General features: G+C 36.2%; 52 protein-coding genes and 1 pseudogene (1 of these 53 only partly in view). 34 read left to right on the forward strand and 19 right to left on the reverse strand.

Annotated elements, in window-relative coordinates; all coding sequences use genetic code 11:
• A protein-coding gene (locus tag AB3I72_RS03455) for a DUF2200 domain-containing protein (RefSeq protein WP_002419678.1) crosses the window boundary here: on the forward strand, positions 1 to 202 show its 3' portion. Its footprint begins 149 nt before the window's first position; the window shows 202 of its 351 coding nt (coding positions 150–351); its start codon lies beyond the left edge, outside the window; the stop codon is at positions 200 to 202.
• A gap of 10 nt (positions 203 to 212) precedes the next feature.
• Here AB3I72_RS03455 and AB3I72_RS03460 read toward each other — a convergent pair whose 3' ends face one another.
• Together AB3I72_RS03460 and AB3I72_RS03465 are read right to left on the reverse strand one after the other, a co-directional pair.
• The gene (locus AB3I72_RS03460; RefSeq protein WP_002387299.1) at positions 213 to 563 is read right to left on the reverse strand and encodes an iron chaperone; all 351 of its coding nucleotides are present in this window, start codon (positions 561 to 563) and stop codon (positions 213 to 215) included.
• A gap of 150 nt (positions 564 to 713) precedes the next feature.
• Positions 714 to 863 carry a hypothetical protein gene (locus AB3I72_RS03465; RefSeq protein WP_002357118.1) on the reverse strand — a complete coding sequence of 50 codons (150 nt, stop codon included), beginning with the start codon at positions 861 to 863 and terminating at the stop codon, positions 714 to 716.
• A 209-nt stretch (positions 864 to 1,072) separates the two neighbouring features.
• Here AB3I72_RS03465 and AB3I72_RS03470 point away from each other — a divergent pair, with 209 nt between their 5' ends.
• Positions 1,073 to 2,908 (forward strand): LTA synthase family protein, encoded by a 1,836-nt coding sequence (locus AB3I72_RS03470; RefSeq protein WP_368023572.1) that lies wholly within the window; start codon positions 1,073 to 1,075, stop codon positions 2,906 to 2,908.
• Between the two features lie 36 nt (positions 2,909 to 2,944).
• Here the strand turns inward: AB3I72_RS03470 and AB3I72_RS03475 are convergent, their stop codons facing one another.
• The 3 genes from AB3I72_RS03475 to yeiL all read right to left on the reverse strand — a co-directional run bounded on the left by AB3I72_RS03475 (position 2,945) and on the right by yeiL (position 5,368).
• Positions 2,945 to 4,126 (reverse strand): multidrug effflux MFS transporter, encoded by a 1,182-nt coding sequence (locus AB3I72_RS03475; RefSeq protein ID WP_368023573.1) that lies wholly within the window; start codon positions 4,124 to 4,126, stop codon positions 2,945 to 2,947.
• 109 nt (positions 4,127 to 4,235) lie between these two features.
• Positions 4,236 to 4,631 carry a DUF3224 domain-containing protein gene (locus AB3I72_RS03480; protein WP_002365812.1) on the reverse strand — a complete coding sequence of 132 codons (396 nt, stop codon included), beginning with the start codon at positions 4,629 to 4,631 and terminating at the stop codon, positions 4,236 to 4,238.
• A gap of 71 nt (positions 4,632 to 4,702) precedes the next feature.
• Entirely contained in the window at positions 4,703 to 5,368 is a 666-nt protein-coding gene (gene yeiL, locus AB3I72_RS03485; RefSeq protein ID WP_002362037.1) for a transcriptional regulator YeiL, read from the reverse strand.
• A gap of 88 nt (positions 5,369 to 5,456) precedes the next feature.
• Between yeiL and AB3I72_RS03490 the strand changes: the two genes are divergently transcribed.
• From AB3I72_RS03490 to AB3I72_RS03505, 4 genes are all read left to right on the forward strand, one after another.
• Complete coding sequence (locus AB3I72_RS03490) at positions 5,457 to 6,107, forward strand: YitT family protein (protein ID WP_061101232.1); 651 nt, start codon at positions 5,457 to 5,459, stop codon at positions 6,105 to 6,107.
• A gap of 317 nt (positions 6,108 to 6,424) precedes the next feature.
• Positions 6,425 to 9,130 (forward strand): cation-translocating P-type ATPase, encoded by a 2,706-nt coding sequence (locus tag AB3I72_RS03495; protein ID WP_368023575.1) that lies wholly within the window; start codon positions 6,425 to 6,427, stop codon positions 9,128 to 9,130.
• 69 nt (positions 9,131 to 9,199) lie between these two features.
• Positions 9,200 to 9,736 (forward strand): GNAT family N-acetyltransferase, encoded by a 537-nt coding sequence (locus AB3I72_RS03500; RefSeq protein ID WP_002370982.1) that lies wholly within the window; start codon positions 9,200 to 9,202, stop codon positions 9,734 to 9,736.
• Positions 9,737 to 9,805: 69 nt separating this feature from the next.
• Positions 9,806 to 10,246: a hypothetical protein gene (locus tag AB3I72_RS03505; RefSeq protein WP_002385841.1), complete on the forward strand. Its 441-nt coding sequence runs from the start codon at positions 9,806 to 9,808 to the stop codon at positions 10,244 to 10,246.
• Positions 10,247 to 10,487: 241 nt separating this feature from the next.
• Here AB3I72_RS03505 and AB3I72_RS03510 read toward each other — a convergent pair whose 3' ends face one another.
• Positions 10,488 to 10,649: a hypothetical protein gene (locus AB3I72_RS03510; RefSeq protein WP_002357133.1), complete on the reverse strand. Its 162-nt coding sequence runs from the start codon at positions 10,647 to 10,649 to the stop codon at positions 10,488 to 10,490.
• A gap of 33 nt (positions 10,650 to 10,682) precedes the next feature.
• Entirely contained in the window at positions 10,683 to 11,039 is a 357-nt protein-coding gene (locus tag AB3I72_RS03515) for a hypothetical protein (RefSeq protein WP_002419931.1), read from the reverse strand.
• Between the two features lie 179 nt (positions 11,040 to 11,218).
• Between AB3I72_RS03515 and AB3I72_RS03520 the strand changes: the two genes are divergently transcribed.
• The 7 genes from AB3I72_RS03520 to AB3I72_RS03550 all read left to right on the forward strand — a co-directional run bounded on the left by AB3I72_RS03520 (position 11,219) and on the right by AB3I72_RS03550 (position 20,018).
• Positions 11,219 to 12,553: an FAD-dependent oxidoreductase gene (locus AB3I72_RS03520; RefSeq protein ID WP_192444549.1), complete on the forward strand. Its 1,335-nt coding sequence runs from the start codon at positions 11,219 to 11,221 to the stop codon at positions 12,551 to 12,553.
• Positions 12,543 to 14,009: a helix-turn-helix domain-containing protein gene (locus tag AB3I72_RS03525; RefSeq protein ID WP_002385844.1), complete on the forward strand. Its 1,467-nt coding sequence runs from the start codon at positions 12,543 to 12,545 to the stop codon at positions 14,007 to 14,009. The genes AB3I72_RS03520 and AB3I72_RS03525 overlap by 11 nt, the downstream gene beginning before the upstream one ends.
• A gap of 276 nt (positions 14,010 to 14,285) precedes the next feature.
• Entirely contained in the window at positions 14,286 to 15,791 is a 1,506-nt protein-coding gene (glpK, locus tag AB3I72_RS03530) for a glycerol kinase GlpK (RefSeq protein WP_061101229.1), read from the forward strand.
• A gap of 20 nt (positions 15,792 to 15,811) precedes the next feature.
• Positions 15,812 to 17,641, forward strand: a complete 1,830-nt coding sequence (gene glpO, locus AB3I72_RS03535) for a type 1 glycerol-3-phosphate oxidase (RefSeq protein ID WP_061101228.1) — start codon at positions 15,812 to 15,814, stop codon at positions 17,639 to 17,641.
• Positions 17,642 to 17,648: 7 nt separating this feature from the next.
• Complete coding sequence (locus tag AB3I72_RS03540) at positions 17,649 to 18,368, forward strand: MIP/aquaporin family protein (RefSeq protein WP_002357140.1); 720 nt, start codon at positions 17,649 to 17,651, stop codon at positions 18,366 to 18,368.
• Between the two features lie 287 nt (positions 18,369 to 18,655).
• The gene (locus AB3I72_RS03545) at positions 18,656 to 19,183 is read left to right on the forward strand and encodes a 5-bromo-4-chloroindolyl phosphate hydrolysis family protein (protein WP_025189862.1); all 528 of its coding nucleotides are present in this window, start codon (positions 18,656 to 18,658) and stop codon (positions 19,181 to 19,183) included.
• On the forward strand, positions 19,176 to 20,018 hold the full coding sequence (locus AB3I72_RS03550; protein WP_368023577.1) for a hypothetical protein: 843 nt from the start codon (positions 19,176 to 19,178) through the stop codon (positions 20,016 to 20,018). Before AB3I72_RS03545 ends, AB3I72_RS03550 begins: the two co-directional genes overlap by 8 nt.
• A gap of 318 nt (positions 20,019 to 20,336) precedes the next feature.
• Here AB3I72_RS03550 and AB3I72_RS03555 read toward each other — a convergent pair whose 3' ends face one another.
• Positions 20,337 to 21,845 carry a helix-turn-helix domain-containing protein gene (locus AB3I72_RS03555; protein WP_002357145.1) on the reverse strand — a complete coding sequence of 503 codons (1,509 nt, stop codon included), beginning with the start codon at positions 21,843 to 21,845 and terminating at the stop codon, positions 20,337 to 20,339.
• A 118-nt stretch (positions 21,846 to 21,963) separates the two neighbouring features.
• Positions 21,964 to 23,877 carry a PfkB family carbohydrate kinase gene (locus tag AB3I72_RS03560; protein ID WP_368023578.1) on the reverse strand — a complete coding sequence of 638 codons (1,914 nt, stop codon included), beginning with the start codon at positions 23,875 to 23,877 and terminating at the stop codon, positions 21,964 to 21,966.
• A 146-nt stretch (positions 23,878 to 24,023) separates the two neighbouring features.
• Between AB3I72_RS03560 and rihC the strand changes: the two genes are divergently transcribed.
• From rihC to AB3I72_RS03575, 3 genes are read left to right on the forward strand one after another with little or no spacing between them, the layout of a single operon-like run.
• Positions 24,024 to 24,977 (forward strand): ribonucleoside hydrolase RihC, encoded by a 954-nt coding sequence (rihC, locus tag AB3I72_RS03565; protein WP_002383111.1) that lies wholly within the window; start codon positions 24,024 to 24,026, stop codon positions 24,975 to 24,977.
• Positions 24,978 to 24,993: 16 nt separating this feature from the next.
• Positions 24,994 to 26,367, forward strand: a complete 1,374-nt coding sequence (gene dcuC / locus AB3I72_RS03570; protein ID WP_368023580.1) for a C4-dicarboxylate transporter DcuC — start codon at positions 24,994 to 24,996, stop codon at positions 26,365 to 26,367.
• 11 nt (positions 26,368 to 26,378) lie between these two features.
• Complete coding sequence (locus AB3I72_RS03575; protein WP_002379553.1) at positions 26,379 to 26,867, forward strand: GNAT family N-acetyltransferase; 489 nt, start codon at positions 26,379 to 26,381, stop codon at positions 26,865 to 26,867.
• Between the two features lie 78 nt (positions 26,868 to 26,945).
• On the opposite strand, the gene AB3I72_RS03580 is transcribed toward AB3I72_RS03575, so the two are convergent.
• A complete protein-coding gene (locus tag AB3I72_RS03580; protein ID WP_033624585.1) occupies positions 26,946 to 27,974 on the reverse strand; it encodes a lactonase family protein in 1,029 nt (342 codons plus the stop codon).
• Between the two features lie 191 nt (positions 27,975 to 28,165).
• Here AB3I72_RS03580 and clpX point away from each other — a divergent pair, with 191 nt between their 5' ends.
• Together clpX and yihA are read left to right on the forward strand one after the other, a co-directional pair.
• On the forward strand, positions 28,166 to 29,419 hold the full coding sequence (clpX, locus tag AB3I72_RS03585) for an ATP-dependent Clp protease ATP-binding subunit ClpX (RefSeq protein ID WP_002357154.1): 1,254 nt from the start codon (positions 28,166 to 28,168) through the stop codon (positions 29,417 to 29,419).
• 97 nt (positions 29,420 to 29,516) lie between these two features.
• The gene (yihA, locus tag AB3I72_RS03590; RefSeq protein ID WP_002357155.1) at positions 29,517 to 30,098 is read left to right on the forward strand and encodes a ribosome biogenesis GTP-binding protein YihA/YsxC; all 582 of its coding nucleotides are present in this window, start codon (positions 29,517 to 29,519) and stop codon (positions 30,096 to 30,098) included.
• Between the two features lie 16 nt (positions 30,099 to 30,114).
• Here the strand turns inward: yihA and AB3I72_RS03595 are convergent, their stop codons facing one another.
• A complete protein-coding gene (locus tag AB3I72_RS03595) occupies positions 30,115 to 30,267 on the reverse strand; it encodes an SPJ_0845 family protein (RefSeq protein ID WP_002362024.1) in 153 nt (50 codons plus the stop codon).
• A gap of 177 nt (positions 30,268 to 30,444) precedes the next feature.
• Between AB3I72_RS03595 and yidD the strand changes: the two genes are divergently transcribed.
• Complete coding sequence (gene yidD / locus AB3I72_RS03600; protein WP_002357157.1) at positions 30,445 to 30,747, forward strand: membrane protein insertion efficiency factor YidD; 303 nt, start codon at positions 30,445 to 30,447, stop codon at positions 30,745 to 30,747.
• 2 nt (positions 30,748 to 30,749) lie between these two features.
• Entirely contained in the window at positions 30,750 to 31,631 is an 882-nt protein-coding gene (locus AB3I72_RS03605; protein ID WP_061101377.1) for an ROK family protein, read from the forward strand.
• A 40-nt stretch (positions 31,632 to 31,671) separates the two neighbouring features.
• Here AB3I72_RS03605 and AB3I72_RS03610 read toward each other — a convergent pair whose 3' ends face one another.
• Positions 31,672 to 32,283, reverse strand: coding sequence for an aromatic acid exporter family protein (locus AB3I72_RS03610; RefSeq protein ID WP_002395185.1), 612 nt, complete (start codon positions 32,281 to 32,283; stop codon positions 31,672 to 31,674).
• Between the two features lie 102 nt (positions 32,284 to 32,385).
• On the opposite strand from AB3I72_RS03610, the gene AB3I72_RS03615 reads away from it, so the two are divergent.
• From AB3I72_RS03615 to AB3I72_RS03635, 5 genes are all read left to right on the forward strand, one after another.
• The gene (locus AB3I72_RS03615; RefSeq protein ID WP_061101376.1) at positions 32,386 to 33,345 is read left to right on the forward strand and encodes an aromatic acid exporter family protein; all 960 of its coding nucleotides are present in this window, start codon (positions 32,386 to 32,388) and stop codon (positions 33,343 to 33,345) included.
• 117 nt (positions 33,346 to 33,462) lie between these two features.
• On the forward strand, positions 33,463 to 34,416 hold the full coding sequence (locus tag AB3I72_RS03620; RefSeq protein ID WP_002360064.1) for a hypothetical protein: 954 nt from the start codon (positions 33,463 to 33,465) through the stop codon (positions 34,414 to 34,416).
• Positions 34,417 to 34,570: 154 nt separating this feature from the next.
• Entirely contained in the window at positions 34,571 to 35,908 is a 1,338-nt protein-coding gene (gene murC, locus AB3I72_RS03625) for a UDP-N-acetylmuramate--L-alanine ligase (protein ID WP_002357163.1), read from the forward strand.
• A 197-nt stretch (positions 35,909 to 36,105) separates the two neighbouring features.
• Positions 36,106 to 36,591: a MaoC/PaaZ C-terminal domain-containing protein gene (locus AB3I72_RS03630; protein ID WP_002357164.1), complete on the forward strand. Its 486-nt coding sequence runs from the start codon at positions 36,106 to 36,108 to the stop codon at positions 36,589 to 36,591.
• Positions 36,584 to 37,270: a Bax inhibitor-1/YccA family protein gene (locus tag AB3I72_RS03635; protein ID WP_002357165.1), complete on the forward strand. Its 687-nt coding sequence runs from the start codon at positions 36,584 to 36,586 to the stop codon at positions 37,268 to 37,270. Before AB3I72_RS03630 ends, AB3I72_RS03635 begins: the two co-directional genes overlap by 8 nt.
• Positions 37,271 to 37,458: 188 nt before the next feature.
• On the opposite strand, the gene AB3I72_RS03640 is transcribed toward AB3I72_RS03635, so the two are convergent.
• The 3 genes from AB3I72_RS03640 to AB3I72_RS03650 all read right to left on the reverse strand — a co-directional run bounded on the left by AB3I72_RS03640 (position 37,459) and on the right by AB3I72_RS03650 (position 40,566).
• Positions 37,459 to 39,261: a glycerophosphoryl diester phosphodiesterase membrane domain-containing protein gene (locus tag AB3I72_RS03640; RefSeq protein WP_368023581.1), complete on the reverse strand. Its 1,803-nt coding sequence runs from the start codon at positions 39,259 to 39,261 to the stop codon at positions 37,459 to 37,461.
• Between the two features lie 100 nt (positions 39,262 to 39,361).
• Positions 39,362 to 39,961 (reverse strand): TVP38/TMEM64 family protein, encoded by a 600-nt coding sequence (locus AB3I72_RS03645; protein WP_002357169.1) that lies wholly within the window; start codon positions 39,959 to 39,961, stop codon positions 39,362 to 39,364.
• A 230-nt stretch (positions 39,962 to 40,191) separates the two neighbouring features.
• Positions 40,192 to 40,566 (reverse strand): VOC family protein, encoded by a 375-nt coding sequence (locus AB3I72_RS03650; protein WP_002419919.1) that lies wholly within the window; start codon positions 40,564 to 40,566, stop codon positions 40,192 to 40,194.
• Positions 40,567 to 40,763: 197 nt separating this feature from the next.
• Here AB3I72_RS03650 and AB3I72_RS03655 point away from each other — a divergent pair, with 197 nt between their 5' ends.
• From AB3I72_RS03655 to rplS, 4 genes are all read left to right on the forward strand, one after another.
• Positions 40,764 to 42,125 (forward strand): Nramp family divalent metal transporter, encoded by a 1,362-nt coding sequence (locus AB3I72_RS03655; protein ID WP_002360069.1) that lies wholly within the window; start codon positions 40,764 to 40,766, stop codon positions 42,123 to 42,125.
• 107 nt (positions 42,126 to 42,232) lie between these two features.
• Complete coding sequence (rimM, locus tag AB3I72_RS03660) at positions 42,233 to 42,757, forward strand: ribosome maturation factor RimM (protein ID WP_002360070.1); 525 nt, start codon at positions 42,233 to 42,235, stop codon at positions 42,755 to 42,757.
• Entirely contained in the window at positions 42,747 to 43,487 is a 741-nt protein-coding gene (gene trmD / locus AB3I72_RS03665) for a tRNA (guanosine(37)-N1)-methyltransferase TrmD (RefSeq protein ID WP_002381776.1), read from the forward strand. The genes rimM and trmD overlap by 11 nt, the downstream gene beginning before the upstream one ends.
• A 143-nt stretch (positions 43,488 to 43,630) precedes the next feature.
• Positions 43,631 to 43,978 (forward strand): 50S ribosomal protein L19, encoded by a 348-nt coding sequence (rplS, locus tag AB3I72_RS03670; RefSeq protein WP_002357176.1) that lies wholly within the window; start codon positions 43,631 to 43,633, stop codon positions 43,976 to 43,978.
• A 121-nt stretch (positions 43,979 to 44,099) separates the two neighbouring features.
• Here rplS and AB3I72_RS03675 read toward each other — a convergent pair whose 3' ends face one another.
• The gene (locus AB3I72_RS03675) at positions 44,100 to 45,005 is read right to left on the reverse strand and encodes a polysaccharide deacetylase family protein (protein WP_368023583.1); all 906 of its coding nucleotides are present in this window, start codon (positions 45,003 to 45,005) and stop codon (positions 44,100 to 44,102) included.
• 223 nt (positions 45,006 to 45,228) lie between these two features.
• On the opposite strand from AB3I72_RS03675, the gene yqeK reads away from it, so the two are divergent.
• From yqeK to AB3I72_RS03690, 3 genes are all read left to right on the forward strand, one after another.
• Complete coding sequence (gene yqeK / locus AB3I72_RS03680; RefSeq protein WP_002419916.1) at positions 45,229 to 45,807, forward strand: bis(5'-nucleosyl)-tetraphosphatase (symmetrical) YqeK; 579 nt, start codon at positions 45,229 to 45,231, stop codon at positions 45,805 to 45,807.
• 90 nt (positions 45,808 to 45,897) lie between these two features.
• Positions 45,898 to 46,899: a DUF4767 domain-containing protein gene (locus tag AB3I72_RS03685; RefSeq protein ID WP_002419915.1), complete on the forward strand. Its 1,002-nt coding sequence runs from the start codon at positions 45,898 to 45,900 to the stop codon at positions 46,897 to 46,899.
• A 335-nt stretch (positions 46,900 to 47,234) separates the two neighbouring features.
• Positions 47,235 to 47,987 carry a DeoR/GlpR family DNA-binding transcription regulator gene (locus tag AB3I72_RS03690; protein WP_002374588.1) on the forward strand — a complete coding sequence of 251 codons (753 nt, stop codon included), beginning with the start codon at positions 47,235 to 47,237 and terminating at the stop codon, positions 47,985 to 47,987.
• A 40-nt stretch (positions 47,988 to 48,027) separates the two neighbouring features.
• Here the strand turns inward: AB3I72_RS03690 and AB3I72_RS03695 are convergent, their stop codons facing one another.
• The 3 genes and pseudogenes from AB3I72_RS03695 to AB3I72_RS03705 form a co-directional block, all read right to left on the reverse strand.
• A complete protein-coding gene (locus tag AB3I72_RS03695; protein ID WP_368023585.1) occupies positions 48,028 to 49,431 on the reverse strand; it encodes a PTS galactitol transporter subunit IIC in 1,404 nt (467 codons plus the stop codon).
• 94 nt (positions 49,432 to 49,525) lie between these two features.
• On the reverse strand, positions 49,526 to 49,828 hold the full coding sequence (locus tag AB3I72_RS03700) for a PTS fructose transporter subunit IIB (protein WP_002357185.1): 303 nt from the start codon (positions 49,826 to 49,828) through the stop codon (positions 49,526 to 49,528).
• Between the two features lies 1 nt (position 49,829).
• Positions 49,830 to 50,323: pseudogene (locus AB3I72_RS03705) on the reverse strand (PTS sugar transporter subunit IIA).
• A 222-nt stretch (positions 50,324 to 50,545) separates the two neighbouring features.
• Between AB3I72_RS03705 and lacA the strand changes: the two are divergent.
• Both lacA and lacB read left to right on the forward strand, forming a co-directional pair.
• Positions 50,546 to 50,974 (forward strand): galactose-6-phosphate isomerase subunit LacA, encoded by a 429-nt coding sequence (gene lacA, locus AB3I72_RS03710; RefSeq protein WP_002357188.1) that lies wholly within the window; start codon positions 50,546 to 50,548, stop codon positions 50,972 to 50,974.
• 25 nt (positions 50,975 to 50,999) lie between these two features.
• Positions 51,000 to 51,515 carry a galactose-6-phosphate isomerase subunit LacB gene (gene lacB / locus AB3I72_RS03715; protein ID WP_061101371.1) on the forward strand — a complete coding sequence of 172 codons (516 nt, stop codon included), beginning with the start codon at positions 51,000 to 51,002 and terminating at the stop codon, positions 51,513 to 51,515.
• Positions 51,516 to 51,704 lie beyond the last annotated feature (189 nt).

The raw sequence follows: 51,704 nt of genomic DNA on the forward strand, positions 1-51,704 counted from the left end.
ATTGGCTCAAAAAGTAACGATGGAAACATTTTTTGAAGAAGCACCCAATTTTAATGAAAACGCCCAATTGATCAAAGGCGTAATTTGTGGCTATCGCGTGGAAGAAATTGAAGATCCTTTAATGCAAAAAATCCGTTACCTAGATAAGTTAATCGACGAGTTGGCCAAGGGAAAAGCGATGGAAAAAATTTTAAGAACATGAAAACAGGGTCTCATTGAGACCCTGTTTTCATGTTCTCTTGTACACGGAATTTAACTATTTCCTGTATTAACGAAAGAGGTAACTCTTGCGTGTAAGGAAATTGAATGGCACCTTTCGAGGTTTTAAAAGGGCGTAATTCTTTGCTGAAACGTTGGATGGCTGATGGCGTAGGATAGAAACCTAAATGTTGCTTGGCCGCCGCAAAATGCACTAAATTGCCATTTAAGTAAAAGGTCGGCATTCCATAAGCGATTTTTTCAGTAGTCTCCTGAGGAACAACCGCTAAAATTGCTTGGTAGATTTCTGTTAACTGTGTTTGATGTTGGGGTTGCTGGCGAATATAGTTTGCAATGATGGTCATATAAAAACACCTCCGTTTGTTTCAGTATACTATGTAAAAAATAAAAGGCGAAGAAGATACAAAAAAACCGTCTAGTATTTTTTCTTTACTAAACGGCTTTTAGCTTAAATAACTACCTAAAGGGTCTTGCATGGAAATGTTTGTCACTCCTTAGTTTAATTGTTTTAAGTGTGCAATTGCTTCTTCAATTGTGTGACCAGTTGCTGTTTTACTTTCATTTTTTGCATCAAAAACAATGAAAATATTTTTGTCTGTGTCTAATTGAATACGGTATTGAATGTTTTTTACTTTGTAAGTCATAGTTATTCTCCTTTCATACAAGTACTCTAAAAAGGCGACGATAACTGATAACGAAATTCCATTGTTACTATACCACTGGAAAATTATTTTTGCAACAAATAACATTTTTTCTTTACCATTCCTTAGACTTCTTTGCTAGCTACTTCTTTACATTCTTTTTCAAGAAGCATAAAATAAATACATTACTAGTTTTTGAATAGGAGATCGATGTGAAAAAGAGAGTTGAGAAATTTAAACGATGGCCCTACCGCTATCTTCTGTATGGAATTGGGTTCATCATATTAATTATTTTTAGTAATTTATATTTGCAATGGTGTCAGAATAACTTGTCTGTTGATTTAGCCTTCAAGTTTGCTTTTTCGTGGCATACGGAAAAGTTTTTCTTAGGTTGTTTTGTGCTAAGCGTTTTTTTACTTTTTTTATGTAGTTTGGCAGGTTCATTAGGAGTTGGCGCTCTTTTATATAGTGTCATAATAGGTGTTTTAGGATTTGCGGACTATCAAAAGATGTTTTATCGTGTCGAACCTATTTACCCAGACGACTTAAAAATGATTACAGAAGTTAGTTTATTAAAAGAAATGGTTGGTTTATGGCCGTTTATTTTTGTGGTAGCGTTATGTTGTGTAGCACTTTTTTTCTTAGGAAAAGCCTTTTATAAAAGTTTCTTTTTATCGAAGAAAAAACAAACGATTCGTGTGTTAAGTCTTGTTCTTTCGATTGGTCTATTTTCATATATTGGTGATTTTAACAATCCGCAAAATTTGTTACGTAAAGCCTATAATAAAACCGCGTTATGGATTCCTTACAGCCAAAAAATGAATTACTACAATACAGGATTTATTGGTGGTTTTCTATATAATTTAAAAGTAGAGGCTATGGACCAACCAAAGGGTTATTCAAAAGAAGCTATTTCAGAAATTACTCAGAAATATCAAAAGTTGGCCGAGGCGAAACCAGTGCCGAGCAATGAGCAACCAAATATTGTGTTTGTCATGAGTGAAAGTTTTTCAAATCCAGATCATCTGAAAGGCTTGTCCATTATTGGTAATCCTTTAGCTGATTATCAGCAAATCGCTGATAAAACTTACAGCGGCCAGATGCTTTCACAAAACTACGGGGGCGGAACTGCGAATATTGAATTTGAAGCCTTAACAAGTTTTTCGATGGAATTAATGAATGCCCAAATGACTACACCTTATACAATGATGATTCCTAAGATGACGGAATTGCCTTCCATTGTTTCATTACTTAAGGAACAAAAGTACCAAACAACGGCTATTCATCCGTACAATACATCTATGTATAAACGAAAAGATGTGTATAAAATTTTAGGTTTTGATCAATTTATCAATGAAAAAACAATGAACTATACAGATAAACTAGAAAATAATCCTTACATTTCAGATCAAGCAGCATATCAGGAAGTGACGACACTGCTTAAAGAAAAAGAGCAACCGCAATTCATTCATTTAGTTACTATGCAAACACATATGCCCTATGAAAACAAATACACAACGTCCAATTATTTTTCTCAAGGAAACGGCAATCAAGTCGCGCTCAATAATTATTTGCAAGATATTGCCTACAGTAGCGAAGCTTTGAAAAATTTCCTACAAGAAATCGAAAAAATGCCCAAACGCACATTAGTCGTTTTTTGGGGAGATCACTTACCAAGTATTTATGATGAAAACATTCAAGCGTTGAATGAAGGGGCAGCCCTTCACCAGACAGAATTTCTAATGTATGATACGGCGAACCAGTTAACAGAAAAAAATCAGCATCAAGCAACCATTAGTCCATTTTATTTTGCTCCCTCACTTTTCCAACAAAGTGGCTTACCGCAATCGGGATTTTACGCTATGCTAAATGAGGTACAAGAACAATTGCCTGCTTTTGAAAAGGGGAATTACTATCTCGGTGGGGAATGGAAAAAAACAGTAGAAATGAATAAAAAGCAAGAACAACTATATGAGGAATACCGACTGATTCAATATGACATTGTTTCAGGGAAGCAATATAGTTTAGAAAATCAATTTTTTAGCTAAGAAAAACACACGAAACATTCGTGTGTTTTTTGATTTTTATTTTAAAGTTTTACGATAAACAATGACATAATAGCTGAAAGCTAACAGACAAGCAAAACTTAAAAAGTAAAGCGGCAAGACCCAAATGGTACCATTGTGAAAGTAACTAATCAAATAGGTAAAGAAACTAACAAACAAGTAATAGACAAAACTAAAAATTCCACTGGCAGTACCAATTACAGATTCATAGCCTTTTAAGGCCATACTTAAGGCATTGGGCAAAGTAATATTAATCCCTAAGAAAAAGAGAAAAATAAACAAAATAAGACCAATGATTGTTTCAAATTGTGTCATTATTAATAAACAGCAAGCCGTAAAGATACTTAGCAGCAAACCAGCAAAGGCAATTTTTTCCGCTGACCAATATCCTAGCAACCAATTGATAAGAACCGCAGCAAGAATACTAGACACAGCTAAAACTAAACCAAGAAAGCCATATTGGACACTGCTAAAGCCAAAGTGATTGATGAAAATAAACGGAGCTTCTGCATAGTAGCTAAACAATAAACCATTAATGCCCCCAATCAATAAGCCGTAGCACCAAACTTTCGAGTCGAAGGAAAGGCGTTTCGCCACGGACCAAAAAGGCGCTTTCGTTAAGGTATTTCCTAAGTGAAAGGTTTCTGGTAAACGATAAAAACTATAGAAAAGTAATAGAACAGCCATGACAATTAAGGTGCTAAAGACATGCTGATAGCCAAAATAGGTTTGAACAAGTCCGCCGACTAAGGGTCCGATGGCAGGAGATAGCGATAGGGCAGCGCTTGTTTGAGCAAAAATTTTCCCTCTTTGAAGATCGTTAAAGCTTTCCCGCATCATCGATTGGGTAATAACAGAACCAACGCTTGCACCAAATGCTTGAATTAAACGGAAGAATAACAGCCAAGGAAATGTCGGACTCAAAAAAAGGCCAATATTTCCAATTAAATAGCATAAAATTCCTAATAACATAGCTGGGCGACGTCCAATCGTATCGGATAAAATTCCCCAGAATAAAACGCCAACGGCAAAGGCAACAAAATAAATACTCATGGTTAATTGTGCCACGCTATCGTGAATGTTAAAAGCAGAACTAAGCGCTGGTAAAATAGGTGTGAAAATCGACTCGCTGATTTGTGGAAATCCCACAAGCAAAATAATAATTAGTAATGATGGGACGGTATTTCGGGTGTTTTTCATGATTTTTCTCCTTAAAAGTTTAATCTAATCAAAAACACCCATTGTCTTTTACAACCGCCAAATTTAAAATAAGTAAAATAATGTCACCAACTTTCCTTGAAATTTTTTATTATACAAAGTCTAAATGAAGAAGCGCTTCTTCTTGACTAAATTCATAAGTGTAGCGACCGGATAAACCGGCAAGCTCACCTGATGCTTGAAATAGTTCACCTGGGCAGTCTAAAAGCCCCTGTGTAAACGTCCCTTTTTCGCAAGCAGTAAAGGTGCCTTTTTTTCCTAAATAAGTTCCTTCGAAATGGAGGAAACCGACCACTTGAGCCACAGCTTCAAGCCCATCAGCCATTGAAGAACCTTGATAAGTCATTAAATATTCCACAGAAGCTGTCCCAGATAAGGCGCCTGACAATTGATAAGTAGCGCTCGCTTGATTCACTGGGAAATTTTCATTAAGATTGTCAATCGGTTGTTCTTGCCAGCTAGATACAGTAAATGCTGCTTGCTCCATTGCTGTCCCTTCTTTCTTATTAATAAGAATAGGGTAGCGGGAAGCACACTATTTGTCAACAATCCACCACTTTAACTCTTCATTTTTTGCACAAAAGAATGTAACGCTAAGCGGTTGATGTGATAAGCAGTTCCTTGTTTTTGAATAAAGCCGCGCTCTCGAAATTGCTTGAAAGTATAAATAAGATGGCGATAACTAACCCCTAAGTATTCGGCAATCTCAGTATGTTTTTCTTTATAAACATCTTCGTGATTAGCGGCAACCAATAGCAATTCCGCTAGCCGATAACTTAGTTCATAGGTCTGATTCGTTGTAAAGTGGTCCACCCGTTGGAGCATTTTTTTTCCTAGATAATGGCTGAGTTGCTGCATAAAAAGTACCTTGTTTTTTAAAACAGTTTCTGCGTAAGCTAAAGGTACAGCCAAACAACAGGTTTCACCTAAGGCGATAACGTCCTTGGTTATCGTTTCCGCTTGGACTAATGTTAAATCGCCAATTAAATCACCTGTCGTTAAAAACTGAACAATGGATTGGCGGCCATTGCGTTCTGTTTTTAAAATTTTCGCTTTTCCTTTGATTAAATAAAAAAGATAATTTAATGGCTCTGCTTGGTGATGAATGAATTCTTGATTTTCAAAATCGATAATAAAACTGTGTTTTAAATCAGTTTCATTAAAAAAAGGCGTATTTTTAGCTAATTCTTGTTTCGGTGATCGTTGGTAGGCTGTTTTAAGCATTTTTTCTCCTTATAATAGGAGATATCTCCTATTTGTTTCTTCCATTGTAGCACATAATAGACGTATCAAGAGTAGAGGAGTTTTTATAATGTGGAAGAAAAAAATTGTGCTATCGTTTCTTTTTTATTTAATTAGTGCATTGGGCATCAGTTTGACAATTCAAGCAGGCATTGGAGTTAGTAGTTTTAATGCATTTAATGTGACCTTTGCAACACTTACTCATTTAAAAGTCGGAACTGTTACCACAGCTATCAATTTAGCTTTTTTAGGCACGTGTTGGTTGTTAGATCAGCAGCGTAAAATTCAGGACTATTTGATTATTTTGATGGCGTTAATTGGCTTTGGTTTTGTCATTAATTTTTTCTTATATCAATTATTTGGTTCGCTTGTTTTTCAAAATTATTTGGTTAAAATTGTTCTATTTATTTTAGGGACAATCATAGCAGGAATCGGGACAGGACAGGTAGTTGCGCTAGGTGTTTTGCAATTTCCCATTGAAAAATTTTGTACACTTATTTCTGAAAGAACGCGCTATAGTTTTCGGTTTTATCGTTATTTAGTTGATATTTTTTGTGTCAGTTTAGCACTAGGATTGTCCATTAGTTATCATTTGCCGATTTTTGTTCGTGAGGGAACCGTGATTAGTCTTTTCTTACTTTCTTGGGTTATTAGTTGGTCGAGAAAGCGGGAGCAACAGCGTATTTTACGAATACAAATCAAGAAACTGGAATCCGAATGAAAGGATTTCAGTTTTTTTCAAATGAGCAGAACTTTTATTTGAAAAAAAGAGTGGAAAACGGTATACTAATTAAGTAATTATTCATAACATTGGTTCTCCAATCAATGTTAAATAGTTTTTTCATGAGGGAGTAACTGACAGTATTTATGCTGTGACAACATCACCAACTCCGAAAGCAATTTCTGGTGTTGTCTTAAACGGTGAGACTTATGTATGTTCGACGAAGTAGCATACACAAGTCTATTTTTTTTCATTTATTTTTGATGAAATGTAAAATAGTACTTGAAGGATGCTGCAAAAAATAGAGGAGGAAGAACATGTCAGAAGAAAAGAAAACACAATTGTCTGAAGCGTTTTACGCACAAGACGACACAGTTGTTTTGGAGAAAATGAACACAACAACTGATGGATTAAGTGCACAGGAGGCTCAAAAGCGTTTAGAAACGTACGGGGAAAATGTGCTAGATGAAGGGAAGAAAAAATCACTTGCCGTGAAATTCTTTGAGCAATTCAAAGATTTTATGATTATTGTTTTATTAGCGGCAGCGGTCATTTCAGCCGTCTTTTCCCATGATGTGGTAGACTCGATTATCATCTTAGTGGTTGTTATCTTGAACGCCATCTTTGGGGTCATTCAAGAAGCCAAAGCGGAACAAGCCATTGAAGCATTAAAAGAAATGTCTTCACCAAATGCGAATGTTCGCCGTGATGGACACGTCATTACTGTTAAAAGTGATGAATTAGTACCAGGCGACATTGTTTTATTAGAAGCAGGGGATGTCGTTCCAGCTGATTTACGTTTATTGGAAGCGAATAGCTTAAAAATTGAAGAAGCAGCGTTAACCGGTGAATCTGTTCCAGTTGAAAAAGAAGTAACCATCTTAGAGGGAACCGATATTGGTATCGGTGACCGGATCAATATGGCTTATTCCAATAGTAATGTGACGTATGGACGTGGTCTTGGCGTTGTGGTTGGCACAGGGATGAATACAGAAGTCGGTAAAATTGCTGGCATGCTAGCAAGCGAACAAGAAACGGAAACGCCTTTAAAACAAAACTTAAACCAATTGGGTAAAATGTTAACAATTGCCATTTTAGTCATTGCAGCGGTGATGTTTGTGGTAGGAATGATGAATGGTCGTTCATGGATTGACATGTTATTAACGTCAATTTCGTTAGCTGTAGCGGCAATTCCAGAAGGATTACCAGCGATTGTCACGATTATTTTGGCTTTAGGGACTCAAAAAATGGCCAAGAAAAATGCGATTGTCCGTAAGTTACCAGCCGTTGAAACATTAGGAAGTACAGATATTATCTGTTCAGATAAAACAGGTACGTTAACCTTAAATCAAATGACCGTTGAAGCGTTGTATACAGATGGTCAAGTGTTATCTGCTTCCACAGAAATCCCTGCTGATAATATGGCTTTAAAAATCATGAACTTTACGAATGATACAAAAATCGCTCAAGATGGTTCATTAATTGGTGACCCAACAGAAACTGCCTTAGTACAATTTGGTTTAGATCATGCGTTTAACGTAACCGAAAAAGTAGCAGCTGAACCTCGTGTGGCAGAGATTCCTTTTGACTCTGATCGTAAATTAATGACTACTGTTCATGAATTAAAAACAGGTGGCTTCCTAGTTTCTGTCAAAGGTGCACCAGATGAATTATTGAAACGTTGTACGGAAATCTTATCAAATGGAGAAACAAATCCATTAGATGAAACAAAACGTCAAGAAATTTTGAAAACCAACACCTCATTAGCGAAACAAGCCTTACGTGTTTTAGGAATGGCTTATAAATATGTTGAGACGATTCCAGCCGAAATGAGTTCTGAACTTGTGGAAAAAGATTTAACATTTGCTGGTTTAGTCGGTATGATTGACCCAGAAAGAAAAGAAGCTGCAGATGCTGTAAAAGTCGCGAAAGAAGCGGGTATTCGTCCAATTATGATTACGGGTGACCACCGTGATACAGCAGAAGCAATTGCGGCACGTTTAGGCATCATCAAAGAAGGCGACGACGATGCAGTCATCACAGGCGCTGAATTAAATGAATTGTCAGATGAAAAATTCGCACAAGTCGTGGGACACTACTCTGTCTATGCTCGTGTTTCACCAGAACACAAGGTTCGGATTGTTAAAGCGTGGCAACAAGAAGGAAAAGTGGTTGCTATGACTGGTGATGGCGTAAATGATGCTCCAGCCTTAAAAGCGGCTGACATCGGCATTGGTATGGGGATTACCGGAACAGAAGTATCAAAAGGTGCTTCAGATATGGTCCTTGCCGATGATAACTTTTCAACAATTATTGTAGCAGTAGAAGAAGGACGTAAAGTCTTCTCAAATATCCAAAAAACGATTCAATATTTACTTTCAGCTAACTTAGGGGAAGTATTAACCTTGTTTATTGCAACAATGCTCAATTGGGATACCTTGTTACCTGTTCACTTATTGTGGATTAACTTAGTAACGGATACTTTCCCAGCGATTGCGTTAGGTGTGGAACCAGCAGAACGTGATGTGATGAGCCATGAACCTCGTGGTAAAAAATCGAACTTCTTCTCTGGCGGCGTTTTAAGCAGTGTTGTTTACCAAGGGATTACGCAAGGGGCATTGACTTTGATTGTGTATAAAATGTCAATTATGTTCCCAGCACATACCGCAGCTAACACAAACTTATCGGCGCAAGCGTTGTATGATTTACAACACGGCGATGCTTTAACCATGGCCTTCGCTACTTTGGGATTAATTCAATTGTTCCATGCCTTTAATGTGAAGTCGATTTATCAATCAATTTTCAAAGTTGGCTTATTCCGCAACAAATCATTTAACTATGGGATTCTTGTTTCGTTCTTGCTATTAGCTGCAACGATTGTTATTCCAGGATTTAATGATTTATTCAGCGTCACACATTTAGATGCATATCAATGGGCAATTGTAGCAGGTACTTCTTTTGCTATCATCCCAATTGTGGAAATTGTGAAGTTCTTCCAACGTAAAGCAGGTAAAGGTGCTTAATAAATAAGAAAAGAAAATTGGCTGGTACTTAAACCAGTCAATTTTTCTTTATGTAAGGAGTGAAAGGGCTTGAAACGGAAAATTATTTTCGAAACACAACGACTTATTGTCAGAGAATGGCAGTCGGAAGATGAAGTGGAATTGAAAAAATTTTTGCAAGATGAAAATGTGATGTATGCTTATGAACACGCTTTTTCTGATGAAGAGGTCGCAAACTGGCTAAAGTGGAACTTACAGTCCTATCAAGAATACGGCTATGGTTTATGGGCGTTAGAGAAGAAGCGAACAGGCGAAGTTATCGGCGAGTGTGGCCTCACCAATCAATTAGTAAAAGGTAAGAGCTATCCAGAAATTGGTTATCATTTATGTGGAAAAGAATGGCACAAAGGGTATGCGATTGAAGCTGCCGCAGCGACAAAGCAATACGCATTCGATGTATTAAATTTTCCAGAAGTTATTTCAACGATTCGTGATACGAACTTAGCCTCTATGAATGTCGCTATTCGAAACCAGATGCTTGTTAGGGATCGATACATTAAAACATACCGTGGCAAAACGATGCCTCACTATGTTTTCTCTGTTAAAAATCAAAAGAATAAAGACTGAAAAAGTGCCACTTGTCAGATGGAATAGAAAAAGTGTAAAATGGAGTGAAAGAGAAAAGGGAAAAGAGGGATGGTTATGAGACCAAATTTAGGATTTTACGTTCAAACAATTAATGATATCGTTAAAACAACAGAAGATATTGGCGAAGTCATGAATCCATATTACGAAGAAGTTCGTCAAGCGATCGATAAGAATAAAGTGAATGATTTAACAGCCGAACGAATTGCAGAAATTCAAGCAAAATTTAAAGAAGGTACTGAAAAATATGAATTAATGCTCAAAAAAGTCGGAACATTAAAACCGACGCCACAAGTACTTGGCATTCACAAAAAATTTCAACATGCTTATACAGAATATGTAGCAGGATGCAATGAAATGATTTTAGCAACAGATCCAGAAACAGGTATTGATGCAGATTTATTTAATGCTTCAGAGGAAAAGCAAGACCAAGCAACGGATGAATTAACCTTTGCCATTACACGGATGAGCAACATTCTTTTGAAAAAATAAAAAACTAATAAAAATAACTAACGAATTTAATATTTTTTTCATGTCTTTTTTATGGACAAAAGAGAAAGTGTATTGTATTATTAATTCATACCAACAACAACCTTTTTATTTTTCATTTTACTCTTATTGAGTAAATACTCCTTTTCCATCGGCAAAACTGCCGGTGGTTTTTTTGTTATTTTTTTATTTTGATAATAAAACAACCTTTGATTTTATTAAAATCAAAGGTTGTTTTAGCTCGTTAATTTTCAACATTTCGCACATAATCATCAAAGTATTGAATTAACTCTTTCTTGATTTGTTGATAATCTGCTTCAGAATAGTTCTTTTCTTCTAGTGTGCCATTAAAAAATGGCAAATTTAGTTCTTCTTTTAAACGTTCAATCACTTCTTCTTGCTTCATAAGGACCCCTTCTCAACGAATTGTTCTCTTCTATTATAGAACATTGTAGTCATCCGTCAATTGCTCAAAGGCAATTTTCATTTCCTCTAGACGTTCATTCAATTGATGGGTTTCATCTTCTTCATTGAAAAAATGTTGTTTTAATTCAAAATAAAAATTTTCGAAGGCTTGGAAAAAAGGCTCAGACTTGTTATTTTCAAGAGCAGGAACACTTGTGTAGAGAACACGAGCGCTATGGTAGTAAGTGCAAACCTCGTTAATATTTAATAAAATACGCGCTTCTTCTGGGCGTGGTCGACTTGTAACTAAGTCATGTAAAGATAAACTTTTTGTATGGGTTTCAGATAAATAAAATAAAAATAGTTCCAATTGCTCTTTTGTTGCAGACATGAAAACTCCTCCTCAAACAGTAGTAACATTTATTATAAATGAAAATGAAAGTGCTTGAAAAGCAATGCGCTCAGCAAAAATAATTATTTTAAGTGAAAACTATAGTTGTTGCTTTAGCATTCTTTTTAATCATGATAAACTGAGAGAAGTATAGTAGGTCCTGACAGAGGAGGAAACAAATGAAAATTGTGATTATTGGTGCATCATTCGCAGGTATTTCCGCAGCAATTGCTTCAAGGAAAAAATATCCCCAAGCAGAAATTTCTTTAATTGACAAACAAGCAACAGTGGGGTATTTATCTGGTGGCTTAAGTGCGTATTTTAATCATACCATCAATGAATTACACGAAGCACGTTACATAACGGAAGAGGAATTACGTCGTCAAAAGATTCAGTTGCTTTTAAATAGAGAAGTCGTGGCAATGGATGTTGAGAACCAATTGATTGCTTGGGCACGAAAAGAAGAGCAACAGTGGTATTCTTATGATAAATTGATTTTAGCGACAGGCGCGAGCCAGTTTTCCACGCAAATTCGTGGTAGTCAAACAGAAAAACTACTCAAATATAAATTTTTATCAGGTGCTTTAGCGGCTGTTCCATTACTGGAAGAAAGCCAGACAGTAGCCGTCATTGGTGCAGGACCCATTGGAATGGAAGCTATTGATTTTCTTGTGAAAATGAAGAAAACAGTCCATGTCTTTGAAAGTTTAGAAAATCTATTGCCTAAATATTTTGATAAAGAAATGGTTGCAGAAGTTCAAAAATCTTTGGAAAAACAAGCAGTAATTTTCCATTTTGAAGAAACGGTCCTAGGAATTGAAGAAACAGCAAATGGTATTGTTCTTGAAACAAGCGAGCAGGAAATTTCTTGTGACAGTGGGATTTTTGCTTTAAACTTACATCCTCAATTAGCCTATTTAGATAAAAAAATTCAACGAAATCTGGATCAGACAATCGCGGTGGATGCTTATTTACAAACTTCAGTGCCGAATGTTTTTGCCATCGGAGATTGCATTTCAGTTATGAATGAACCAGTCGCGGAAACTTTTTATGCTCCGTTAGTGAACAATGCGGTACGAACTGGCTTGGTAGTCGCCAACAATTTAGAAGAAAAAACACACCGATTCATTGGCTCTTTGAGAACAATGGGAACAAAAGTGGGGGACTATTACCTTGCTAGTACAGGTCTAACCGAAACGGAAGGTTTATTTTTTCCGCAAACACTTGTTTCCGTAATTGTTAGACAGCCAGCGCCGCCTCTACAACATGGGACAGAAATTTTAGGCAAATTAATCTATGATAAAGTGACGCAACGGGTCCTTGGGGCACAGCTTTGTTCAAAAAACAATTGTTTAGAAAAAATAAATACTTTAGCATTAAGTATCCAAACAGGTCAGACACTGACAGACCTATTACAAAAAGATTATTTTTATCAACCTTCCTTAACCAATATTTATGATATTACAAATTTGATGGGTGCTTCGGCTTATTGGAGAGAGAACGATGAAAGTTGAGACATTATTAGAAAAGAAAGCGATGCGACAATTATTAACGGTGCAACAAACCATCTTAGCAGGCGGCACCTGCTCAGTCTCTGATTTAACAGCATTTTTAGCGGTCACAAAAGCCTCCTTTGAAAAAGACTTAGAGGATTTACATTATTTTTTGAAACCTTTTGGACAGGATTGTCAGCTTACTTATGATGGCCAACAGCTATCAATCACCTTATCGGATTTTTTTTCGTTGAATCATTTAATTGAAGCATTTGTAAAAGAGTCTCTTAAATTTCAACTTTTAGATTATTTATATCGTAATAAAGAGTTTTCTATTGTTCAATTAACGACCAAATTTATGATTAGTGAGTCTTCTTTATTTCGAAAAATTAAAGAACTCAATCAATTGTTAGCCGCCTTTGATTTGCAAATAAAAAATGGACAACTACAGGGAGAAGAATTGCAGATTCGTTACTTTTACTTTCAGTTGTATTGGTATATTACTCCCTATGAAACACACCAGAAAAAAACGATGTCGCCGTTAAATAAACGGATAATTGAAGGGATTGAGACTGGCTTAGGTTTTACTTTTAATGAACATAATGCGTTAAAAGTTAGCCTTTGGTTGAGTATTACGAAAAAGCGCTTAGCGGTCACTTCAAAAAAATATCAACAATTGAGAAAGAAAATGATTGATTTTAAAGAAGATCCGTTATTTAAGCAAGTTCGACAATTGTTTTTCCGTTTTTCTAGTCGCTATTCATTAGAATTAGACGAAGGAGAAAGCATGATTCATTTTGTTTTTCTAATCACAATGTCGGTCTTACCAGAATCAGCTTTTGATGAATATTCCTTAATTCGGGGACGTCGTTCCGCTGTTTCTTTAGCTGATACGTTTATCTTGGAAAATGTGGTCTTGTATTATCGGCCCCATAAATTTGAACCTACTCTTGAGAAAACCATGGCTTACTATTTTTCACAAATTCATGGAAAACTGTATTTTTTTAAAGGAGAATTGGAAGTCTTTGATCGGGCCCATATCTGGGAAAAAGAACAGCAATTATCTAGTCGGGAATTAGCTTCTTTTTCAACAACGTTATTAGAAAAAGCTTTAGCTTGTTTTGATGAAACGTATCAACCAGGAGATAGTTTGCATGAACTTTCTCTGGTCAAATATTTAAGCGTGTTGGCATTAATTGAATTTAAAATGATTGGTGAAATAAAAATTGGGATTCACTTAGCAATGGATGCTCTTTATCAAGCGGCGTTAACACAAGTATTAATGCTCAGTCTTAAAAATATGAATGGCACGCTGGTGGAGAGGTATCAGCCTGAACAAACATATGATTTAATTGTAACTAATTATCAGCAAACGAGCTATCAAGGAACACCGGAAGTCTATGTTTTGTCAGAATTAAGTTCGACCTATGATGTGCAACAATTAAAAAAGAAAATACGTACCTTGCGGGAGAAATAAACAAAAGGTTGGTGTGACGGAAATTGTCTGATCCTCGCACCAGCCTTTTTACAACTAAAAGTCGAAAATTAGGCTTTTTTAAACAAAAATGTTTCTTTTTATTGAAAAATTAGAGATAATAAAAGTATTATTGAAAGCGTTGTCTTTGTTGGTTTTAGTAGAAATCCTTTCAATTTTTTTAAAATAAAAAAAGTTTTTGACATGTTTAGTTATTCTTTTGTTTGTAAGATAGGGACATAAAGAAAACGATTTCAAAAACGTTTAGGAGGAATTATCATGGCAGAAGAAAAATACATTATGGCGATTGATCAAGGAACGACTAGTTCTCGTGCAATTATTTTTGATAAAAAAGGAAACAAAATTGGTAGTTCACAAAAGGAATTTACTCAATATTTCCCTAATGCAGGTTGGGTGGAACATAATGCCAATGAAATTTGGAATTCTGTTCAATCCGTTATTGCAGGTTCTTTAATTGAGTCAGGAGTGAAACCTACAGATATTGCCGGAATTGGGATTACAAACCAACGGGAAACAACCGTTGTTTGGGACAAAGCAACTGGGTTACCCATTTATAACGCAATTGTTTGGCAATCACGCCAAACGACACCTATTGCCGATCAACTAAAAGAAGATGGCTACAGCGAAATGATTCATGAAAAAACTGGGTTAATCATTGATGCTTATTTCTCAGCAACGAAGGTTCGTTGGATCTTAGATCATGTAGAAGGTGCACAAGAACGTGCAGAAAACGGCGAATTGTTGTTTGGAACAATTGACACTTGGCTCGTTTGGAAATTAACGGGAGATACTCATGTCACTGATTATTCAAATGCAAGTCGGACGATGTTGTTTAATATCCATGATTTAGATTGGGATCAAGAAATTTTGGATCTTTTAAATATCCCACGAGTGATGTTACCGAAAGTCGTTTCGAACTCTGAAGTGTATGGACTAACAAAAAATTACCATTTTTACGGAAGTGAAGTTCCTATCGCTGGGATGGCTGGTGACCAACAAGCCGCCTTATTTGGTCAAATGGCCTTTGAACCTGGGATGGTTAAAAATACCTATGGAACAGGCTCATTTATTGTCATGAACACTGGCGAAGAACCTCAACTTTCTAAAAATAATCTGCTTACCACTATTGGCTATGGCATTAACGGCAAAGTATATTATGCCTTGGAAGGAAGTATCTTCGTGGCTGGTTCAGCGATTCAATGGTTACGAGATGGCTTAAAAATGTTGCAAACGGCTGCGGAATCTGAAGCAGTAGCCAAAGCGTCAACAGGGCACAATGAAGTTTATGTGGTTCCTGCATTCACTGGTTTGGGTGCACCATATTGGGATTCACAAGCGCGTGGGGCTGTCTTTGGATTGACACGCGGTACCACGAGAGAAGATTTTGTCAAAGCGACACTTCAAGCAGTTGCGTATCAAGTTCGTGACATTATTGACACGATGAAAGAAGATACAGGCATAGATATTCCCGTCTTAAAAGTAGACGGTGGAGCAGCAAACAATGATTTCTTGATGCAATTCCAAGCAGATATTTTAAACACTGCTGTTCAAAGAGCCCATAACTTAGAAACAACGGCCTTAGGCGCAGCTTTCTTGGCGGGCTTAGCGGTTGGCTTCTGGAAAGACTTAGAAGAAATCAAAGCATTCCAAGAAGAAGGACAACAATTTGAACCAATTATGGCGGAAGAAGAACGAGAAGATTTATATGAAGGTTGGCAACAAGCAGTAGCAGCTACCCAACAATTCAAACGTAAAAATAAGTAAATGGAAAAGGGGAATTTTCTATGACTTTCTCAATAGAAACACGCCGACAATCAATCGACGCTTTAAAAACACAACACTTAGATGTCTTAATTATTGGTGGTGGCATTACTGGCGCAGGCGTTGCCCTGCAAGCCAGTGCCGCTAAAATGAAGACAGGGTTAATTGAAATGCAGGATTTCGCAGAGGGCACCTCTTCACGATCAACCAAATTAGTTCATGGTGGTATCCGCTATTTGAAAACGTTTGACGTGGAGGTGGTGGCAGATACAGTGAAAGAACGAGCCGTCGTTCAATCCATTGCGCCACACATCCCTAAAGCGGATCCCATGTTATTGCCGATTTATGATGAGCCAAATGCAACATTTAATCTATTTTCTGTCAAAATAGCAATGGATTTATATGATCAGTTAGCTGATGTAACAGGTACCAAGTACGCCAACTATCTGTTAACAAAAGAAGAGGTTTTGGCACGTGAGCCACAACTAAAAAGTGAAGGTCTACAAGGTGGCGGTGTTTATTTAGATTACCGAAATAATGATGCTCGTTTAGTTATTGAAAATATTAAACAAGCAGTAGCTGACGGGGCACATGCTGTGAGTCGGGTTCAAGCGGTGGGCTTTTTATACAATGATGAAGGGAAAATTACTGGTATTCAAGCAAAGGACCTACTAACTGACGAACAGTTTGAGATTCACGCAGATGTTGTGATTAATACTACTGGTCCTTGGTCAGATAAATTAAGAGGCTTAGACAAAAATGATTCATTTACACCACAAATGCGTCCAACCAAAGGGGTTCATTTAGTTGTCGACAAAAGCCGTTTAAATGTTCCTCAACCAACGTATTTTGATACAGGTAAACAAGATGGCCGCATGGTCTTCGTTGTTCCAAGAGAAGAAAAAACATATTTTGGGACGACGGATACAGATTACCATGGAGACTTTCAACATCCAACAGTAGAACAAAGTGATGTGGATTACCTATTGGAAGTAGTCAATAATCGTTATCCAGAGGTACAATTGACAATTGATGATATTGAAGCCAGCTGGGCTGGCTTGCGACCTTTAATTTCTGCTAACGGTGGCTCAGATTATAATGGGGGAAACAATGGCAAACTTTCAGATAAAAGTATTGATGAAGTCATTGATGTCGTTGACAGATACCAAAAAAATCAAACAGATAAACGAGAAATTGAAGAAGTCCTAAACCATCTGGAAGACAGTTTGGTGGAAAATAAAGTCAATCCTTCAGCTGTCTCTCGAGGCAGCTCATTGGAAAGATCAGCGGATGGCTTGCTCACTTTGGCTGGTGGGAAATTAACAGATTATCGTAAAATGGCAGAAGGTGCGATGAAAATGATTCAAACCATCTTAGCAGAAGAATACCAAAAAGAATTCACCTTAATTGATTCTAAAAACTATCCAGTTTCAGGCGGAAAATTGAACCCTGCAACGGTAGACGAAGAATTAGAAGCGTTGGCAAAACATGGCGTATCTAAAGGGTTAAGTGAAAAGGATGCACTATACTTAGCTCATTTATATGGCTCCAACGTACCAACTGTTTTTGAAATGATTGATGATGCCAAAGTAATTCCTGGTTTAACCTTAACAGAAACTGTCTCTTTAAACTATGCGATGGAAGAAGAAATGGCTTTAACACCCGTCGACTTTTTATTGCGACGGACCAACCACTTATTGTTTATGCGTGATCGTTTGGACCAAGTGAAAGCGGGAGTCATTGAAGAAATGGCACAGCATTATCAGTGGACAGTGGAAGAAAGAGCACGACACATTGAAACATTAGAAAAAGTAATTGAAGAATCAGATTTAAAAAATTTGAAAGTAGGGTGAAGAAAAAATGGGAACTTCGATGATGACACAATTATTCGGTGAATTTTTCGGAACGATGATTTTAGTTTTACTAGGGGATGGCGTCTGTGCCGCAGTTAACTTGAAGAAAAGCAAAGCCTTTGCTTCTGGTTGGGTCGTTATTGCTTTAGGTTGGGGCGCTGCTGTTACATTAGCTGTTTACATGTCTGGGTATATGAGTCCAGCGCATTTAAATCCTGCTGTAACAGTTGCGATGGCAATTACTGGAAACTTTGAATGGGGCATGGTTTTACCTTATATCGTAGCTCAAGTCCTAGGCGGTTTTATTGGTGGTTTAGTTGTCTGGTTAGCTTATTTACCCCATTGGAACATTACAGAAGACAAAGGTGCTATTTTAGGAACCTTCGCCACTGGTCCAGCTGTCCGTAACTATCCAGCCAATGTTTTAACAGAAATTATCGGCACATTTGTCTTGGTTTTTGGCTTACTAGCCTTTTCTCAAAACGACTTAGCGGCTGGCATTAACCCAATGCTTGTTGGGATTTTGGTCTTAGGACTAGGTCTATCATTAGGCGGACCTACAGGTTATGCAATTAACCCTGCACGTGATTTAGGACCTCGTTTAGCGCACCAAATTATTCCTGTGAAAACAAAAGGTGATTCTGATTGGGCTTATTCTTGGGTGCCAATTGTGGGACCTATCTTAGGTGCTTCATTAGCTGCAGTAATTTATTTATTCACTATTTAATAAAATGAAATGTAAATAGTTGTTTTAGACAATAAAAAACGCTTGTGAGAAGTAATCAATTCTTGCAAGTGTTTTTTGCTACATATTTAAACCAAAAAAGATTTCCTTAGACATTTAGACAATTTGTCCAAATGCGGAACAGAACAATTTTTCTATATGATACAATAAAAGTGCACAAGTAATTGGGGGAGTAACACTTCATACTTATTTGTCAATTTTAAGCTGGACAGTGTGTTATTCAGTAATATATACTAATTTAAAAAGGAGTAAATGATTTGAAAGGGATAATGGTTTTGTTAGTGGGGACTGGGTACATTGGTTGGGTTATTTATAGAAATGGTCGTATGTATTTCCGTTATAAAAAAAATCTAAAAAAATATCAAACGACGCACCATCTAACGGACAGTGACCTAGAGATGTACCAAAGAATTATGGACGAATTAAAAAAACAAATTATTTATTTAAACGAACTAACGAATAAGTCACGAAATTTAAAAAAAATTGAACAAGTAGAACTGGGTGTTGCTTCCGCTAAGGGCATCTTTAAACACTTAGTGAAGTATCCAGAAGCAATTACTCATTTTAGTGATTTTTTATATCATAAGGTACCAGAGATTTTACGAGCATCAGAACGGTTTTTAAGTATTAAAGAAGATAAATTGTCAACAGAAGAAATAACACTTGCAACCAATGGTATCTTAAGTACCATACGAGTGTTGTCGGAAAGTATCACAGATGATTATGAAAGATTAGTCTCCGAAGCATCTGAGGAAATTGCCTTATCAAAAAAATTAGTGGAGAGAAAAAATGGCTAAACAAAAGAATTTTTATGATACATATGATGCACTTTTTCAAAAGCCAAAATGGTCGTTTTTTCCTGTCACAAGAACAGACACAGTAAAGCAACTTCCTAACCCAAATAAAAAAGTGGTAAAACCACAGTCGAAAAAAAAGAAAAAACAAAAAAAGAACAAAAAAATTATTTGGATAGGCATTGCTGTAGCAATTGGCTTTATAGTATATATTGATCTTGCAGAGAAAGATGATTATTGGGATTACTCCGCTTCATCAGAAGATGTTTATCCTTTAAAAGAAGCTGGACTTACCACAACTGGACCTGTTGATTTAGAAAAACCACTAAAAGTCACAATAGAACAAAATAAACTTTTATTTAATCAAGGCTACCAAATAGAAATTATCGGCGATGCCGATATTGAAACCAGTGGAAAAAAGAACTTTTTAATTTTACCTTCTACAGAGGAGTATCCAGATACAAAATATCTAGGCAATATCAGTTTTTATAAAAAAAGAGACTATTATACATCGGCAGGTATGTACCTTTCTGGCAATCTTGTCAACAGTCTTTCTGATTATTTGGATACAAGTAAAGAGTTTATCAAAGCATACCCAATTGATAAAATTGCTGATGTACAAACCGGCTATATTTTAAAACGGAATCAAGGATATACAGACATCTCAAAATATTATCTCTTTAAAGATGGGACGGGATTTGAATTAGAATTCTCTTTTGACCAATCGGAAAAGGTCAAAGATCCCAAAGACTATTCTTCTTTTGTAAAAACATATGCAAAAGAAGTCGCTTTTATAGAAAAAAGTTTTAAATTTGAGTCTACTGATGAGGAATCTTGATAGAGAAAATAGTTTTCAGCTTCAAGTAGCGCCTAGTAACATCTTTGTTGAAAAAATGTAAGAGCCTGAGACAAAAAACACTTTGGATTTTTGTCTCAGGCTTAAAAACTGATCAGCGGTGGAACAGTAGCACTTTAAGGACTGAAATACGACGTGTACCCATTTACTAGATTGTCTTTGAAGGTAACGTAGAAAAGAACAGTAATATACAAGCGACCTACAAACTAGTTTCTGTCAGACTAAAACTGGCAGAAACTAGTTTGTAGGTCACTTGTTTTCATTATGGTTGGTGAGGCAGGTTAGCGCTTGGTGTTTGTTTTAATATTGCAAATCAAAAATGGCGATACTTATTTTACTGAAAATTAGTTCCCAATCTTCTCGGGTTAATTCTTCTTCTAAAATGTAAATTCGGTCAATTTCTTTTGGTAAATCAAATAAGGGATAGTCAGTAATCACAATATCACAACTAGAAAAATCGGTTCGTTCAAAAATAATATCCTCACTAAATGCTTGCTTGATTTTCATCATAATAAAGCTAGCAATGTAAAAATCGCGAGAATATGCAACACCAATTTTAATTTTTTTGCGGGGACTATAGTGCTTATAAATTCGTAACAACAATTCACATGTCCAAATTGGGTTCTCCTGATCCTTAAATCTTAACTGATAAGGGGAATGCGCTGAAAAATTTTGATAAAAAGCATAAATTTCTTTCTGTAAATCTTTTTGATAAGTACTATTTTTATTGACTAAAAAATCTAGAATTGCGGTATTTGGTTGCTGTGAAATAAATAATTGGTTATAGATAATATTTTTAAATAAAATAAGTAAGAAGTAATGACGATCAAATTCACGCATTTTTGGAATTTGAAAAACTTCGCAAAAATTGGTTAATAAAGAATCAACGTAGAAATATTCTGGGCAAGAAATTTCATTTAGAGCAGCTAGTAAATCTTTGGCTCGTTTTGCTGAATCAAAATTATCAATGGCAATGGGTGCAATGATATCTACAACCCGCTGTTGATCTTCTGAAAAATTTGATTGGGAACAAAAAATAGTTTGTTTTGAGTCTGAGAAAAGCCTTAAATAAGGATGCTCTTCAAATTCTTTTTGGAGATCATCTTCACAAGTATATGGAAAGCGATATTTTGCGATGTGTAAAAGTAAATTTAATTTTAGTAGAGAAGCATGTTCCAAGCGTTCAAGAATTTCTGGTTTAATATGTTGCGTCAGTATATCTTCAAAATAAGTAGAGGTATAACGTGGTAAGGCTAAGGTATTTAAAAAGATGGTCCAGTAGACATCAAGAAAAGCATATAGGACTTGAAATTCAGAACCTGTAATCACTTTACTCGCGGAGGGGGAAAAATGGACGGAAATTCCATACAAACCAAATAGTTTATTAATGTTATTTAACCGTTTGTAAATGTAAGATGAGCTAAAATTAGTTTCTTGACTCACTTTCCAGACAGAATTGTTTTCTTTTTTGATAATTGCTTGAAAAAGAATGAAGTCAGTAGAATGGACACAGTAATAATTAAATAATAAAAAATAGTGGGAAAGAAAATCATTGGAAGTCGTATGTAATGAAATTTTTCCGTGATGGATCTGAATCTCTAAGGTATTTTCAGGAAGGGTTGCTAAGTCTTCTTGAATTTCACGAAGATAAATTGATAAATTTTTAGTAGAAAGATCGAATTTTCGGGCAACACTAGATAAATCAAGGTTTGTTTGTTTTGCTAAGTATAAAAAGACAGCCAATTTTTTTTGTGTTTTCTTTGAAAGTAAAAATGTTTTTATGGCATCTTGTGTTTTGATGAGACTCACTCCTTAGTAATAACTTCTCTTTTATTATAATAGTTCGCCTAATAAATTGTAATAAAAAAGAACAATTCTCATTGGTTTATGAGAAAATAACAAGATATTCAGCAGGAAAACACCTGTGTCAGTCGACACAGGTGTTACGATGAGCAAAAAGAGCGGGTTCTTTTTTTATCAAATAATTTTCCAAAGTAACGTGATCAACTAAAGAATCAATCACCCCTTCTTTAGAAACTGAAAATCCTGCAGCCTGAATTGCTATTTGAATGGATGCTTCAGTCGGATAACCTTTCGAAAGATAGGAGGCGAGCGCACTGATAAAGCTGTCACTGGCACCAGTGCTATCCACAGCTATATTTTCTGTTGCAGGGAAATAGTGGCACACTTGGGGTGTTTTTAATAACACGCCTTTTTTTCCTAAAGTAACAATGACATTTTTTACGCCCATTTCTAAGAAGTACGCCGCTTTCTCTTCTAATGTACCAGTATCTGGTTGAAGTTCCAATAATTCATCTTCATTGGGAATGAAAAAATCAACCTTTTCTAGTATATTCACTGGAATATGATGAATAGCAGCTGGTTTTAAAATAATCGGTACCCCTGAATGTTGGGCGATTTCACAAGCTTTCTCAACAGCAGACAAAGGAATTTCTGTTTGAATGAGACAAAAACTGGCATCCATAAATAGGTGTTTTTGCTGTGCGATTTTTTTAGGCGTAAGCGCTGTGTTTGCGCCAGGTAAGATTGAAATCATGGAGTCGCCGCTTGTCTCAACATAAATATAAGCTTGACCAGTCTCAGTATCTTGAATACGTGTGATACCATCTGTCGTAACGTGGTATTTTTCTAATTCTTTATATAAGTAATTCGCATCTGTGTCTGAGCCTAAACAACCAATTAGGGTGGCCTGATGGCCCAGTTTGGTTAAGCCAACAGCTTGATTTAATCCTTTTCCGCCGGGGAATTTAGCATAGCTAGACAGAAAATTTGTTTTGCCGTTATGTGGTAAATTTGTTGAATACAGATAATTATCAACGTTTAAACTACCCACTACAATCATTTTGCTATGTGGATTAACACTAGACACGCCTAATGTATTTTTGTGATCTAGCACCAATTTTTCAGCCTCATTAATCAAGGCTGTTTTTTCTTTGCGTTTGTTAAGCAATAACAAGGCTAACTGGCTGCCAAACGTCTCTGTATCTAACAAGACGGAAGAAATATGATCAGGTAAAAATGAACGATCAATTTTTCGCTTAATTGCGAGTAAAGAGTAATTATCGGGGGTTCGTAAACCGCTCTGCTTTAAAAGCTGTTCCAAAAAAACAGCCTGGGTATAGTCATCGGTAAGGATACCCGTAATCCCATCTGTGATAAGCTGATTACTGAAATCAGCAGGGATAGTAGTTAAAATATTTTCTTTACTAAAGGGTAAATTGACATCAAACAAGGCTTTTTTATAGCCTGCAATAATTGCTTCTTTATATTTTGGGTTAGTGACGAAATAACTAATTTTTTTATGGTTATTCTGTAATAATTCTTGGGTTAAAACATAACTAGCTTCTTCATAAAGCCCCGCTAGAGAAGGCAATTCGTTAGTTGAGTGATTGACGAAATAGTAAGGGATCGTTAATTCTTCTATAAATTTCGCGTATTGTTTACTGTTTTCATTGATTGGGTCCCAAATAATGCCACTGGCTTGTTTTAAAGTTGGCGAGGTAATATTTTTCAGTTCTTGTTCTAAACTACCGTGACTATTTAAAATCAAGCAGCTATAGCCATTTTCTTGAGCTTTATCAATAAAGCTCGTAACCCAAGCCTCAAAAGTTTCATGGCTATTTAATAATAACACGAAGGTTTTTGTAGTACTATTTGTGACGAGATTTGCTGAGTAAGGTGTGTAGTTGTAATCTCGAACGATTTTTAAGACACGCTCACGGGTTTCTTTACTAATAGTTTGATCTTTATTATTTATAATTTTGGATACAGTTGAAGCGGAAACGCCAGCTAATTTTGCAATATCTTTAATATTCATCATTTTCGTCCTTTCACTGAACTCTTTTTTATAGTAAGCATTCTAAAAGCAGAAAGTCAAGAAAAAGCCTAATTATTTATTATTTAGAAATTCTGCTTGACTTTTAATGAAAGCGCTGTTAATCTCAAATTAAGAAAACGTTTCCGGAAATGTTTTTCCTAAATGTGAATGGAGGAAGAAAAATGGATACAAAGAAAAGACCGATCATTATTGATACGGACCCAGGAATTGATGATGCTGTAGCTTTAGCGATTGCACTGAATCATCCTAACCTAGAAGTTCGCTTAATAACGACGGTTGCAGGGAATGTAGATGTAGAAAAAACAACAAATAATGCTTTGAAACTTGTCGATTTTTTTGGGAAAAAGGTTCCTGTAGCCAAGGGGTGTAATTGTCCGTTACTTATTCAATTGGAAGATTCTGCTGAGATTCATGGGGAGACTGGCATGGATGGCTTTGAGTTTCCGCAACCTATCTCTACGTGTTTAGATATTCATGCAGTGGAAGCTATGCGAAAAGAAATTTTGTCTAGTGATGTTCCTTTGACCATTGTTCCAATTGCTGCATTAACGAATATTGCTTTGTTACTGACCCTCTATCCAGAAGTCAAAGAAAATATTGCAGAAATCGTCATGATGGGTGGCTCATTAGCAAGGGGAAATACAAATACAAGTGCCGAATTTAATACGTATGTCGATCCACACGCTGCACAAATTGTTTTCCAATCAGGTGTCCCGCTAACAATGGTAGGATTAGATGTTACAAGTCAAGCTGTGTTAACGAATCATGAAGTAACAGCCATCAGAGCGCTTGGCAGAGTGGGGGAAATGTTTTATGGTCTTTTCCGTCATTATAGAGGCGGCAGTTTAACTACAGGTTTGAAAATGCATGATGTCTGCGCGATTGCCTATTTAACTTCACCAGAATTATTTGAGACAACTGAAACGTTCATTGAAGTTGCTTTGGAAGGTCCAGCTGCGGGAGCTACTGTTGCGGATTTAAAAATGAAGTATCATAAAAACACGAATGCCGTTGCCTGTATAGATGTAAATGTTGAAGCTTTTCAAAAATGGGTTGTCGAAAAAATGAAAGCGGTTAATTAACTGAAGGAGGATAAGTATGATTGAAAGTTTATTGGTATTGGTCGTTTTAGTTGCTGTAGCCTATTTGATTGTAAAAAATTATCATCCCGCACTCAGTTTAATTATTGGTGCGCTTGTTCTACTTGCCTGTGCATGGATGTTAGGACATCCTATTTATCCTGCAGGAGAAGGAACCGGTTTTGGATTATTTGATATTTTCTTGAAGTTTAAAGATACAATTATTGCACAAGTGAGTTCAGCAGGAATTGTAATTATGATTCTTTTTGGTTATTCAGGCTATATGAATGCAATCGGGGCCAATCAGATGGCTGTCAACTTTTTGGTGAAACCATTAATGAAGATTAAACGTAAATCGTTATTTGTCCCTGTGGTCTTTTTAATTGGAAATTTAATGTCACTAGTAGTTCCTAGTGCATCAAGCTTAGCGATTATTTTAATGTCTATATTATATCCGATGCTAGCCAGCATGGGGATTTCATCATTAACTGCTGCAGGTGTGATTGCAATGACGGCAACTATCATGCCAACACCTTTAGGCGCGGATAACGTAATCGCCGCAAATACCCTTGGTTATGATGTGTTAAATTATGTTGTATGGAATGCCAAAATTTCGCTGCCATCGTTATTAATCATTGCGGTTGCACAGTACTTCTGGCAAAAATACTGCGATAAAAAAGAAAGTGAGGCTGCCTATGTCTCATTAAATGAAGAAGGCTTAAGCAAACAAAAAGAATTTGATGTTCCTAAATTTTATGCAATATTGCCAATATTACCGCTATTATTAATTGTTGGAGTGGGAATCGCAGGAATGTTTGTCAAAGGAATAACGATGGATATTTTTGTTCTTACATTTATTTCTTTCTTCATTGCGGTATTGGTTGAGACGCTTCGCTTGAAATCTTTTAAAAAGGTTCAAGATACGGCTGTCGAGATGTTTAAAGGAATGGGGCAAGGGTTTAGTCAGGTCGTGATGCTTGTCGTAGGCGGTTCATTATTCACGTCTGCGATTCAAACGTTAGGAATTATTGATAGTATTATGGCATCTGTCGAAGCGTCAAGTTCAGCAGGAATCGTTACGACCTTAATTTTCAGCGGTGCAACGACCCTTTTTGGAATTTTAAGCGGTGGTGGACTGGCAATGTTTTATGCGGTTATCGAACTAATCCCTGGGATTGCCGAAAAAGCTGGGATTGATGGTATTTTAATTTCCTTGCCAATGCAGATGATCGCGAATTTAACTAGAACGATTTCTCCTGTAGCAGCAGTTGTCATGATTGTCGCATCAACAGTAGGAGTTAGTCCCATCAGAATTTTAAAACGGACGAGTGTACCGACCATCATTGGCATTATTAGTGTGATTGTCTTGTCGATTCTATTGTTACCTTATTAAGAGAATACACAATGAAAATTAGAGTGGCTGATGAGAAAGAGTTACCGATGATTCTTCAATTTTTAACAGAAGTAAAGGCATACATGGACGTTGTGGGCATTACACAGTGGACAAAGGACTATCCTTCTCAAGGAGATATCCAAGAAGACATTACAAAAAAACGATTGTATTTGTTAGTGCACGAAGAAATGATTTTTTCAATGGCAACGTTCTGTATGGAGCAGGAACAAGACTTTGTTTGGCTAAAGCGCTTTGCAACTTCGCCTAATTATATTGCCAAGGGTTATGGCAGTTTATTGTTCCATGAATTGGAGAAACGGGCAGTCTGGGAAGGAAGACGTAAAATGTATGCTCAAACTAATCATACAAACCATAGAATGATTCGATTTTTCGAAAGTAAAGGGTTCACAAAAATTCATGAATCTTTACAAATGAATCGCTTAGACTTTGGCTCTTTTTATTTATACGTTAAAGAATTGGAGAACCAATCCATCGTTTAAAATAAGAAAACAGGAGTCAGATGCAAAAATTAATTAGCATCTGACTCCTGTTATTTTCCAAGGAAATAGTCAACTTAATTATACAAATAAAACACAAACACATTCGGGAACAGCAACATCTTTTTGAATCATTTCTAATAAGCCAGTTTCTTGGTTCCGACGATAAAGTGTTAAATTATCAGAGTCTTGATTAGCAACAACGATGAAATCTTCAGAAGGATCTAAATCAAAATCTCTCGGAATATCGCCTTCTGTTGAAATTAATTGAATTCGTTCAATCGCTTCGCCATTTTCTGAAACAGCATAGACAGCAATTGAGTTATGGCCACGGTTTGAAGCATAAAGGAAACGGCCATCAGAAGAAATACGAATCGCAGCACCACCATTAAACGCATCATAATCAGCGGGTAAAGTAGAAACTTTTTGTAATTCAGTGAAAGAACCATCTGTTTCATTATATGAAAGAACTGAAACAGTGCTATCTAATTCACCAAATAGATAAGCCAATGATTTTGTTGGGTGGAATACTAAATGACGTGGACCAGTCCCTGGCTTAGTCACGAATTGAGCGATTTCAGAAAGCTTTCCATCTAAGCTAACATTATACGTATACACACGATCGGTTCCTAGATCACAGACGACTAAGCGTTGATCAGGCGTCAAATCTGTGTAATGAACATGGGCATTGTTTTGGTTTTCATGAGGACCAGTTGGCTCTGTATGAATCACTTTGTCAGCATCTTCCAAAGAACCATCTTCTAAGATACGATACACGTGAACGATACCTTGGTGATAATTTGCTGCATAGACAAGTTGTCGGTTTTCGTCAACAGCTACATAACATGGCGGCGCACCTTCCTCAGTTACTTTATTCAATAAGTTAAAATGGTCCATTTCTGGTTGATAAGCGGCAGTGCCACCATCACCGTCAACACTAGTGACGCTAAAAAGTTCGCCCTTTTGACTCAGAGCAAGATAGGTAGGACTCGTTTCTTCTAACAAAAGTGTCGCTTCTGTTAAACGACCTTGTGTCGTATCTAATGCAATTTTATAAATGCCTTGGCTGGCTCTTCGAGTATAGGTACCTAGTAAAATTTGTTCTAACATCACAATTCCTCCAATTTGTTTCAACACAATCACTTTTTATGAAAGTGCTTTTATATAATGTAGTATACCATAAGAAGTCTAAGAACAATAAAACTTTCTATCTGAGATGTTCGCATTTTAAAGTGGTTTGTGCTATTATGATGAGAGACTGTGATGACAGTCATTTTTTGATTTTTAGAGGGGTGACGAACATGTACGACAATACGGATAATAACGGGACCGTTCGTTGTTCATTTTGTGGGAAAACACAAGAAGAAGTAAAAAAAATTGTTGCTGGTCCGGGTGTCTATATTTGTAATGAATGTATTGATCTATGTAAAGAGATTATTGATGAAGAATTTTATGATGAAGCAGTCCGAGAATTAACGGATGTGCCAAAACCCCAAGAAATTTTAAATGTTTTAAATGAATATGTTATTGGACAAGAACGTGCAAAACGCACACTTTCTGTTGCTGTTTACAATCACTATAAACGTGTGAATCAATCAGAAACAGCTGCAACTCAAGATGACGTTGAATTGCAAAAAAGTAACATTTGTTTAATTGGACCAACAGGTTCAGGTAAAACTTTCTTGGCTCAAACGTTAGCAAAAACATTAAATGTACCTTTTGCGATCGCTGATGCGACCAGTTTAACAGAAGCAGGTTATGTAGGGGAAGATGTTGAAAATATCCTTTTAAAATTGCTACAATCTGCTGACTATAATGTTGAACGTGCGGAAAAGGGCATTATCTATATTGATGAGATTGATAAAATTGCCCGTAAGAGTGAAAATGTTTCGATTACTCGAGATGTTTCAGGTGAGGGTGTTCAACAAGCCTTACTAAAAATTCTTGAAGGAACAGTTGCAAGTGTACCACCACAAGGGGGCCGCAAACATCCACATCAAGAATTTATCCAAATTGACACAACGAATGTTCTCTTCATCGTTGGTGGAGCATTTGATGGAATTGAAACTATTGTTAAAAACCGCTTAGGCGAAAAAACTATTGGTTTTGGTAAAACTAATTCTGCTTTAAATGAAGAAGAAAGCATCATGCAACATATTATTCCAGAAGATTTATTGAAATTTGGTTTAATTCCAGAATTTATTGGACGCTTACCTGTAATGGCTGCGCTTGATAAATTAACGAATGATGATTTAGTTCGAATTTTAACAGAACCGAAGAATGCCTTGGTGAAACAATATCAAAAATTATTGTCTCTTGATGACACTAAATTAGAATTTGAACCAGAAGCATTAAAAGCCATCGCAGCCAAAGCTATTGAACGTAATACTGGCGCACGCGGACTTCGTTCAATCATTGAAGAAATTATGATGGACGTAATGTTTGATGTTCCTTCAGATGAAAGTATTGAAAAAGTTATCATTACTAAAATGGCAGCTGAAGGTACCGGTAAACCAACAATTATTTATAACAAAAAAGATAAAGAAGCTGTATAAGATTGAAGCTGAAAACAGCTCTTTCGGCGGATCTCCGAAAGAGCTGTTTTTGTTAAGCTTTTGAATGAAAGACTGAATAGAAGAACGGAGGAAAACAATGAACGTACATAATGCAGAAATCGTGATTAGTGCGGTATCCCCTAAACAATATCCTGAATCTCAGTTACCGGAGATTGCTTTAGCTGGACGTTCGAACGTTGGGAAATCATCTTTTATTAATACCTTGATTAATCGTAAAAATTTAGCAAGAACTTCAGGCAAACCTGGGAAAACGCAAACGCTAAACTTTTATTTAATTGAGGATGCCTTACATTTTGTGGATGTTCCTGGCTATGGTTATGCCAAAGTTTCTAAAACAGAACGTGCGAAGTGGGGAAAAATGATTGAAACGTATATCACGCAACGTGAGCAATTACGTGCAGTCGTTTCTTTAATTGATTTACGTCATCCGCCGACCCAAGATGATATCCAAATGTATGAATTTTTGAAATACTATGATTTGCCAGTTATTATTGTGGCAACTAAGGCAGACAAAATTCCGCGGGGCAAATGGAACAAACACGAGAGTGTCATCAAAAAAGCCTTGAATTTTGATAAACAAGATGACTTTATTATTTTCTCTTCTGAAACAAAAGAAGGAAAAGAAGCAGCTTGGACAGCAATTGAAAAGTTTCTATAGAAAAAAACAAGCAAAATTACTCTTTTGCTTGTTTTTTTGCTTCTTCTTTTTTTGCTTCTTGTCGTTGTTTTGCCAGTTCTTCAAGAGGGACTTCTTTCTTTAATGGATCAACGGCGAAAGAATCGAAGAGTTTATCTAAGTCATTGGAACGTTCAAATTTTAATCCCATTTACTAAGCCTCCATTCCTTTTTTTATAGTGTAGCACGTTTTTTTTCATTTGGATAGCAACAGAAATGTAAGAATTCGTAATAGGTGCACCTGGTGTGATTTCTCGTAACTAGGACTTGCCAAACATGAAAAAACAAGCTATTCTTTAGTAAGAATTAGTTAGAAAGAAGGCACTTTATGAAAAATCCGTTAATCGGCGGTGTTCGTTTTTATCAACGATTTATTTCTCCAGGATTGCCTGCACGTTGTCGCTATTACCCAACGTGTTCACAATATATGATTGATGCAATTCATACACATGGAAGTGTCAAAGGAACAACGATGGGGGTAGCACGGATTTTACGATGTCATCCTTTTGTTAAAGGCGGCATTGACTATGTTCCGTTGAAATTTCGCTTGACGAAAAATCCTGATGAGACCTATCATGGACCGTATACGTATCGAAGAAATAAGAAAACAGAAGTAGAAAAGGATGGATAAATATGGCAATTTTAGCATTTGATCTTGGCGGTTCTTCCGTGAAATACGGCGTTTGGACAGGCAAAGAATTAACAAATCAAGGGAGCTTTCCAACACCTGGCTCTTGGGAAGAAATGAAAGCGCATTTATATTCGGTTTATGCAGACAAAAGAAATGAGTCGATTAGTGGTGTTGCTTTTAGTTCACCTGGAGTAATTGACGAAAAAAGTCAACAGATTTTAGGGATTTCTGCCATTCCATATATTCATCATTTTAACATTTATGAAGAATTAGAAGCGTTGTTTGGCTTACCAGTGACTATCGAAAATGATGCGAATTGTGCTGGTTTAGCTGAGATATATGAAGGCGCAGCGAAAGGAAAAAAAGAAGTGCTTTTTGTCGTTATTGGGACAGGAATTGGTGGAGCGATTTTTCGCAATGGCGAATTGTACAAAGGCGCTCATTTATATGGAGGCGAGTTTGGACTGAACTTTTTAAGTAATGGCCAAACATTCAGTGAAATTGGCACAGCTGTCAAAATGGCTCAGCGCTATTGTGAACGAATTGGAGTCGAAAAACAGGCGGTGACAGGAGAAGAAGTTTTTGAACTGGCACAACGAGGGGATGAGGTTGCTCGCGAAGAAGTCAATAATTTTTATGATTATTTAACACAAGGATTATTCGGCTTACAGTTTTCTTATGATCCTGAAATAATTGTACTTGGAGGCGGTGTTTCTGCTAAAGAAGGCTTATTAGCAGAGATTAATCGCCGGATGCTAACGCATTTACAAACCTTTGAATTAAAAGATTTTGTTCCAGAAATCGTGACCTGCCATTATCAAAATGATGCCAACTTGATTGGCGCAGCCGCCAACTTTCAAGCAAAAACGAATTGGGAACTATAAAGAAACAGCCGATTGTTATTCTCTTCAATCGGCTGTTTCTTTATTTATTTGCCTTGTCGTCAGTGTTTTCTTCTGCGGCAATCCGCGCTTGAACTTGTTGGCGTAAAGCTTCTAGTTCTTTTTCTTTCTTTTCTAATTCAGCTAAATCTTCAGAAATTTCATGGGCTTCTTCTGCTGGCTTAGGTTGTAAAAAGACGTTTAAACCAATCGCTATAAAGGTCCCAATGAATGTATCCAACACACGTTCCATTGCGTATTGAAAGGAATCGCTTTGCGGAATACTTAAAGAAATCATTAAAAGTGTCGCAGTTGCAGAAATGATTCCAGCATTGTTATTAATCCCATCAGAAACAACGATGACGATAATGACTAAAAGTGGTAGTAGCAGTAATTCTACTAAGTTTTGATTAGGAAAATAATCTTGTGCTAATACATAAAGCAAAGCTAAAAAGCCACCCAATGTGTTTCCAATAATGCGCGATTTTCCAAAAGACAAACTGGTATTTAAATCTTGTCTTAGCGAAAAAACAGCTGCTAAACAGGCAATCATAGGTGAGCCACGATGGAAAAATTGAAATAAAAGAATACACAGCATGACAGCAATTGCTGTTTTTAACGTTCGCATGCCTAAACGAAATCGACCCACTATCATAAATATTCGCTCCTAAATAACTTTTCTCTTTAATGATAACCGAAATAGAGGTAAAATTACTAGAGAAAAGTGAAGAATTATTATTTTTTAAGGGGAGTATGCATGAAAATTGGTTTACGAACAGTCAAGACAGCCATTAGCGCTGCATTAGCAATGATTATTGCGGAAAAACTGGGATTACTTTATGCCCCTTCGGCAGGGATTATTTCAGTTTTAAGTGTTACTAGCACGAAAAAAACATCTGTCATTACAGGAATTTATCGTTTGTTATCCTTAGCTTTAGCAACTATTTTAGCGTATATTTGTTTTACTTTTTTAGGTTTTACAGCGATTGCTTTTGGTATTTTTTTGTTATTATTTATTCCAGCAGCTGTGTATTTTCAATTATCTGATGGGATTGTTGTGAGTTCCGTTTTGGTAACTCATTATTTAGTCGAAAAAAATCTTTCTTGGGCGATTATTGGAAATGAGTTTTTATTAATGAGTATTGGTGTGGGACTAGCGTTATTAGCTAATTCTTATATGCCTGATACAGAAAAACGTTTAAGAGAAGACCAAGAAGTCATTGAAACAATGTTTCGTAAAATTTTAAGGGAAATGGCGCTACATTTAAACAACGCTGCAGGAGAGCGAAATTTGGTCATGTATTGTGCAGATTTAAAAACCTTTATTCGCACAGGCGAGACGTGGGCCAAAAATCATGCCGAGAATCAATTGCTGTCTACCAATACGTACTATTTAGAGTACTTTGCGATGAGAAAAATGCAAAGTAATATTCTAAAAAACATGTTGGAATTATTAGAAGATATTACTGTTGATGCGCAACAAGTTCGCTATATTCAACAATTGTTGGAATATACGGCAGAAACATTTGCAGAGAATAATGATGGACAAGAAATTATGAATCGAATTAAGAACGTTTATGAAACCTATCGCACAAAACCATTGCCGCAAACAAGAAATGAATTTGAAAATCGGGCGCGGCTCTTTCAGTTTTTACAATTATTTCAGTCGTTCATCCAAATCAAAGCGGACTTTGCCAAATTACAACTAGATAAATAAACAGAAAAAGAAACCTTTTTAAACAGAGGTTTCTTTTTTGTTCTCTTAAAAATTCAGGCAAGTTCTTTAGTATTCATTGAGAATGTGTTAAACTAATGAGAAAGAAAAATAAAAGGAATGACCGCAATGGATAATGCTCAAGTGAAGAGAAAACATTTCCGTTTTCCAGCTTATGATGATGAACAGGGCGTAAAATTACCAACAGATAATGAACGTAACTTATTTCAAGATGATCTGATTGGTAAAGCAATGTCTGGTAGCAGAAGAACTGCAACATCTGCCGAAGATACTAGACAAAGCACACCATCCGTCCAACAACCAACAACGAATCAATCAACTACAAATAAACAAACACAACAATTAACGGCAGCACAACAAGAGCAATTAGCACGTCATCGTTCTAATTTGCCAGACTATACAAAACATGCTAGTAAAGCAACGAAAAATAAACAAGCAACGAAAAAAAATAATAGCCTTTTTGGGACACCAAAAGGAAATGGCTGGACACAAACGTATAAAAAAAAAGAAGTCGTAGCGAAACCAAGTAGACCTGCCGCATCACCATTAGTGCAAAAAACGACACCTTCTTATTTTGTTCCTAAATATATCCCGGCTTCTGTGATTCCTGAGGAACAGGAACCTAGTTTTACTGAAGAAGAGTTGCTAAAAGCAATGAAAAAAGATCGTCGTTCATATGTGATTCTTGATGATGAACCAACGGCTTTTCAAGTGAAAGATACGGAAGAAGATCCAACGGTGCGGAAATTTAATATTCCAACCTCAGAACCTGAGATTCCTTTAACTAGACGACAATATCAACAAATCAAACCAGACTTAGAACGTTTTGGCGAAGATGCGTTAGATTTACGTTCGCGTTCCCGTTTGAATGCCGCAAAGAAAAATGCTAAAAGTCAAACTGCTTATGGGAAAAAATTAGCTAAAGCGAATGCTCAAGTGGAGCCGGAAGCACCTGTGACAGAAGAGAAGAAAAAGGGCATCTTGGATAAACCATTAAGTGGGATGCTAGAAGATTCAAGTTCTGTATTAGAAAACAGTAAATATTTTAGTTAAGAGATGAAACTTGCATGTGGATTTGAAACATGTAAGTTTTTTATTCTGTTTTAATAGTTGATTATTTTTTTGTTTTATACGATAATGAATCTCGTATGATTGAAATTTTTTTAAAAAAGGTATGTTTTATATAGTGACAGAGAAGAGGATTATAATGGGAAATCAAGAGAACAAATTATACCATTTTGTCGGAATTAAAGGTTCTGGCATGAGCTCATTAGCGTTGGTCTTACACCAAAAAGGCTACAACGTTCAAGGATCAGACGTAGAAGAGTATTTCTTTACACAACGGGATCTTGAAAAATCAGGTGTCCCTATTTTACCATTTAATGCAGATAATATTGATAAAGACATGATTGTTATTGCTGGAAATGCTTTTCCAGATACCCATGAGGAAATCGCCCGCGCCATCGAATTAGGCGCAGAAGTAATTCGTTACCACGATTTCATTGCTCGTTTTATCGAACCCTATACAAGCATTGCTGTAACAGGATCACATGGGAAAACAAGTACGACTGGTTTGCTAGCACATGTATTAAGTGGTATCAATCCAACTAGTTATTTAATAGGTGATGGCACTGGCCACGGCGAACCAGATGCTGATTTCTTTGCATTTGAAGCGTGTGAGTATCGCCGTCATTTCTTGGCTTATTCACCAGATTATGCGATTATGACGAATATCGATTTTGATCATCCAGATTACTACAAGAGCATTGAGGACGTTTTTTCAGCGTTCCAAACAATGGCTCATCAAGTCAAAAAAGGAATTTTTGCTTATGGTGATGATAAGTATCTTCGTCAGTTAGAATCAGAAGTGCCAGTTTATTATTATGGCGTCAGTGAAGAGGATGATATCCAAGCACGAAATATTCAACGAACAACGGAAGGCTCATCTTTTGATGTTTATCACAAGGATGATTTTGTAGGTCATTTTGTCTTACCAGCATTTGGCCATCACAATATCATGAATGCGCTAGGTGTGATTGCTGTGGCTTATTTTGAAAAACTTGATATGCAAAAAGTCGCAGAAGAAATGCTAAGTTTTAAAGGTGTGAAACGTCGTTTTAGTGAGAAAAAAGTCAGTGACATGATTATTGTTGATGATTATGCACACCATCCAGCTGAAATTAAAGCAACGATTGATGGCGCTCGTCAAAAATATCCTGATAAAGAAATTATTGCTGTCTTCCAGCCGCATACATTTACACGAACAATTGCCTTAATGGATGAATTTGCTGAAGCACTGGATTTAGCAGATGAAGTATTCTTATGTAATATTTTTGGCTCTGCGCGTGAAACACAAGGCGAGGTACGCATTGAAGATTTAGGTGAAAAAATTCAAAAAGGTGGACAAGTAATTACCGAAGATAATGTGTCACCTTTACTAGATTTTGAAAATGCAGTGGTTGTCTTTATGGGCGCTGGCGACGTTCAGAAATTTGAACAAGCCTACGAAACATTACTAAGTAACACAACTAGAAACGTTTTATAAGAGAACATAAATAAAATCGGGACAGGGGTATCTGGCTTCAAAAAATAAGAAGCTGCTCCTGTTCCGTTGTTTGTTTTTAAAATCTAGCATGGCAGATAAGTTGGTTTTGTTTAAACATCCTTTAAAGACTACTTTTTAACTTGCCTTTTAAGTACATTTTGGTACAATTATCTTATCAATAACGGAGGTGTACTAATTTGAATATCGGAAAACCGAGAAAATTAGGCAAAACCATCGAAGATATCGAAGAGGGAGATTCGTTGTCCTTGACAGAGTCAATTGAAGACAAGGACTTATTACTTTACTTGGGCTTGACCAATGATGCGAATCCTTTATATATCCAACATGATTATGCCCAAAAAACAGAATATGAAAAACCAATCGTACCATCAATTATGTTGATGGGAATTATCACTAGTGCGATTTCAAAACATTTACCAGGACCAGGTTCACATGTTGTGAATTTCTCTGTGAACTTTGTGGAACCCGTTTTTCATTACGAAACATTGACTTTCCAATTAGAAGTAATCAAAGTCGACAAAATGAAAGATGTGATTACCATTTCAGTTGAGGCTGTTAATGAGCAAGAAAATCGCGTGTTAGATGCAGTGGTGATGGTTCAACCACCTCAAGTGACGATTGATGAACTAACAGAGAAAGAAGGGACTTTAACTTATGAATAATCAAGAGTATATCCAAACTGGAACAGGTTTGAATAAATTTTATGCCAAAATTTACGGATTTTTAGCGTTAGGAATTGGTATTAGCGCAATCATGGCTTATGCAATGACAACTGTCTTTTTACCTGTTCTAGCTACTTTATTCCAATCAAGCTTAGCTTTTTGGATGATTTGGCTTGTTGAAATTGGCTTAGTTTTATATCTAGGCGCAAAAGCACAGAAGAATCCAACCATTGCGATTGCAGGATTTGTTGCGTATGCATTATTAAATGGTGTCACTTTATCCGTGACGTTATTAATGTATACTGGTGGAACAGTGGCCGGCGCATTTTTAAGTGCAGCAGCTACCTTTGGCGCGATGTCATTAGTAGGTGTCTTTACGAAGAAAGACCTATCAGCAGTTGGTCATGCCGCTTATAGTGCCTTAATCGGAATTATCATTGCGATGTTGCTAAATATGTTCCTTTTACACAGTAATGCTGTAGAATTCTTTATTTCCATTTTAATGGTCCTAATTTTCTCAGGAATTACTGCTTATGATAACCAACGTATACGCCAAGTCTATGCGCAAACAGGTGATCAAGCAGGTACTGGGATGGCCGTTTTCTTCGCATTACAATTATACCTTGACTTCATCAACTTATTCTTAGCTTTCTTAAGAATTTTTGGTAAAAACAACTAACATGAACGTAAAAGAGGTCGGGACAGAAGCGTTTAACTCCGAGAAATAAGAAGGAATTTCCGAAAATTGTTCTTTAATTTTTGGATAATTCCGGCTTATTTCCGAAGGAGTTGCTTCTGTTCCCGCCGTTTATCAGTTTTTGAGCGTGGAGCAAAAATCCAAAGTGATTTTTGTCCCACGCTCTTTTTTTAACCCATTCCAATAGCGAAATTTAACAGTTTATCGGAGTATGTTGGATTTTCTAAATCGGTTTTCATTGTTTCATTCAGTAGACTGAGCTGATCGGTAATGATGCCATCGACACCATAAAAAATCATTCGCGTCATAACATCTTCATCATTTGCTGTCCAAGCATAAACCTTTTTCCCATCATGATGAGCGGCATTTACAAAGTTACGATTCATTGTACTGTATTCCATAGTAAAAAAGTCAACTGGCATTTTAGGCGGTCCCACAATGTTGAAAGGAATAACGTAGCCTACATAAAAGCGTGGTTCTTCTTTCTTTAAGGCCATCGCCGTATCATAGGTTAAGGTATGAAGGATATGACCGTTTTCTAAAATATTTTCACGGTATTGTTTGACAAAGCGCTGCACTAAATCAGGGCTATCCTGAGGCGTGGTTTTGATTTCAATTAATAAACGTTGTTTTAATTGATTGGCTTTGGCTAAATAATCATCAAAAGAAACCATTTTAGCAGTTTGACCATTTTCTGTGACATTCATATTCGTTAATTCTTTAAGTGTTAATTGATTTGGTCGTTTATTAACACCCGTTAATGCCCGTAAATTAAAATCGTGCATGACAATAAATTGATGGTCTTTGGTTTCTTGAATATCCATTTCAACATAATCAGGTTTTGCCTTATTGGTCTCGATTAAAGAGTCCAAGGTGTTTTGAACGCCATTGTTACCATTGACACCACGATGGGAGATGGTAACCGGTTTTCGGTCAGGTGTATGACTTAGGTAATTCGTATTATAGGTGCCTACACCAATTCCGAAGATGATTGCAATCAAACAAAAAAGAACGACTCTGAAGGTGGTCCATTCTACCCGAACCTCTGATTTCGGGGTGAACCATTCTGGCGTGTCAGGCAAAATCCCTTCATCCTCCATATCATCAACAATAATGTAAAAAATAGCAACACTAGACAACACCAAGTTTAAGAGCATCATAACCTGAAGGAGTGTCATAGCGATGACAGCGCTAGGTAAAGACCACTCAGGTTTAAACGTTTCAACGGCGGTTTGACCTAAAAATATCAAGAAATAGCCAGCCGTAAAAATCCCTAAAACAGTTCCACCAATGATAATAAATTGTCCTAAAATCTGGAAAAAGCGTCGCTTTGTAATTTGCCAACTACGTTTCAAAGACTCACGAAAACCAACATCACGTAAAATCAACTCTGGAAGGGCAAAAGCAAGTCGAATCGCTAAATATAAGATAATCAGTTCTAACAATACGAAACCAATAATAATAATGACGCGATTTGCAAAAATAAAATCTAAGATAAAGGCTGGAATCTTAACTCTTGTTAATAAATAAGAGCGGAAGGTTAACCCACTTAATGGTAAAATCAAAAAGAAATATGCCAGGAAAAACAGAAAGGTAATTCCTCGAACTTTTTTGATCTGAAGCAAGGTGCCGTGCAATAATTGCGTTAGAGTAATTGGTTGCTTTTTCTTAATAAAATAAACACTAAGCAATAAAAAGGTAAATTCAAAAAAGAGCGCCAGTAAAATTAACAGCCCAATTAGTAGAAAAGTCAAAAGGACATAGGGATGTTGCATAGCAATTGCCCCTAAGTTATCGTAGGAAATATAATCAATCCCACCTTCTTTGAGTACCAATTTGGACAAACTTGTCAATAAAGGCAATAGAACGAATAACATAAATCCGTGCATCAAGAGCACGTCGCGAAAATACGCCGTTGTCCCTTTAAGAAAATCTAGCGTATTCACAATACTATTTTTAAAATAACTAAACATCAAAAGTCCCCCAGTTTCTACCAAAATTCCATAATAAAAGGACTAAATCAAACTGACACAGGCAGAGTTTTGATTTAGTCCGTTCGCTTTTTTATTTATTTTACATTCCCAGTAAGCTAGTTAAAAATGTACCGCCATAAATTAACGCAAGACTATATAAATAGATAGAAGCAGGTTTTGCTAATAAAATAATCAGAGTAAATTTTTTCACAGACATTTTTGTTAAACCGGCCATTAAACAAAGCGCATCATCCGGTGCAATCGGGAAGAAAATTGCTAAAGCAAACAATCGTTCAAAACGTTTTTCATTGTCTAACCAACCGATATACTTGTTATATGTTTTATCACTGACAAGGCTCATAATGAATGGTTTCCCATAATTACGACCTAATAAGAAAATGATAATAGAGCCAAGTGCAATACCAACGTAATTATAGACGAAGCCCATTGTTGGCCCGAAAATCAAGACCCCTGCAGCACAGCTAACACCACCAGGAATAATCGGAATAACCACTTGAATAATCTGAATTAACATGAAAATAATCGGACCGAGAATGACAGATTGCCCTACTAGTCCTCTTAGTGCATTGATGTCCTTGAAGACACCTAATCGGATAAAATAGATGGTTGCAATTATGGTTGCAACAATGCCCAAAATGGAAATAATATTAACAATTTTTCTAGATAGGGTAACACTCACATTTCTCATCTCCTTTAGTTATACTCATCGTACTTTTAGTATATAACTTTTTATCAATAAAAAACATCGTTTGTTCTTTCTGCAAACGAACAAAGTTGTAAGATACACATCATTTGATAAGTTTATTATACAAAAAAAGAGACAGAAAAGACATCCTACTTAAGACCCATTCTGCACTGATCTTTCGAAAGAGAGTTGAAGAAACGAAAGTGGCACATCTTTTAGTAATATTATAGAGGGGCAAAGAGTGAAATTAAATTTGCATCTACGTCTTTAATGATTGCGTATCGTTGGCCCCAAGGTGCATTCCAAGGTTCTTTAAAAACAATGTAACCAGCTTGGCTCATTTTTTTCACGGTGCTATCAACTTCTGCGGCCGTTTCACAAAGAAAAGCAAGTTCGATTTTATCGCCTTGCTGACTAGGCGCAAACCCATAGACGCCAGTAATCATTTGTAGTGAATTTAAAGAAATCCTGACGCCATTGTTTTGTAATTCTGTGTAATCGGGCGAAGCTTCTCCCAGCACGTTAAAACCTAGCGTTTGGTAAAAAGAGAGTGCTTGTGTCATATCGTTGACGATAATACCGACCATATCTAACTTCATCCTCATAACCTCCGATCTATGATAAAATAAGTGTAAGGGATTTTTTGGTAAAAACCAAACGATTTATAGCGAAAGTGCTTAAAAAAATTAGAATGTAACAGTTTACAACGAAGAATAAGAAGACTATAATTATGTTAACTAGTTTTAGGTATACCTAAAAGTGAAATGTGTGAACAAGATAGATTGAGGGATGTTGGATGAAAGAAAAGAAAACGGAAAAAATGCTTAATTATGCAAATGGACCTAGTTTAGAAGAGATAAATAATACCGTCGAGGTACCTAAAAATGCTAGCTTTTGGCGAACTTTGTTAGCCTATAGCGGACCTGGCGCTTTAGTAGCTGTTGGTTATATGGATCCAGGAAATTGGATTACGTCAATTGCTGGCGGAGCGGAATATAAGTACACGTTACTTAGTGTGATTTTGCTTTCTAGTTTAGTTGCCATGTTACTACAAAGTATGGCTGCGCGCTTAGGAATCGTGACAGGAATGGATTTAGCCCAAGCGACTAGAGAGCATACAAGTAAACGAACGGGCGTTGCCTTGTGGGTGGTGACGGAGTTAGCCATAATGGCTACAGATATCGCTGAGGTAATTGGTGGTGCCGTTGCTTTGCAATTATTATTTGGTTTTCCATTATTAATTGGTGTGTTGATAACAACGTTTGATGTTTTATTACTTTTGCTACTGACAAAGTTAGGCTTTCGCAAAATCGAAGCAATTGTTTCTTGTTTAATTGCAGTCATCTTTTTTGTTTTTGCTTATGAAGTGGCATTAGCAGATCCAAATGTTGGTGAAGTATTACGAGGTTTTATTCCAGACACAAAAATAGCGACAGATAAATCCATGTTATTTTTAGCCTTGGGAATCGTTGGAGCGACAGTCATGCCTCATAACTTATATTTGCATTCTTCCATTGCGCAAGCTCGGAAATTTGATCGTAACGATGATGCTGAGAAAGCCAAAGCAATTCGTTTCACTACTTGGGATTCAAATATTCAATTAACTGTTGCTTTCGTCGTAAATTGTTTGTTGCTAATCCTAGGGGGAGCATTATTTTATGGAACCAACAGTGAATTAGGTAAATTCGTTGATTTATTTGATGCTCTGAAAAATCCAGATATTGTTGGTAATATTGCTAGCCCAGTGTTAAGTATTCTTTTTGCAATTGCTTTACTGGCTTCGGGTCAAAATTCAACGATTACAGGTACGCTGTCAGGACAAATTGTAATGGAAGGCTTTATCCATTTAAAAATGCCGTTGTGGGCAAGACGAGTGTTAACTCGTTTGTTAGCAATTGTGCCAGTCATTATCTGTGTCATTATTTATGGCGGTAGCGAAACGGCTGTTGAAGACTTGTTACTTTATACGCAAGTTTTCCTAAGTATTGCTTTGCCAGTGTCGATTATTCCTTTAACGATGTATACAAGTGATAAAAAATTAATGGGCCAATTTGCGAATCCAGCGTGGGTGAAATTTTTAGCTTGGATTATTGCAATTGCCTTGACGTTATTGAATTTATTTTTAATTTATGGCACATTAACTGGTTTAACGAATTAATAAAAACAAAGGCTGACTGGAAAAGTTGGCCTTTGTTTTTTCATAGAATTTGCGCGTAAGAAATGGTAGAATAGGAAAGATGAAATACAAGGAAGAGAGGCTTTCACGTGACAGATTATTTAAATGTAGGAAAAATTGTGAACACACAAGGAATCAAAGGAGAAGTTCGGGTCATTTCGAAAACGGATTTTCCAGAAGAACGTTATCAAAAAGGGGCAACGTTACTGCTATTTCAAGAGAAAAAAGCACCAATTGAATTGGTCGTGAAGTCCCACCGCAAGCATAAGAATTTTGACATTTTAAGCTTTGAAGGACATCCAAATATCAATGATGTTGAAAAATATCGTGACGGTATTTTAAAAGTTGCAAAAGACAATCTCGCTGAGTTGGCAGAGGACGAATTTTATTATCACCAAATCATTGGTGCCACTGTTTATGATGAAACTGGTAGTGAACTGGGAAAAATTAAAGAAATTTTATCTCCTGGTGCGAATGATGTGTGGGTCGTCCAACGACCAAAGAAAAAAGATTTACTTTTACCGTATATTGAAGGCGTTGTTACAAAAGTCGATGTCGAAAATCAACGGATTGATGTGGACATTCCAGAAGGATTGATTGACGATGAGAATTGATGTATTAACTCTTTTTCCTAGAATGTTTGAAGGACCAATGGGGGAATCAATTATTGGGAAAGCTCGGGAAAAGCAGTTATTAGAATTGAATGTCTCTAATTTTCGCGATTTTTCAGATAACAAACACCAAACGGTCGATGATTATCCGTATGGCGGTGGCGCAGGGATGCTTTTAAAAGTACAACCGATTTATGATAACCTAAAAGCAATTGAAGAAGAGACAAACCAGCAACCAAAACGGGTCATCTTATTAGATCCAGCAGGAAAACCGTTTAATCAAAAAATGGCCGAGGAATTTTCACAAGAAGAACATTTAGTTTTTATTTGTGGACATTATGAAGGCTATGATGAGCGAATTCGCACGATGGTCACAGATGAAGTTTCATTGGGGGATTACGTTTTAACAGGGGGCGAATTAGGCGCAATGGTCATGATTGATGCGACAGTCCGTTTATTACCTGATGTCTTAGGTAACAATCTTTCTGCACAAACGGATTCACATTCCACTGGCCTATTAGAGCATCCACAATATACCAGACCTGCTATTTTCAATGATATGGAAGTCCCTGCCGTGCTAACGAATGGTAACCATAAATTAATTGCAGAATGGCAACTAAAAGAATCATTACGACGGACCTTTTTGCGTCGACCTGACATGTTGGAATCAGTAGAAATGACGCCTGAAATGTTGAAGTTATTAGAGGAAATTAAACAAGAAGAGCAAAAATAAGGGAACTTTCAAGAAAATTCTCTTTACAGCTTATTTTGTCTGTGGTAAACTAATTTGGTGAGTGCAATGCGCTCTAACTATTACAATATTCCGCTGTGGCAGAAGTGACCATAAGAATATTTGGGAATAAGGAGAAGGATAAAATGAATCCATTAATTCAAGAATTAACACAAGAACAATTACGTACGGATATTCCTGCGTTCCGCCCTGGTGACACTGTTCGCGTTCATGCGAAAGTAGTCGAAGGTACTCGTGAACGTATCCAGTTATTCGAAGGTGTTGTAATTAAACGCCGTGGTGCTGGAATCAGCGAAACTTACACAGTACGTAAAGTTTCAAATGGTGTTGGTGTGGAACGTACATTCCCATTACACACACCACGTGTTGCTCAAATTGAAGTGGTTCGCTACGGTAAAGTACGTCGTGCAAAACTTTACTACTTACGCGCATTACACGGAAAAGCAGCTCGTATCAAAGAAATCCGTCGTTAATCTTTACTATTCGACAAACGAACACCCTCTTGCTGAGCAAGAGGGTGTTTTTGTGTGTAATTAAGCAGAAAATCAACATTGACTAAGACCAGAAATACTTCCTTTAGTGCTCCGAGTTGCTCTAATATAAGACACCAAATTGATAACCATTTGCTTGATAAAACTCTATTAATTGTGGCAATGCTTGTTTTGTTAATTCCTTATCTACTGAATCATGCATTAAGACTACTCTAATATTATAATCCGGATAAACCTCAAGTGAATGTTGATGGAAAGCGAGCATTTCTGCGACTGTAGTAGGCTGTCTGTCTAACGGCTCCGCATCCCCAACCATCGCATTCCAGTCAATCCAATGGATGCCAAGTTGTTTGAATAATTCATCAGATTTTTCTGTACCTCCCCATGACATATGACCTCCTGGGTATCGCCAGAGAGTTGTTTGAAATGTTTCGCCCAGTATTTTTTTTAGAGAGTTCTCCATGGTTGCTATTTCCGCTTGTATTTCTTCAGTGTTGACAATCCCGTTTGGATATAACGTTGCATAATCATGAGTTGAACTATGAAAGCCTATTGAATGCCCTTCTGCGACTTCGCGTTTCACTATGTTTTGATTTTCGGAAGTTAGGGTATTTCCTACAAGAAAAAAAGTTGCGTGGACGTTATACTTTTTTAATATATCTAGGACTTGTGGGGTTATTTGATTATTAACGCCATCATCAAAGGTTAAGAATACTAATTTTTCACCTTTGTAAGGTTCTTCTCCAGTTATATATTTTCTGATTTTGTCTGCTGAATAAGCATATTTTTTTGATGAAATAGTCATGTATGTTGATTCCTTTTCTAACTTGGTCGGGGAATCTTTTTTTGCAGTTGAATTTTTAGTCGATGTCTGCGTAGTATCATCATTTTTACTTGTTATCTTGGGTTGAGTTAATAGGAACGTTTGAATGAAAACAAGAACAATGAGGATTAACGCACTAAATAATACATACCCGTTTATTTTGAATTTTCTTTTCTTATGTCGCATACTTTCACTCCTCTTTGGTTAATGAAAAAGTTAAAAAATACACCTCCACGTTATACAAAATTGAACGTCCTATTAGTTATAGACGAATTTGAGGACCAAAAAGTTTCAATTTTTTCAATTTAGTTAGTTGTTTATTTAATAAAAAATAAAAGGTTGCTAGAGGATGAAAGGAGTATAATTTATTTATCTAGAAGAGTAATCGGAATGAGAAAGGGCTGTGGAAATGGATTATCAACAGGTGTTGAAAAATGAAATTAAACAATATTTAGTGAGTAAAAACTGTGAGAAGACGTATTATCATTGTATGGAAGTTGGAGAGTATGCCTATCAACTCGGTGAAAAATATTTAACTAGTCCAGAAAAAGTAAGTATTGCAGGATATTTACACGATATCTCTGCGATTTATCCAAATAATCAGAGAATTAATGTCGCACAAAAATATGGGATTGAATTAAACGAAGCAGAAATGGCCTTTCCAATGATAATTCATCAAAAAATTTCTAAGTCTATTGCGAAAATGGATTTTGGTATTGAAGACAATGAAATTTTATCAGCGATTGAATGCCATACAACATTGAAGAAAAACTATTCGGACATAGATTTAGTTTTGTTTGTCGCTGATAAAATAAAGTGGGATCAAGAAGGGAAGCCACCATACTTAGATGGTTTATTACAAGCTTTAAATTGTTCTTTAGAAAATGCCGCATATTTCTATATTGATTATATTTTGAAACACGATATTAAAGTTGTGCATCCTTGGTTATGGGATGCTTACAATCAACTTAAATTAACAATTAAATAACAAATAAACATAGCCGTTTTTAGTCGAGTTTTACTGGTGAGAAAAGGGGAAAAGTAGTACAGTATTCTTGTCAGAAAGAAGGGATTACCAATGAAAAAAATAATCTTGATAGGTCTTTTATTGAGTATTTTATCAGGATGTTCTTCCAATAAAAGTGGTGATAGCACTGCAAGCAAATCAAGCAAGCCGACAGCAACATCAGAAATGAAAGCACCTGCTACCGTTAACAACAGCCAAGCAAGTCAAATGAGCACGGAGTCAAAATCTAGTACGACTCAAAGTAATTCTTCTGCTTCTACTAAAACTGAAAATCAGTTGTGGTCTGCGCAAAAAAAGGCACAGCTACAACAATTTATGGCTGATTGGGGGCAACGGATGAACCAAACGTATAAAGAATATACACTAGGAAATTCAATCAATTTTAATGGTGTTCAAGCGCCTGATGGTCTAGTAGGAAATGTTACTATGCAGCCAGCGATTGGTCAGCATCCCATTTATTTAGAATGGTCTGAAAATGGACAAGTGAAGGATGGATATGCGTTAGTTGCTGTTTACTCTGATGCAGAAACGCAACCAGAAATGCAAAAGCACTTGTATTTATTCACCATCGTTAACAATCAGCCCTTAGTTTTAGTGACGATGCAAAATCAAGGAAATCCTTATGACTATCTATATTTTGGAGCAACAGATAATGCAGAGTTGAGGGCTGGCTTTGAAAAAATTGTAGGTGCCCCGTCAATTACTAAAGAACAAATCCCAAATATTTCAGTCAATCCGTGGTCTTCAAAAGAGGAAGCGATTGATTTTTACGAAGGAATGTATAAAAACACGACAAACGAAATTTCAACTCAAATTGACTGGCATAACTATCAGCGGGCAAATTGGCGCGAAGTAGAAACAAAAGGCGATACTATGACATTACATTTTGCCAACGTGGGCGGTGCTGGGGGCTCATACACACAATTCACGAAAGTTGGTACGAATACTGTTGTTGTATCATTTGATGGCAATGCTGCTTATCCAGATAACCCAAGTAGCGTTTTACTCGTGCAAAACAGTGATTATAAAGTTTTAAGGACTTTGAATCAGTAATAGGGGAAATACATCGTTTACTTAAACATAGGCAAAGGCGGGTTGCTTACCTTTTTATAAGTAACCTGCCTTTGCCTATGTGCTATTTTGGGGGATAGAGGTGCTCAGAGTAGAGGATGTTTTTATGGGAAATTTTTATGCTAGATCTCTATTTGACTAGGCTCAAATAGATCTAAATCAATCGTTGGAGTGATATCTGTTTATATAAAGATAGGCTAAATCGTCAATTTTTTACAAATCGTCGTTCATGTTAAAATAAATGGAGAAATGTTTTAGTATTCATAGTAAGTATTTTATCGTAGAATAAAAGATATACTAACAATGGAGCGATGAAAATGCTAAAAGAAGAAAGATTAAATGCGATAGTCTCTCTAGTAGATCAAAAAGGGGCAATCAAAGTTACTGAAATTATGGAACGATTAAATGTTTCGGATATGACTGTTCGTAGAGATTTGACAGAATTAGAAGCAGCGGGGCGTTTAAAACGAGTACATGGAGGAGCTAGCAGTTTAAATACATATCGTCCACATGAACTGTCTCATGCTGATAAACAAATTATTAATAGTGTTGAAAAAAAAGAAATTGTCCAAAAAGCATTAAGTTTAATTCACGAAGAAGAAACTATCTTCCTAGGACCAGGAACAACTATTGAACTTTTAGCCGAGGCAATGGAATTTAAACATTTAAGAGTAGTAACAAACTGTTTGCCTGTGTTTGAAACGTTAAGTAAAAAAAAGAATGCGTTGACCATTTATTTAATTGGTGGAGAAATGCGACTTTTAACTAAATCTTTTTTTGGTGAAATCGCTAATAAAGCATTAGAAGAAATGCATTTCCATAAAGCATTTTTTAGTTGTAATGCGTTAAAAGATAATAAAATTATGACAGCCACTATTGAAGAAGGACAAACACAAGCAATTGCATTAGATAACTCAATAGAAAAATATTTGTTAATGGATACTTCTAAAGTAGAGAAACAGGATTTTTATTCTTTTTATCAATTAGAAGAAGTGACAGCGGTAGTTACAAATAAAGATAAATTTGACACATCTAAAGTATTGGAAAAAGTTGTCAGGGTGATCTACTAAAAAGAAGAGGTGCAGATGCACCTCTTCTTTTTAGTTTCCCTTATTGAGCTTTTTGAGCATAAATAATATTTCGCTTCTTCATTTGTTTTGCATACCAAATGAAAATCAGTAGATAGGCGACTAGCGCCAGACATGCGTATAAAATAAATTCGAGTTGACCTTGTGATGCATTGCCGACTAAGTATCCTAAGAATTTTTCCATTGGCCCTTCCATGGTAGTATGTGAAATTAAAGTATTATTATTTAGACCCGCTGGGAAAGCACCAACTTTTTTTGCGGTTTCGGTAACGAACGGTGCAATTAGGGTACCAGACCATAAGAACAAAGGTAATTCGATTGCTCCAATGATAATCATTCGGATGAGTTTACCTCTTGTTACTACTAGTAGAGCAGGGGTTACACCCATTGCAATAATTCCGCCAAGTGGTAAAAGTTTGTTGCCAGGTAGGACAATGGCTTCTAATAGCATAATTGGAGCCAATACGTTAGCTGCTGCCCAGATTTCAGCACGACCAGCTAAGAAAGGCCAATCTAAACCAATATTAAGTGTACGTCCTTTTAATTTATTCGAAGCAAAATCAGTGATACCTTGTGATAAAGGCTCAACTGCAGCGATAAACCAAGTTCCAATTAAAGAGAATAGTTCCAAACAGACTGCAGCCGTAAAGGATAGAGAAAAAATTTGCGTGGGTGTTTGGCCAGCTAAAAGACCCACAAAAATCCCTAAGTAAATCCCGATAGCAAATTTTGATCCCCAAAAGCCAATTTTACTATTCAATTTGGCAGCGTCAAAATCGTATTTATCTAACCAAGGGAAAAGCTTATCAAAAATTTTATCAAAAACCATAATGATTGGGTTCATCATATAGTTCATATGCGTGGTAGTCATAGGATTGGTATCTGGGGCGTTAAGTAAATCGTTAAACGTTGGTTTCATTAAGTCAGAATTGATAATTTTTAAAACACCTATGAAAATAACTAAGATTGTTGCAATTATTAAGTTTGCGCCACAAAAAATAGCAAATAAACCAACAATCGATAGATGCCAAATGTCGAAAATATCCACATCTAATGTGTTTGTTTTATTTAGAATTAACATAATGACATTGACAATCACCATAATTAAAAGAAAGTAAAGCGTGTAAGGAGATCCCCAAGTGATGGTGGCTAAAGGTGCCCAACCAACATCTGTAATATTTAAAGAAATTCCTGTACGTTCTACGAAAGAGGCCATTGCATCTGAGAAAGCAGTAGTTAAAAATCCTATAATAGCACTGATACCAGTTAAAGCAATTCCTAGTTTAAGACCACCTTCTAATGCGCGAGTGGGTTTTACCTTAAAACAAAGGGCAATCAGTGTTAAAACAATAGTCATTAAAGGAGCAGCACCTAAATCAATTAAAGGTTTAAAAATTGTATTTGCTAGGTCAATAATCGTATTCATTTATTTTCTCCTTCATAAGCTAAGATAACAAAATTTTTATCTTAGTTTTGTTATTGTTGACAGTGAAGCGTAAGTAATTAGTCTGAAAAGGAAATCATTTGTTTAAAGAGTGAATGATACTTTCCATTTGTTGATAAACAGGTTCAGCCATTGCTGGAATTCGATAAAGAATTGCGCCTGCATCAACTACAGGAATCGTGATTGGGAAACCCAAATCTGTTTTGGCGATTTGGGCGAAAATATCATAATGGGATAGCATCTCTTGATTAATATCTTTAATCATTACGGCATCGCAAGAAACTTGGTAGCCTCTTTTAGATAATTCTGTTTCTAATGCAGATTTGATTTGATGGCTAGAGTTTACCCCAGCCCCACATGCAGCTAAAATTTTGATCATGTTAAATCTCTCCTTTAAAATTTTTTTGTAAAAAATGATAAACTTCTTCTTTATCTTCACATTGAAAAAAAGCCAATAGTGATGAACGGTCTGTCGTGTTAATAAAATCCATGATAGTTGCTAAAAGACCCGTTTGTTCAATACCGTTTTCATTTAAAATCATGAAAAGAAAGGAAACAGAGAGCGTTTCATTTGGGATAATCATGTTATGAAATGATAAGGGTTGATTCAATTTAATCGGGATAATTCTTGTCGTCCGTACAAAGGTACTTTCGGTATGCGGAATGGCGATATTCGGTAGTTCAGGATCAATCGGTGTTAAACTTAAACCAGTCGGATAGTTATGTTCTCGTTCCAATAAATTAGTTAGAAAATCAGGTGTAACTAATTTTTTTTTAACAAATCTAAATAAACTTCTTCAAAAACTTCTTCTTGTGTTTTTTTGTTTGAAATATAGGTAGTATCTAATGAAAAAATCGATGTTTTAATAACCATAGAACCCCTCGTTTCTTTAATATATTATTATTTATTTACAAGTATAATATAAAACGCTTTCAAAAAGATGTCAACACAATATTAAACAATAATAAACAAAAAAGAAAATAAATGTTGAATAAAGTTCGATATTGTTTTATTATGTTTTCGAGAAGGGGATTTGAGTTTAAAGAAAGGGACAGAATTTTAATAGTAGATACACGAGGTAAGGAGGAAAACAAAATGCGTGTCATACTTGGTTCAGATTTAGATGGAATAAAATTAAAAGCAGAAATGAAACAATACTTATTGCAAGAAAAAGTTGAGGTAATCGATAAAAGTGAAAGTGCTTCGGAAGACTTTATAGAAGCAACGCTTGCTGTTGCTCATGAAGTTTTAAAGGATACTGAAAGTTTAGGAATCGTTTTTGATGGTTATGGGGCAGGTAGTTTTATGACTGCTGCTAAAATTAAAGGAATGATTGTCGCCGAGTTGTCAGATGAGCGTTCTGCATATATGGCGCGAGAACACAACAATGCTCGGATGATCACGGTGGGCGCAAAAATTGTTGGAACGGAACTAGCCAAAAACATAATAAAAGAATTCTTAACAGGTCATTATGCAGGCGGGCGTCATCAAATACGTGTAGATATGTTAAATAAAATGGCTTAACAAATAATAGAAAGGAAGCGTTTTTATGAAAATTGCCATTGGTTGTGATCATATTGTGACGGATACCAAAATAGCAGTTTCTGATTTTTTGAAAGCAAAGGGATATGAAATTTTAGATGTAGGCACGTATGATTTTACTCGAACTCACTATCCTATTTTCGGAAAAAAAGTGGGAGAAGCCGTAATGAGCAATCAGGCTGATTTGGGTATATGTATTTGCGGAACAGGCGTTGGAATTAACAATGCGGTTAACAAAGTGCCGGGTATCCGTTCTACTTTAGTTCGCGATATGACTACAGCGTTGTATGCGAAAGAGGAATTGAACGCAAATGTTATTGGTTTCGGTGGGAAAATAACAGGAGAATTCTTGATCTGTGATATCGCTGCGGCCTTTATTGAAGCACACTATCATCCAACAGAAGACAACGAACAACTAATTGAAAAAATTAATCAAGTTGAAAAACAACATCCAGAACAACAAGATGCGCACTTTTTCGATGAATTTTTAGATAAATGGCAACGAGGAGCCTATCATGATTAGTACGTAATCAATGAGGGTTACTTAAGAAAGCGGTCTTAAATAATAATCATTGGTATTTGAGTTAAATTCCCCTTCATTAATTTTTATTGCTGTTTTAACGTAGCACTGTAAAGAGCATTATTAAGAAAAAGTAGTAACAAAGGAACAAATTGAAGGCTATACAGGTAACCATAAAAAGTACACGAGAAA

Origin of the sequence: Enterococcus sp. GC34 (assembly GCF_040886645.1) — a bacterium.
Taxonomy (GTDB): domain Bacteria; phylum Bacillota; class Bacilli; order Lactobacillales; family Enterococcaceae; genus Enterococcus; species Enterococcus faecalis.

Excerpts from the sequence above, each read along its gene's own strand:
- AB3I72_RS03685 (WP_002419915.1), top strand. The coding sequence starts at position 45,898 with ATGAAAAAAATAATCTTGATAGGTCTTTTATTGAGTATTTTATCAGGA.
- AB3I72_RS03460 (WP_002387299.1), bottom strand. The coding sequence starts at position 563 with ATGACCATCATTGCAAACTATATTCGCCAGCAACCCCAACATCAAACA.
- AB3I72_RS03490 (WP_061101232.1), top strand. The coding sequence starts at position 5,457 with ATGTGGAAGAAAAAAATTGTGCTATCGTTTCTTTTTTATTTAATTAGT.
- lacB (WP_061101371.1), top strand. The coding sequence starts at position 51,000 with ATGAAAATTGCCATTGGTTGTGATCATATTGTGACGGATACCAAAATA.
- AB3I72_RS03510 (WP_002357133.1), bottom strand. The coding sequence starts at position 10,649 with ATGAAGCAAGAAGAAGTGATTGAACGTTTAAAAGAAGAACTAAATTTG.
- AB3I72_RS03580 (WP_033624585.1), bottom strand. The coding sequence starts at position 27,974 with ATGTTAGAACAAATTTTACTAGGTACCTATACTCGAAGAGCCAGCCAA.
- AB3I72_RS03525 (WP_002385844.1), top strand. The coding sequence starts at position 12,543 with ATGAAAGTTGAGACATTATTAGAAAAGAAAGCGATGCGACAATTATTA.
- trmD (WP_002381776.1), top strand. The coding sequence starts at position 42,747 with ATGAGAATTGATGTATTAACTCTTTTTCCTAGAATGTTTGAAGGACCA.
- AB3I72_RS03695 (WP_368023585.1), bottom strand. The coding sequence starts at position 49,431 with ATGAATACGATTATTGACCTAGCAAATACAATTTTTAAACCTTTAATT.
- AB3I72_RS03545 (WP_025189862.1), top strand. The coding sequence starts at position 18,656 with ATGGTTTTGTTAGTGGGGACTGGGTACATTGGTTGGGTTATTTATAGA.
- AB3I72_RS03650 (WP_002419919.1), bottom strand. The coding sequence starts at position 40,566 with ATGAAGTTAGATATGGTCGGTATTATCGTCAACGATATGACACAAGCA.
- AB3I72_RS03595 (WP_002362024.1), bottom strand. The coding sequence starts at position 30,267 with ATGGGATTAAAATTTGAACGTTCCAATGACTTAGATAAACTCTTCGAT.
- murC (WP_002357163.1), top strand. The coding sequence starts at position 34,571 with ATGGGAAATCAAGAGAACAAATTATACCATTTTGTCGGAATTAAAGGT.
- yidD (WP_002357157.1), top strand. The coding sequence starts at position 30,445 with ATGAAAAATCCGTTAATCGGCGGTGTTCGTTTTTATCAACGATTTATT.
- AB3I72_RS03540 (WP_002357140.1), top strand. The coding sequence starts at position 17,649 with ATGGGAACTTCGATGATGACACAATTATTCGGTGAATTTTTCGGAACG.
- AB3I72_RS03575 (WP_002379553.1), top strand. The coding sequence starts at position 26,379 with ATGAAAATTAGAGTGGCTGATGAGAAAGAGTTACCGATGATTCTTCAA.
- dcuC (WP_368023580.1), top strand. The coding sequence starts at position 24,994 with ATGATTGAAAGTTTATTGGTATTGGTCGTTTTAGTTGCTGTAGCCTAT.
- AB3I72_RS03675 (WP_368023583.1), bottom strand. The coding sequence starts at position 45,005 with ATGCGACATAAGAAAAGAAAATTCAAAATAAACGGGTATGTATTATTT.
- AB3I72_RS03550 (WP_368023577.1), top strand. The coding sequence starts at position 19,176 with ATGGCTAAACAAAAGAATTTTTATGATACATATGATGCACTTTTTCAA.
- AB3I72_RS03560 (WP_368023578.1), bottom strand. The coding sequence starts at position 23,877 with ATGATGAATATTAAAGATATTGCAAAATTAGCTGGCGTTTCCGCTTCA.
- AB3I72_RS03615 (WP_061101376.1), top strand. The coding sequence starts at position 32,386 with ATGAAAATTGGTTTACGAACAGTCAAGACAGCCATTAGCGCTGCATTA.
- rplS (WP_002357176.1), top strand. The coding sequence starts at position 43,631 with ATGAATCCATTAATTCAAGAATTAACACAAGAACAATTACGTACGGAT.
- lacA (WP_002357188.1), top strand. The coding sequence starts at position 50,546 with ATGCGTGTCATACTTGGTTCAGATTTAGATGGAATAAAATTAAAAGCA.
- yihA (WP_002357155.1), top strand. The coding sequence starts at position 29,517 with ATGAACGTACATAATGCAGAAATCGTGATTAGTGCGGTATCCCCTAAA.
- yqeK (WP_002419916.1), top strand. The coding sequence starts at position 45,229 with ATGGATTATCAACAGGTGTTGAAAAATGAAATTAAACAATATTTAGTG.
- AB3I72_RS03475 (WP_368023573.1), bottom strand. The coding sequence starts at position 4,126 with ATGAAAAACACCCGAAATACCGTCCCATCATTACTAATTATTATTTTG.
- AB3I72_RS03495 (WP_368023575.1), top strand. The coding sequence starts at position 6,425 with ATGTCAGAAGAAAAGAAAACACAATTGTCTGAAGCGTTTTACGCACAA.
- AB3I72_RS03515 (WP_002419931.1), bottom strand. The coding sequence starts at position 11,039 with ATGTCTGCAACAAAAGAGCAATTGGAACTATTTTTATTTTATTTATCT.
- clpX (WP_002357154.1), top strand. The coding sequence starts at position 28,166 with ATGTACGACAATACGGATAATAACGGGACCGTTCGTTGTTCATTTTGT.
- glpK (WP_061101229.1), top strand. The coding sequence starts at position 14,286 with ATGGCAGAAGAAAAATACATTATGGCGATTGATCAAGGAACGACTAGT.
- AB3I72_RS03700 (WP_002357185.1), bottom strand. The coding sequence starts at position 49,828 with ATGATCAAAATTTTAGCTGCATGTGGGGCTGGGGTAAACTCTAGCCAT.
- AB3I72_RS03520 (WP_192444549.1), top strand. The coding sequence starts at position 11,219 with ATGAAAATTGTGATTATTGGTGCATCATTCGCAGGTATTTCCGCAGCA.
- AB3I72_RS03465 (WP_002357118.1), bottom strand. The coding sequence starts at position 863 with ATGACTTACAAAGTAAAAAACATTCAATACCGTATTCAATTAGACACA.
- AB3I72_RS03690 (WP_002374588.1), top strand. The coding sequence starts at position 47,235 with ATGCTAAAAGAAGAAAGATTAAATGCGATAGTCTCTCTAGTAGATCAA.
- glpO (WP_061101228.1), top strand. The coding sequence starts at position 15,812 with ATGACTTTCTCAATAGAAACACGCCGACAATCAATCGACGCTTTAAAA.
- AB3I72_RS03480 (WP_002365812.1), bottom strand. The coding sequence starts at position 4,631 with ATGGAGCAAGCAGCATTTACTGTATCTAGCTGGCAAGAACAACCGATT.
- AB3I72_RS03620 (WP_002360064.1), top strand. The coding sequence starts at position 33,463 with ATGACCGCAATGGATAATGCTCAAGTGAAGAGAAAACATTTCCGTTTT.
- AB3I72_RS03655 (WP_002360069.1), top strand. The coding sequence starts at position 40,764 with ATGAAAGAAAAGAAAACGGAAAAAATGCTTAATTATGCAAATGGACCT.
- AB3I72_RS03605 (WP_061101377.1), top strand. The coding sequence starts at position 30,750 with ATGGCAATTTTAGCATTTGATCTTGGCGGTTCTTCCGTGAAATACGGC.
- rihC (WP_002383111.1), top strand. The coding sequence starts at position 24,024 with ATGTTTTTCCTAAATGTGAATGGAGGAAGAAAAATGGATACAAAGAAA.
- AB3I72_RS03635 (WP_002357165.1), top strand. The coding sequence starts at position 36,584 with ATGAATAATCAAGAGTATATCCAAACTGGAACAGGTTTGAATAAATTT.
- AB3I72_RS03640 (WP_368023581.1), bottom strand. The coding sequence starts at position 39,261 with ATGTTTAGTTATTTTAAAAATAGTATTGTGAATACGCTAGATTTTCTT.
- yeiL (WP_002362037.1), bottom strand. The coding sequence starts at position 5,368 with ATGCTTAAAACAGCCTACCAACGATCACCGAAACAAGAATTAGCTAAA.
- AB3I72_RS03610 (WP_002395185.1), bottom strand. The coding sequence starts at position 32,283 with ATGATAGTGGGTCGATTTCGTTTAGGCATGCGAACGTTAAAAACAGCA.
- AB3I72_RS03505 (WP_002385841.1), top strand. The coding sequence starts at position 9,806 with ATGGTTATGAGACCAAATTTAGGATTTTACGTTCAAACAATTAATGAT.